Annotated in this window: 57 protein-coding genes (2 of these 57 only partly in view); 32 read left to right on the plus strand and 25 right to left on the minus strand. The window is 58.4% G+C overall.

Annotated features, from left to right (window positions below):
• Positions 1 to 68: the beginning of an orotate phosphoribosyltransferase gene (pyrE, locus tag L3X40_RS02830; RefSeq protein ID WP_237364269.1), read on the minus strand. Its footprint begins 514 nt before the window's first position; 68 of the gene's 582 nt are visible here — the first part of the coding sequence; it begins with the start codon at positions 66 to 68; its stop codon lies beyond the left edge, outside the window.
• Between the two features lie 193 nt (positions 69 to 261).
• On the opposite strand from pyrE, the gene coxB reads away from it, so the two are divergent.
• The 10 genes from coxB to L3X40_RS02875 all read left to right on the plus strand — a co-directional run bounded on the left by coxB (position 262) and on the right by L3X40_RS02875 (position 8,860).
• On the plus strand, positions 262 to 1,245 hold the full coding sequence (gene coxB / locus L3X40_RS02835) for a cytochrome c oxidase subunit II (RefSeq protein ID WP_237364270.1): 984 nt from the start codon (positions 262 to 264) through the stop codon (positions 1,243 to 1,245).
• Positions 1,246 to 1,258: 13 nt separating this feature from the next.
• Positions 1,259 to 2,935, plus strand: a complete 1,677-nt coding sequence (gene ctaD / locus L3X40_RS02840) for a cytochrome c oxidase subunit I (protein ID WP_237364271.1) — start codon at positions 1,259 to 1,261, stop codon at positions 2,933 to 2,935.
• 23 nt (positions 2,936 to 2,958) lie between these two features.
• A complete protein-coding gene (locus L3X40_RS02845) occupies positions 2,959 to 3,906 on the plus strand; it encodes a heme o synthase (RefSeq protein WP_445177143.1) in 948 nt (315 codons plus the stop codon).
• The gene (locus tag L3X40_RS22290) at positions 3,903 to 4,031 is read left to right on the plus strand and encodes a hypothetical protein (protein WP_272907911.1); all 129 of its coding nucleotides are present in this window, start codon (positions 3,903 to 3,905) and stop codon (positions 4,029 to 4,031) included. Before L3X40_RS02845 ends, L3X40_RS22290 begins: the two co-directional genes overlap by 4 nt.
• Entirely contained in the window at positions 4,031 to 4,585 is a 555-nt protein-coding gene (locus L3X40_RS02850; RefSeq protein WP_237364273.1) for a cytochrome c oxidase assembly protein, read from the plus strand. The genes L3X40_RS22290 and L3X40_RS02850 overlap by 1 nt, the downstream gene beginning before the upstream one ends.
• A gap of 35 nt (positions 4,586 to 4,620) precedes the next feature.
• The gene (locus L3X40_RS02855) at positions 4,621 to 5,442 is read left to right on the plus strand and encodes a cytochrome c oxidase subunit 3 (protein ID WP_237364274.1); all 822 of its coding nucleotides are present in this window, start codon (positions 4,621 to 4,623) and stop codon (positions 5,440 to 5,442) included.
• Positions 5,442 to 5,849 (plus strand): DUF983 domain-containing protein, encoded by a 408-nt coding sequence (locus L3X40_RS02860; protein WP_237364275.1) that lies wholly within the window; start codon positions 5,442 to 5,444, stop codon positions 5,847 to 5,849. Before L3X40_RS02855 ends, L3X40_RS02860 begins: the two co-directional genes overlap by 1 nt.
• Positions 5,849 to 6,427, plus strand: coding sequence for an SURF1 family protein (locus tag L3X40_RS02865; RefSeq protein WP_237364276.1), 579 nt, complete (start codon positions 5,849 to 5,851; stop codon positions 6,425 to 6,427). The genes L3X40_RS02860 and L3X40_RS02865 overlap by 1 nt, the downstream gene beginning before the upstream one ends.
• A 63-nt stretch (positions 6,428 to 6,490) precedes the next feature.
• Positions 6,491 to 7,891 (plus strand): threonine synthase, encoded by a 1,401-nt coding sequence (thrC, locus tag L3X40_RS02870; protein ID WP_237364277.1) that lies wholly within the window; start codon positions 6,491 to 6,493, stop codon positions 7,889 to 7,891.
• A gap of 99 nt (positions 7,892 to 7,990) precedes the next feature.
• On the plus strand, positions 7,991 to 8,860 hold the full coding sequence (locus tag L3X40_RS02875) for a class I SAM-dependent methyltransferase (protein ID WP_237364278.1): 870 nt from the start codon (positions 7,991 to 7,993) through the stop codon (positions 8,858 to 8,860).
• Positions 8,861 to 8,934: 74 nt separating this feature from the next.
• Here the strand turns inward: L3X40_RS02875 and L3X40_RS02880 are convergent, their stop codons facing one another.
• From L3X40_RS02880 to ccmA, 3 genes are all read right to left on the minus strand, one after another.
• Positions 8,935 to 9,228, minus strand: coding sequence for a GIY-YIG nuclease family protein (locus L3X40_RS02880; protein ID WP_237364279.1), 294 nt, complete (start codon positions 9,226 to 9,228; stop codon positions 8,935 to 8,937).
• Positions 9,229 to 9,366: 138 nt separating this feature from the next.
• Positions 9,367 to 10,017, minus strand: a complete 651-nt coding sequence (locus L3X40_RS02885) for a heme exporter protein CcmB (protein WP_237364280.1) — start codon at positions 10,015 to 10,017, stop codon at positions 9,367 to 9,369.
• Complete coding sequence (gene ccmA, locus L3X40_RS02890) at positions 10,014 to 10,610, minus strand: heme ABC exporter ATP-binding protein CcmA (RefSeq protein WP_237364281.1); 597 nt, start codon at positions 10,608 to 10,610, stop codon at positions 10,014 to 10,016. The genes L3X40_RS02885 and ccmA overlap by 4 nt, the downstream gene beginning before the upstream one ends.
• A 53-nt stretch (positions 10,611 to 10,663) precedes the next feature.
• Between ccmA and L3X40_RS02895 the strand changes: the two genes are divergently transcribed.
• The 6 genes from L3X40_RS02895 (at position 10,664) to L3X40_RS02920 (ending at position 14,147) form a co-directional block, all read left to right on the plus strand.
• Positions 10,664 to 10,978: a 4a-hydroxytetrahydrobiopterin dehydratase gene (locus L3X40_RS02895; protein WP_272907912.1), complete on the plus strand. Its 315-nt coding sequence runs from the start codon at positions 10,664 to 10,666 to the stop codon at positions 10,976 to 10,978.
• 60 nt (positions 10,979 to 11,038) lie between these two features.
• Positions 11,039 to 11,941, plus strand: coding sequence for an acetylglutamate kinase (gene argB, locus L3X40_RS02900; protein WP_237364283.1), 903 nt, complete (start codon positions 11,039 to 11,041; stop codon positions 11,939 to 11,941).
• 74 nt (positions 11,942 to 12,015) lie between these two features.
• A complete protein-coding gene (locus L3X40_RS02905; protein WP_237364284.1) occupies positions 12,016 to 12,309 on the plus strand; it encodes a YggT family protein in 294 nt (97 codons plus the stop codon).
• A gap of 3 nt (positions 12,310 to 12,312) precedes the next feature.
• Complete coding sequence (locus tag L3X40_RS02910; RefSeq protein ID WP_237364285.1) at positions 12,313 to 12,630, plus strand: DUF167 domain-containing protein; 318 nt, start codon at positions 12,313 to 12,315, stop codon at positions 12,628 to 12,630.
• The gene (gene folD / locus L3X40_RS02915) at positions 12,627 to 13,520 is read left to right on the plus strand and encodes a bifunctional methylenetetrahydrofolate dehydrogenase/methenyltetrahydrofolate cyclohydrolase FolD (protein WP_237364286.1); all 894 of its coding nucleotides are present in this window, start codon (positions 12,627 to 12,629) and stop codon (positions 13,518 to 13,520) included. The genes L3X40_RS02910 and folD overlap by 4 nt, the downstream gene beginning before the upstream one ends.
• A gap of 3 nt (positions 13,521 to 13,523) precedes the next feature.
• A complete protein-coding gene (locus tag L3X40_RS02920; RefSeq protein WP_237364287.1) occupies positions 13,524 to 14,147 on the plus strand; it encodes a MarC family protein in 624 nt (207 codons plus the stop codon).
• Here the strand turns inward: L3X40_RS02920 and L3X40_RS02925 are convergent.
• The gene (locus tag L3X40_RS02925) at positions 14,142 to 14,609 is read right to left on the minus strand and encodes a hypothetical protein (RefSeq protein WP_237364288.1); all 468 of its coding nucleotides are present in this window, start codon (positions 14,607 to 14,609) and stop codon (positions 14,142 to 14,144) included. The genes L3X40_RS02920 and L3X40_RS02925 overlap by 6 nt on opposite strands.
• A gap of 15 nt (positions 14,610 to 14,624) precedes the next feature.
• Positions 14,625 to 15,905 (minus strand): phosphoribosylamine--glycine ligase, encoded by a 1,281-nt coding sequence (gene purD, locus L3X40_RS02930; protein WP_237364289.1) that lies wholly within the window; start codon positions 15,903 to 15,905, stop codon positions 14,625 to 14,627.
• Between purD and xseA the strand changes: the two genes are divergently transcribed.
• From xseA to L3X40_RS02960, 6 genes are all read left to right on the plus strand, one after another.
• The gene (gene xseA, locus L3X40_RS02935) at positions 15,904 to 17,397 is read left to right on the plus strand and encodes an exodeoxyribonuclease VII large subunit (protein WP_237364290.1); all 1,494 of its coding nucleotides are present in this window, start codon (positions 15,904 to 15,906) and stop codon (positions 17,395 to 17,397) included. The genes purD and xseA overlap by 2 nt on opposite strands.
• A gap of 40 nt (positions 17,398 to 17,437) precedes the next feature.
• Positions 17,438 to 17,647, plus strand: a complete 210-nt coding sequence (locus tag L3X40_RS02940) for a DUF2093 domain-containing protein (protein WP_237364291.1) — start codon at positions 17,438 to 17,440, stop codon at positions 17,645 to 17,647.
• Between the two features lie 77 nt (positions 17,648 to 17,724).
• Positions 17,725 to 18,564: a M23 family metallopeptidase gene (locus L3X40_RS02945; RefSeq protein ID WP_445177144.1), complete on the plus strand. Its 840-nt coding sequence runs from the start codon at positions 17,725 to 17,727 to the stop codon at positions 18,562 to 18,564.
• Between the two features lie 559 nt (positions 18,565 to 19,123).
• Positions 19,124 to 22,201, plus strand: a complete 3,078-nt coding sequence (locus L3X40_RS02950; RefSeq protein ID WP_237364345.1) for a TonB-dependent receptor domain-containing protein — start codon at positions 19,124 to 19,126, stop codon at positions 22,199 to 22,201.
• 89 nt (positions 22,202 to 22,290) lie between these two features.
• Positions 22,291 to 22,467, plus strand: a complete 177-nt coding sequence (locus L3X40_RS02955; RefSeq protein ID WP_237364292.1) for a hypothetical protein — start codon at positions 22,291 to 22,293, stop codon at positions 22,465 to 22,467.
• Positions 22,468 to 22,589: 122 nt separating this feature from the next.
• Positions 22,590 to 24,320, plus strand: a complete 1,731-nt coding sequence (locus L3X40_RS02960; RefSeq protein WP_237364293.1) for a tetratricopeptide repeat-containing sulfotransferase family protein — start codon at positions 22,590 to 22,592, stop codon at positions 24,318 to 24,320.
• Positions 24,321 to 24,409: 89 nt separating this feature from the next.
• Here the strand turns inward: L3X40_RS02960 and clpB are convergent, their stop codons facing one another.
• A complete protein-coding gene (gene clpB / locus L3X40_RS02965; protein ID WP_237364294.1) occupies positions 24,410 to 26,989 on the minus strand; it encodes an ATP-dependent chaperone ClpB in 2,580 nt (859 codons plus the stop codon).
• A 168-nt stretch (positions 26,990 to 27,157) separates the two neighbouring features.
• On the opposite strand from clpB, the gene L3X40_RS02970 reads away from it, so the two are divergent.
• Together L3X40_RS02970 and L3X40_RS02975 are read left to right on the plus strand one after the other, a co-directional pair.
• A complete protein-coding gene (locus tag L3X40_RS02970; protein WP_237364295.1) occupies positions 27,158 to 30,034 on the plus strand; it encodes a M16 family metallopeptidase in 2,877 nt (958 codons plus the stop codon).
• A 25-nt stretch (positions 30,035 to 30,059) separates the two neighbouring features.
• Positions 30,060 to 30,362 carry a hypothetical protein gene (locus L3X40_RS02975; protein WP_237364296.1) on the plus strand — a complete coding sequence of 101 codons (303 nt, stop codon included), beginning with the start codon at positions 30,060 to 30,062 and terminating at the stop codon, positions 30,360 to 30,362.
• A 101-nt stretch (positions 30,363 to 30,463) separates the two neighbouring features.
• Here the strand turns inward: L3X40_RS02975 and pal are convergent, their stop codons facing one another.
• From pal to L3X40_RS03035, 12 genes are all read right to left on the minus strand, one after another.
• Positions 30,464 to 30,967, minus strand: coding sequence for a peptidoglycan-associated lipoprotein Pal (gene pal, locus L3X40_RS02980; RefSeq protein WP_237364297.1), 504 nt, complete (start codon positions 30,965 to 30,967; stop codon positions 30,464 to 30,466).
• 97 nt (positions 30,968 to 31,064) lie between these two features.
• Positions 31,065 to 32,396 (minus strand): Tol-Pal system beta propeller repeat protein TolB, encoded by a 1,332-nt coding sequence (gene tolB, locus L3X40_RS02985; protein WP_237364298.1) that lies wholly within the window; start codon positions 32,394 to 32,396, stop codon positions 31,065 to 31,067.
• The gene (locus L3X40_RS02990; protein ID WP_237364299.1) at positions 32,393 to 33,211 is read right to left on the minus strand and encodes a cell envelope integrity protein TolA; all 819 of its coding nucleotides are present in this window, start codon (positions 33,209 to 33,211) and stop codon (positions 32,393 to 32,395) included. The genes tolB and L3X40_RS02990 overlap by 4 nt, the downstream gene beginning before the upstream one ends.
• A 12-nt stretch (positions 33,212 to 33,223) precedes the next feature.
• Positions 33,224 to 33,670 (minus strand): protein TolR, encoded by a 447-nt coding sequence (tolR, locus tag L3X40_RS02995; RefSeq protein ID WP_237364300.1) that lies wholly within the window; start codon positions 33,668 to 33,670, stop codon positions 33,224 to 33,226.
• A complete protein-coding gene (tolQ, locus tag L3X40_RS03000; protein WP_237364301.1) occupies positions 33,670 to 34,377 on the minus strand; it encodes a protein TolQ in 708 nt (235 codons plus the stop codon). Before tolQ ends, tolR begins: the two co-directional genes overlap by 1 nt.
• Positions 34,374 to 34,841 carry a YbgC/FadM family acyl-CoA thioesterase gene (locus tag L3X40_RS03005; RefSeq protein ID WP_237364302.1) on the minus strand — a complete coding sequence of 156 codons (468 nt, stop codon included), beginning with the start codon at positions 34,839 to 34,841 and terminating at the stop codon, positions 34,374 to 34,376. Before L3X40_RS03005 ends, tolQ begins: the two co-directional genes overlap by 4 nt.
• Before the next feature lie 60 nt (positions 34,842 to 34,901).
• Positions 34,902 to 35,927: a Holliday junction branch migration DNA helicase RuvB gene (ruvB, locus tag L3X40_RS03010; RefSeq protein WP_237364303.1), complete on the minus strand. Its 1,026-nt coding sequence runs from the start codon at positions 35,925 to 35,927 to the stop codon at positions 34,902 to 34,904.
• Positions 35,928 to 36,081: 154 nt separating this feature from the next.
• The gene (ruvA, locus tag L3X40_RS03015; RefSeq protein WP_237364304.1) at positions 36,082 to 36,687 is read right to left on the minus strand and encodes a Holliday junction branch migration protein RuvA; all 606 of its coding nucleotides are present in this window, start codon (positions 36,685 to 36,687) and stop codon (positions 36,082 to 36,084) included.
• Positions 36,684 to 37,175, minus strand: coding sequence for a crossover junction endodeoxyribonuclease RuvC (ruvC, locus tag L3X40_RS03020; protein WP_237364305.1), 492 nt, complete (start codon positions 37,173 to 37,175; stop codon positions 36,684 to 36,686). The genes ruvA and ruvC overlap by 4 nt, the downstream gene beginning before the upstream one ends.
• 106 nt (positions 37,176 to 37,281) lie before the next feature.
• The gene (locus L3X40_RS03025; protein WP_237364306.1) at positions 37,282 to 38,025 is read right to left on the minus strand and encodes a YebC/PmpR family DNA-binding transcriptional regulator; all 744 of its coding nucleotides are present in this window, start codon (positions 38,023 to 38,025) and stop codon (positions 37,282 to 37,284) included.
• Positions 38,026 to 38,106: 81 nt separating this feature from the next.
• Positions 38,107 to 38,349 carry a DUF2312 domain-containing protein gene (locus L3X40_RS03030; RefSeq protein ID WP_237364307.1) on the minus strand — a complete coding sequence of 81 codons (243 nt, stop codon included), beginning with the start codon at positions 38,347 to 38,349 and terminating at the stop codon, positions 38,107 to 38,109.
• A 64-nt stretch (positions 38,350 to 38,413) separates the two neighbouring features.
• Positions 38,414 to 38,713, minus strand: a complete 300-nt coding sequence (locus L3X40_RS03035) for a DUF1244 domain-containing protein (RefSeq protein WP_237364308.1) — start codon at positions 38,711 to 38,713, stop codon at positions 38,414 to 38,416.
• Between the two features lie 101 nt (positions 38,714 to 38,814).
• Between L3X40_RS03035 and pyk the strand changes: the two genes are divergently transcribed.
• Together pyk and ppc are read left to right on the plus strand one after the other, a co-directional pair.
• Positions 38,815 to 40,266, plus strand: coding sequence for a pyruvate kinase (gene pyk, locus L3X40_RS03040; protein WP_237364346.1), 1,452 nt, complete (start codon positions 38,815 to 38,817; stop codon positions 40,264 to 40,266).
• 59 nt (positions 40,267 to 40,325) lie between these two features.
• The gene (ppc, locus tag L3X40_RS03045) at positions 40,326 to 43,010 is read left to right on the plus strand and encodes a phosphoenolpyruvate carboxylase (protein WP_237364309.1); all 2,685 of its coding nucleotides are present in this window, start codon (positions 40,326 to 40,328) and stop codon (positions 43,008 to 43,010) included.
• A 402-nt stretch (positions 43,011 to 43,412) separates the two neighbouring features.
• Here ppc and L3X40_RS03050 read toward each other — a convergent pair whose 3' ends face one another.
• Genes L3X40_RS03050 through L3X40_RS03065 form a run of 4 tightly spaced genes read right to left on the minus strand, consistent with a single transcriptional unit; the run spans position 43,413 to position 49,418 of the window.
• Positions 43,413 to 44,261, minus strand: a complete 849-nt coding sequence (locus tag L3X40_RS03050; RefSeq protein WP_237364310.1) for a phosphodiesterase — start codon at positions 44,259 to 44,261, stop codon at positions 43,413 to 43,415.
• A gap of 12 nt (positions 44,262 to 44,273) precedes the next feature.
• Positions 44,274 to 46,085, minus strand: a complete 1,812-nt coding sequence (locus L3X40_RS03055) for a cytochrome c3 family protein (RefSeq protein WP_237364311.1) — start codon at positions 46,083 to 46,085, stop codon at positions 44,274 to 44,276.
• A gap of 10 nt (positions 46,086 to 46,095) precedes the next feature.
• A complete protein-coding gene (locus L3X40_RS03060) occupies positions 46,096 to 46,968 on the minus strand; it encodes a hypothetical protein (protein ID WP_237364312.1) in 873 nt (290 codons plus the stop codon).
• Positions 46,968 to 49,418 (minus strand): cyclic nucleotide-binding domain-containing protein, encoded by a 2,451-nt coding sequence (locus L3X40_RS03065; protein WP_237364313.1) that lies wholly within the window; start codon positions 49,416 to 49,418, stop codon positions 46,968 to 46,970. Before L3X40_RS03065 ends, L3X40_RS03060 begins: the two co-directional genes overlap by 1 nt.
• A 144-nt stretch (positions 49,419 to 49,562) precedes the next feature.
• Here L3X40_RS03065 and L3X40_RS03070 point away from each other — a divergent pair, with 144 nt between their 5' ends.
• Complete coding sequence (locus L3X40_RS03070; RefSeq protein WP_237364314.1) at positions 49,563 to 50,486, plus strand: tetratricopeptide repeat protein; 924 nt, start codon at positions 49,563 to 49,565, stop codon at positions 50,484 to 50,486.
• Between the two features lie 350 nt (positions 50,487 to 50,836).
• Here the strand turns inward: L3X40_RS03070 and thiS are convergent, their stop codons facing one another.
• The gene (gene thiS / locus L3X40_RS03075) at positions 50,837 to 51,832 is read right to left on the minus strand and encodes a sulfur carrier protein ThiS (protein ID WP_237364315.1); all 996 of its coding nucleotides are present in this window, start codon (positions 51,830 to 51,832) and stop codon (positions 50,837 to 50,839) included.
• A gap of 98 nt (positions 51,833 to 51,930) precedes the next feature.
• Here thiS and aroQ point away from each other — a divergent pair, with 98 nt between their 5' ends.
• The 5 genes from aroQ (at position 51,931) to L3X40_RS03100 (ending at position 55,554) form a co-directional block, all read left to right on the plus strand.
• Positions 51,931 to 52,383: a type II 3-dehydroquinate dehydratase gene (gene aroQ, locus L3X40_RS03080; protein WP_237364316.1), complete on the plus strand. Its 453-nt coding sequence runs from the start codon at positions 51,931 to 51,933 to the stop codon at positions 52,381 to 52,383.
• Between the two features lie 75 nt (positions 52,384 to 52,458).
• Entirely contained in the window at positions 52,459 to 52,938 is a 480-nt protein-coding gene (accB, locus tag L3X40_RS03085) for an acetyl-CoA carboxylase biotin carboxyl carrier protein (protein ID WP_237364317.1), read from the plus strand.
• A gap of 7 nt (positions 52,939 to 52,945) precedes the next feature.
• Positions 52,946 to 54,295: an acetyl-CoA carboxylase biotin carboxylase subunit gene (gene accC / locus L3X40_RS03090; protein ID WP_237364318.1), complete on the plus strand. Its 1,350-nt coding sequence runs from the start codon at positions 52,946 to 52,948 to the stop codon at positions 54,293 to 54,295.
• Positions 54,296 to 54,365: 70 nt separating this feature from the next.
• On the plus strand, positions 54,366 to 54,710 hold the full coding sequence (locus tag L3X40_RS03095; protein ID WP_237364319.1) for an arsenate reductase family protein: 345 nt from the start codon (positions 54,366 to 54,368) through the stop codon (positions 54,708 to 54,710).
• Positions 54,711 to 54,819: 109 nt separating this feature from the next.
• Positions 54,820 to 55,554, plus strand: a complete 735-nt coding sequence (locus L3X40_RS03100) for a ParA family protein (RefSeq protein ID WP_237364320.1) — start codon at positions 54,820 to 54,822, stop codon at positions 55,552 to 55,554.
• A gap of 4 nt (positions 55,555 to 55,558) precedes the next feature.
• On the opposite strand, the gene L3X40_RS03105 is transcribed toward L3X40_RS03100, so the two are convergent.
• Positions 55,559 to 56,728: the 3' portion of a putative bifunctional diguanylate cyclase/phosphodiesterase gene (locus L3X40_RS03105; protein WP_237364347.1), read on the minus strand. Its footprint extends 1,125 nt past the window's final position; only the last 1,170 of its 2,295 coding nucleotides appear in the window; its start codon lies beyond the right edge, outside the window — the gene reads right to left on this strand; its stop codon occupies positions 55,559 to 55,561.

Here is a 56,728-nt window from a genome sequence, read left to right on the forward strand (position 1 = left end):
AGGATGAAATGGCCCTCCAGCAGCGCTTGCGCCGCACGGAATTCCGCCAAAATCTCATCATCGTTCATGTCACGGTCCATTCTTTTGTCTTGGCGAGGCTAATAGGCGGGAGGGGCTGCAAGTTCAACACAAAGAAAATAAGCCCTTTAGGTGCTTGAGGCCTGCGAAAAGCATGCCTATAAGCCGCCGCAATAAAGACAGGACTGTGACCGGACCCTGCGTCCGATACAGAACAGTATGCGGGGTAAGATCGAGACGCTTATGAACATGGTGAAATCGCTATTTCTGGCCGGAATACTGGCTTTTACGCCCGGTTCCGTCAGTGCGCAAAGTGCTGCGCCCACGCCGCAGGCGGTGGGTGCCGCTCCGGCCGAAGCGGGGACGGAATCAGCACAGGCAGCAGCGCCTGCCGCTTCTGTAATGAAGCCGACCGAGGGCATCGGCATGCCCCAATCGGGCGAAACGACGTTTCAGGAACAGTTCGCCGACAATGGCAGATATGCTCTCTGGTTTCATGACTCGGTGCTTTTGCCTATCATTACTGCGATTTCGCTGTTTGTTCTGGGTCTGCTGATCTGGGTGATGTTCCGCTATCGCCGATCGGCCAATCCCGTGCCGTCAAAAACCTCGCACAATACCTTGATCGAAGTGATCTGGACATTGGTGCCGGTGTTGATTCTCGTTGGTATCGCGATACCGTCGATCGACCTTCTTGCGCGCCAGTACAAACCTGCGCCGGAAAATGCGCTGACTGTCAAGGTGACGGGTTATCAATGGTATTGGGGCTATGAATATCCCGACAACGGCATTTCGGAAATCATCTCCAACATGCTTTCGAACGAAGAGGCGCGCAAGCGTGGCGAGCCTGAATTGCTTGGCGTTGATAATCGCCTGGTCCTTCCGGCTGGTCGACCGATCAAGTTGTTGATTACCGGGGCGGACGTTATTCACAGCTTCTCAGTTCCAGCATTCTGGATAAAGGAAGACGCGGTTCCGGGCCGCATCAATGAAAAGGGCTTCATCATCGACAAGCCAGGCATTTATTATGGCCAGTGTTCCGAATTGTGCGGGGCGCGCCATGGTTTCATGCCGATTGCGGTTGAAGCACTTCCACCTGCCGAATTCGACGCCTGGGTTCTTGCTCAGGGAGGCCATGCACGCGGTGCGGCGGAAGCGCCTGCTGAGGCGGTAGCCGCCGCAGCCCCCGCCGCCAATGCCGTGCAACCGGCTACAGCCACCAATTAAGGGTCGCCAGGACATGACTGACACAACCGCAACGCCCGCCGATTTCCAGGCGCATCCCCAGGATCACCATCATGACGGGGATCACAAGCCGGCCTTTTTTGCTCGATGGTTCATGTCGACCAATCACAAGGACATCGGCACGCTTTACCTGATCTTCGCCATTGTGGCGGGCATCATCGGCGGCGCTATTTCCGGCCTGATGCGTGCTGAACTGGCGGCGCCTGGCATTCAATATCTTCAGGCATGGGCGCTGATGTCCGATGGTCCCGATGCGACTATGGATCAGGCCTATCACCTCTGGAATGTGCTTATCACGGCGCATGGTCTGATCATGGTGTTCTTCATGGTCATGCCGGCGATGATCGGCGGCTTTGGCAACTGGTTCGTGCCGATCATGATCGGCGCGCCGGATATGGCCTTTCCGCGGATGAACAACATCAGCTTCTGGTTGTTGATCCCGGCTTTCCTTCTGCTTCTTGGTTCCACCTTCGTTCCAGGTGGTACTGGCAACGGTGCGGGCACGGGCTGGACCGTCTATGCGCCGCTTGCAACCAGCGGAAGCCCGGGGCCAGCGGTCGATCTTGCCATCCTGTCGCTGCACCTTGCCGGTGCAAGCTCCATTCTGGGCGCGATCAATTTTATCACCACCATTTTGAATATGCGCGCGCCGGGCATGACCCTGCACAAGATGCCGCTGTTCGTGTGGTCGGTGCTGGTTACAGCGTTCCTGCTGCTTCTGGCGCTGCCGGTTCTGGCGGCGGCCATCACGATGCTGCTGACGGACCGCAATTTTGGCACAACCTTCTATGATGCAGCGGGCGGCGGCGATCCGGTGCTTTACCAGCATCTGTTCTGGTTCTTTGGTCATCCTGAAGTGTACATCATGATTTTGCCGGGCTTTGGCATTGTCAGCCAGATCATTTCGACTTTCAGCCGCAAGCCCGTCTTTGGCTATCTCGGCATGGCCTATGCCATGGTTGCGATCGGCGTGGTGGGCTTTGTCGTGTGGGCGCACCACATGTTCACCACAGGAATGAGCGTCAACGTCAAGATGTACTTCACTGCCGCAACCATGGTGATCGCGGTGCCTACCGGTATCAAGATCTTTTCATGGATCGCCACGATGTGGGGCGGATCGCTATCATTCAAGACACCGATGGTGTGGGCGATCGGTTTCATTTTCCTGTTCACGGTGGGCGGCGTCACGGGTGTGGTGCTCGCTAATGGCGGCATCGACGACAATCTGCACGACACCTATTATGTCGTTGCGCATTTCCATTATGTTTTGAGCCTTGGCGCTGTGTTCTCTCTCTTTGCGGGATTTTATTACTGGTTCCCGAAAATGAGCGGCAGGCAGTATAATGAATTTCTGGGCCATCTTCATTTCTGGGTCTTCTTTGTCGGTGTGAACCTGTTGTTCTTCCCGATGCACTTCCTGGGTATGAGCGGCATGCCGCGTCGTATTCCTGATTATACCGGAGCCTATGCGTACTGGAATGACATTGCCTCGTTTGGCTATGTCATCATGGCTGCGGGTATGGCGATTTTCTTCGTCAACCTGATCTGGTCGCTGCTTGCGGGCAAGAAGGCGGAATCCAATCCCTGGGGTGAAGGCGCAACGACGCTGGAATGGACCTTGTCCAGCCCGCCGCCGTTCCACCAGTTCGAAACACTACCAAAGATCGATTGATTGAATGAACCGGCCACGTCAAAATGGGCGTGGCCGGTTTTTCGGGACAAGCAATTGTGGCAACTACGCCAATGACAGGCAGAATGACCCGTACAACGGCTGACTGGCGCGATTTCCTCGCGCTGACCAAGCCGCGCGTCATGACGCTTGTCGTTTTTACCGGCCTTTGCGGATTGCTGGCGGCGCCGGGAACGATCCATCCTGTGCTCGCCTTTACCGCGATATTGTGCATCGCACTTGGCGCAGGAGCGGCGGGTGCCCTCAACCAATGGTATGAAGCCGATATCGATGCCATGATGAAGCGGACAGCCAACCGCCCGCTGCCCGCCGGACGCATGGACCCGCAGTCGGCACTGCACTTTGGCGTGGGGCTGTCCTTTTTCTCGGTGCTGCTGCTGGGCGTTGCGACCAACTGGCTGGCGGCGGCTATATTGGCCGTGTCGATCCTGTTCTATGTGCTGGTCTATACGGTATGGCTCAAGCGCAGGACCCCGCAGAATATCGTCATTGGCGGTGCGGCAGGCGCGTTTCCGCCGTTGATCGGCTGGGCTGCCGCAACCGGTAGTATCGCACCGTTGCCGCTGGCCCTGTTCGCGTTGATATTTTTCTGGACGCCGCCGCATTTCTGGGCGCTCGCGTTGTTCGTGAAAACGGATTACGCCAATGCAGGCGTGCCGATGCTGCCTGTAGTTGCCGGGGAAGTGGCGACGCGGCGCCAGATTTTCGTTTATACCGCGATCATGGCGGTAGCTGCCCTGGCGCCGGTCCTGTTACGGCTGACCGGACTTGTCTATGGCGTTTCGGCATTGGTGCTGACCGCCATTTTTGCGGTTATGGCCTTTCAGGTGGCGGTGCGCCGGGAAAGCGACCCTGCCAATATGAAGCCGGAACGTCGGCTTTTTGCTTATTCGATCCTGTATCTTTTTCTCATATTTGGAGCGGTCGTCATCGACCGTTGGGTGCTGGCGTGAACAATGACGAACAGGATCAGATCAGGGCGCGTCAGCGCGCTCGTGCTTTGGCGACTGGCGCCCTGCTGGTCGCCCTGGTGGTGCTCTTCTATCTCATCACCTTGGCGAAAATCGGGGGAAATTGATGGCAACCCTTGAGCAGAAGAATAGAAACAGCGCCGTTTTCGCGTTGTCCCTGGCCGCCGGAATGCTGGCGCTGGGGTTTGCATCTGTCCCACTTTACCGCATCTTCTGTCAGGTGACCGGCTATAACGGTACGACCCAGCGGGCGACCGCCGACACAAAAGTGCCGGTAGCAACCGGGCACATGATGTCGATTCGGTTCGATTCGAACGTGGCGCCGGGCATGCCTTGGAAATTCTACCCTGAACATACAACCGACAAGGTCACGGTCGGTGCACGTGACATGGCGATCTTCATTGCCAAGAACATGTCGGACAAGCCCGTAACGGGCGAGGCTTCATTCAATGTGACGCCATCGCAGGCCGGGAGCTATTTCGCCAAAATTCAGTGCTTTTGCTTCACCGAACAGACACTGCAGCCGGGGCAGGAAGTCCGTATGCCCGTCCTATTTTATGTCGATCCCAAAATTTTGGACGATCCCGACAACAAGGACACGCAAGAAATTACGTTGAGCTACACATTCTATCCTGTGGACCAGGACGGAAGCGGAAGCTAAGAGCCAATCAAAGTTACAGACAGGGATAAAGCACAATGGCCGGAGCCAAGAACCACGATTACCATATTCTTCCGCCCAGCATCTGGCCGCTTGTCGGCTCCATGTCGGCGCTGCTGATGGCGTTGGGCGGGGTTATGTGGATGCACGAATATGCAGGCGGCGGCTGGGTTTTCCTGGGCGGCCTAGCAGGTGTGCTGTTCACGATGTTCAGCTGGTGGTCCACGGTGATTGGCGAAGCCCATGCGGGCGATCACACGCCGGTGGTGCAACTGCATTTGCGTTACGGCATGATCCTGTTCATCGCATCGGAAGTCATGTTTTTCGTCGGCTGGTTCTGGGCCTTTTTCGATTTTGCCCTGTTCCCGTCCGCTGCAGAGGTGATCGGCGGCCAGTTTCCGCCCAAGGGCTTGGAGGTCATGAGCGCCTTTGAATTGCCCCTGCTTAACACGCTGATTCTGCTCTGTTCCGGCACAACCATCACCTGGGCGCACCACGCGTTGATCCATGGCGATCGTGAGGGATTGAAGAAAGGTCTGTGGTGCACGATCATCTTGGGCATCCTGTTTTCGTCGATCCAGGCTTATGAATATGCCCATGCGCCCTTTGGCTTTGGCGGCAACACTTATAGTTCGGCATTCTATATGGCGACCGGTTTCCACGGTTTCCACGTCTTGGTCGGTACGATCTTCCTGATCGTCAACCTGATCCGCACATATCAGGGCGACTTCACCCCGCGCCAGCATTTCGGCTTTGAAGCGGCGGCCTGGTACTGGCATTTCGTCGATGTCGTCTGGCTGTTCCTGTTCATAGCCATCTATGTCTGGGGTGGTTGGGGCGCGCCGGTTCACGCCGGCTGATGAACATCGGGGAAGGCCTCTCGCCGGTGGTGCGGTCGGCCTTTCTCGGCCTGTGCCCGAAGTGCGGGTCGGCGACGCTGTTTGGCGAGCATATGGTCCACTTTGAGCCGCAATGTTCCGCTTGTGGCCTGGACTACAGCCAGTTCAATGTTGGTGATGGTCCTGCGGCGTTCCTGATCCTGATCATCGGAGCGCTGGTGACGGCGATGGCCCTTGTTTTCGAAGTGATGATGCATCCGCCCTTCTGGGTGCATATGCTGATCTGGATACCGGTGACTACGCTGGCGGTTGTCGGGTCATTGCGCGTGGCGAAGGCGGCGCTGCTGATCCTGGAGTTCCGCAACAAGGCGCGCGAGGGCAAGTTGCAAATACCGGACGCGGGACAGAGCGGCGACGTACAAGCTTGATGCGGCGTTTGCCCGTTCTGCCGACGATATTGGTCGCGCTCGCCATAGCGGTTATGATCGCGCTGGGCATTTGGCAGTTCCAGCGCTTGGCCTGGAAGGAGGACCTTCTCAAAAGCTATGCCGCCGCGCAGGGATTGCCGCCTATCCGCTATCCGGAACGACCGGACAAGATGCACCCGCCACTATTCCGGCACGCGACTGGGCATTGCGCGCAGGTTGTCGATTGGCGCAGCACCAGTGGTCGAAATCTGAAAGGGGAGGCCGGTTGGGTGCATGTCGCGCAATGCCGCACGGATGCAGGACATGATATGCAGGCCGTGATGGGCTGGTCTGACCGCCCGGTTTCACCAGAGTGGACAGGCGGACCGGTCACCGGAATCATTGCGCCCGATAGCCAGCATGTCATTCGTCTGGTTGTCGATCGTCCCGCTCCGGGCTTGCAAGCCGCGCAACCGCCCAGCCTTGCCGATATTCCCAACAATCATTTCGCCTATGGTGTCCAATGGTTCCTGTTTGCCGGGATCGCGGGGATAATCTATGGCCTCGCCTTGCGCCGCCGGAGCGTCGATCGCGCTTAATTCATGGGTCCTGACCCTAAACTCTTGCGGCAGGGCCACGCGCGGTCTAACGCGTGGCGCATTATGCAATATGTCAGCAGCAGGGGTAGCGCACAGGCGCTGAATTTCGAGGATGTGACGCTGGCCGGGCTGGCGTCGGACGGGGGGTTGTACCTGCCCGAAAGCTGGCCGCTTTTTTCGAGTCAAGAGATCGCGGCGCTGGCAGGCCTGAGCTACGTCGAAACGGCGGTGCGTGTGATGATGCCCTTCGTGGCGGGGTCGCTCAGCGAAGCGGAGTTGCGGGATCTGTGCACGCAAGCCTATGGCCGGTTCAGCCATCAGGCCGTGACCCCTTTGGTCCAGCTTGACCATCGTCATTGGTTGCTGGAACTGTTTCACGGCCCGACATTGGCGTTCAAGGATGTGGCGCTACAGCTTTTGGGCCTGTTGTTCGAAAAGTTCCTCAGCAACAGTGACCGGCATCTGACCATCGTCGGCGCGACATCGGGCGATACCGGATCTGCGGCAATCGATGCGGTGGCGGGTCGTGACAAGATCGACATTTTCATGCTTCATCCCGACGGTCGCGTATCGGATGTCCAGCGGCGGCAGATGACGACAGTGCGCGCGCCCAATGTTTACAACATCGCCGTTGATGGCAGCTTTGATGATGCGCAGGCGCTGGTGAAGCGGATGTTCAATGACCGCGAGTTTTCATCGCGCTTTAGTCTGTCGGCGGTCAATTCGATTAACTGGGCCCGGTTGATGGCGCAGGTGGTGTATTATTTCTATGCCGCCGTGCGCCTCGGCGCGCCGGATCGGCCCGTGGCTTTTTCGGTGCCCACGGGTAATTTCGGCGATGTGTTTGCCGGTTATGTTGCCGCGAAGATGGGTTTGCCGGTCGCCCGTTTGATTGTTGCGACCAACGTGAACGACATCCTCCATCGCGCGCTGTCTCAGGGCGACTATAGCCAGGGTAAAGTGACCGCTACGGCCACGCCCAGCATGGATATCCAGGTCAGCAGCAATTTCGAGCGGCTGCTGTTCGATCTGGGCGGGCGTGATGGCAAGGCTATGGCGGCGCAGATGCACGGATTTGAGGCAACACGCGCCATGCGCCTTTCCAATGCGCAGCGTGAGGGCGCGGCGAAGCTGTTTTCGAGCGCGCGGATTGATGCGGATGATATGTCGATCGCCATGCGCTGGGCCAATGATGCCGCAGGGCAGGTGATTGATCCGCACAGCGCGGTTGGCCTTGCTGCCGCGCGGGCGAGTGACCTTGACCCCGCCATTCCGATGGTGACGCTAGCTACGGCGCATCCAGCCAAGTTCCCCGATGCTGTCGAACGTTCAACTGGCGTTCGTCCGCCACTGCCCGCGCGCATCAGCAATCTGTTCGACCGTGAAGAGCGCTATGCGAAGCTTCCCGCGACCATGGAAGCGGTCAGCGCCTATATCGCCGAGCGAGCGACGCCGCGGGATTGAACCAGTCTGCCGCCGTTCGTCCCGAGCGCAGTCGAGGGGTGTTGTCTTGGCGCGGAGGTGTCTCGACTTCGCTCGACATAAACGGCTAAGGACTTGGTCATGCAACTCCACCAGATGATTAGCGAGCTGTGGCCTGATTATGGCCTGATCGACAGCGGGCATGGCCGCAAGCTGGAACGCTATGGCCGCTACCGCTTCATCCGGCCAGAGCCGCAGGCGATGTGGGCGCCCGCATCGGCGGACTGGTCGGCAGATGGGGAATTTGTCCCCGGATCGGATGAGGATGGCGGCGGTCGCTGGTATTTCGAACGTCCCGTGCCGCAGGAAGGCTGGCCGCTCACGTGGGATAATGTGTCGTTTACCGCCAGTTGCACGCCCTTTCGCCATCTGGGTTTCTTTCCCGACATGGATGCGGTCTGGCGCTGGATGCGGGGGCAGACGGCGGGGATGGACCAGCCGCAGATCATGAACCTGTTCGGCTATACCGGCGTCGGCACACTCGCCATGGCGGCGGAGGGCGCGCAGATGGTGCATGTTGATGCGTCCAAGAAATCAGTGCAGGCCGCGCGCGCCAATGCGGAGCTTTCGGGGCTGGCTGACCGCCCGGTGCGCTGGATTGTCGATGATGCGGCGAAGTTTGTCGCGCGCGAGGTACGGCGCGGGCGGCGCTATGACGGAATCCTGCTTGACCCGCCCAAATATGGCCGTGGGCCGGAGGGCGAGGTCTGGAAGCTGGAGGAAAGCTTGCCGGGCCTGATCGCCGATTGCCGCAAGCTGTTGGATGAGAACAGCCGGTTCCTGTTCCTGACGGTTTACGCCGTGCGAATGTCGGCGCTTGCCATTGGCGAGTTGCTGCGGCAGGAATTTTCGAGCCTTGGCGGCACGGTCGAATGTGGGGAACTGGCGGTTCGGGAGGAGGCGCGGGGATTGCTGTTGCCGACCGCGATATGGGCGCGTTGGTCGCGGTAGGGGCTGATTCTGAATGGCAAGCGTGACGAGCGGACGTCTACCACTTTCGTCATGCCAGCGAAGGCTGGCATCTCTCAAGGCTGGGCGATGTATTCAAACAGATCGTGCCAATCAGGATTGCCCTCCTCAATGAGCCTGATCTTCCATGCGCGCTGCCACGCCTTCAACGCTTTCTCACGCGTAATGGCCTCGATGATCGTTGTGTGTCGTTCGGCTAGAACAAGGCACTTCAGTCCATATTTCCGGCAGAATGTCGAACCCGTTCCGGCCTGATGCTGCATCATGCGGGCAGCAAGGTCACTGGTGACTCCAGTGTAAAGCACACCATATGGCTTGTTCGTGAGAATATAGGTCCAGCCGCTTTGCATTCATACGTGCTTACATCAGGCCGATCGAGATGCCAGCCTTCGCTGGCATGACGTTCATGGGAATCATGACGTTCATGGGGATCATGACGTTTATGAGTATAGTGTCGGACCTTGGGTCGTAACCCCATCCGACCTGCTTCACTCCCTTCCCGCCCGTAACGCTGCGCCCGCCGCGATCGGCGCTATCGCCACCAGCAGCAATGACGTTGCGCCAAGGAATTTGAGCGCCGCGCCGCTTTCGTTGCCCAGCGATCCGGCGCCAAAGATGAGGAGCGGTACGGCGAGCGGCAGGACCAGCAGTCCGGCCAGCGCACCGCTGTTGCGCAGGCCGGCCGTCAGCGCGCTGACCATCAGGCCGAGCGCGGCTAGCGCGGGGGTGCCGACGGCCAGGCCCAGTTCCAGCCGTGCCAGCGTGCCGCCGTCGATTTTCAGCAGCGCCGCCGCCGGGATCGCGGCGATCATCAGGGGCGGGCCGAAGCTTAGCCAATGGGCGATGAGCTTGCCGCTCGTGATGACTTCGTCAGCAAAGCCCCGTAGTACGAGCTGGTCGAGCAGACCGCTGTCCCGGTCCGGCATGATCAGCCGGTCGATGGGCAGCAATGCGGCGAGCAGCGCTGCGATCCAGATGACGCCGCCGCCGGTGCGCGCCAGCAGCGCCGTGTCCGGACCGACCGCGAAGGGGAAGAGCGTGGCGACCATCAGCATGAAAGCGACGGGCAGCCATGCGCCGCCGCTCCTGTAGGCAGCGCTGGCGTCGCGGGCGATGAGGGTCAGGAACGGACTGGTCACGCGCTCACTGCCCCAAGCGCGATCTGGTGCGTGAATATCAAGGGCAATGGCTGGTGCGATGCGGCCAATATGATGCCGCCGCCGGCAAGATGAATCTGCATGATCCCGCCCAGCAGTTCCAGCGATGCCGTATCCAGACCATTGGCGGGCTCATCCAGTAGCCAGATCGACGCGCCGCTGGCGATCACCCGCGCCAGCATTGCCCGCTTGCGCTGCCCGGTAGACAGCATCCGCACCGGCACATCGGCCAACCGATCAAGCGACAGCGCGGCAAGCGCTTCATCGAGTGCCGCATTGCCACTACCGTCAATCCGCGCCCAGAAATCCAAGGCGCGATGCAGCGGCTTGTCTATGTCGAGCGCGAGATTTTCATCGCTCATCGCCATGTTGCCCTGACGGTCGATACGTCCGGCGGCCGGATGGAGCAGGCCCGCGGCAAGGCGGATCAGACTGGATTTGCCCGTGCCATTGGGCCCGGCGACCAGCGCCGCCTCTCCTGCGGAAAGGGTGAAATCCATCCCCTCGAACAGCAAACGGTCACCGCGCAGGCAGGCGACAGCACGGAAGGAAAGGCTTGCGCTTGTCTCCATCATGCCCACATTGCCCCCATCCGCGTCATGGCCAAGCCATAGGCGCGCCAGCCCAAATGTCCAGAAGGAGAAGGAAGATGGTGGCCAAACTGACCGAGGAGGAAAGGGCTGCGGCCCTAGTGGAGCTGTCAGGCTGGACCCATGATCCGGACCGCGATGCCATAAGGCGCAGCTTTCGCTTCGATGATTTCGTGGCGGCTTTCGGTTTCATGACGAAGGTGGCCCTGCACGCGGAAAAGGCGGACCACCACCCCGAATGGTTCAATGTCTACAACTGTGTCGACATCGTGCTGACCACGCATGATGCAAATGGCCTGTCAAAACGAGACGTGGCGTTGGCGCGCACGATTGATGCAATTGCACATGGATGAAGCCCGGCGGCGGGAGAATATGACGCTTGCCATTGTGCGCTGGCGCGATAGGGAGGCGTAATGATCAAAAACCATGCACCCGATCCGGCCCTGCTGGCCAAAGCGGAAACGCTGACGGAGGCGCTGCCCTATATGCAGCGCTATGCGGGCAAGACCTTTGTCGTCAAATATGGCGGTCATGCCATGGGCGACCCTGAATTGGCGCGCGATTTTGCCGAGGATGTGGTGCTGTTGAAAGCCGTTGGGATCAATCCCGTGGTCGTTCATGGCGGCGGGCCGCAGATTGGTTCGATGCTGAAGCAATTGGGCGTCGAGACGCAATTCGTCGATGGGCTGCGTGTGACCGATGCGGAAACTGCGCGGATTGCCGAAATGGTGCTGTCAGGCGCGATCAACAAGGAGCTGGTCAGCTGGATCGGTCAGGCGGGCGGACGTGCCGTCGGTATTTCGGGCAAGGATGGCGGCTTTGTTACGGCTACGAAGGTCCAGCGGACGCAAAAGGACCCCGACAGCAATATTGAACGCATTGTCGATCTGGGTTTCGTCGGCGAACCGAGCCATGTCGATTGCAGCCTGCTCGATACGATCAGTGCGGCGGGCATGATCCCGGTGGTCGCGCCCATCGGCATTGGCGAGGACGGCCATACCTATAACATCAATGCCGACACGATGGCGGGCGCGATTGCGGCGGCGATGGGTGCATCACGCCTGTTCCTGCTGACCGACGTGGCCGGGGTGCTGGACAAGCAGGGTGAACTGCTGACCGATCTGTCGCCCAAGGACATTGGGGCATTGCGCAAGGACGGCACGATTTCAGGGGGCATGATTCCCAAGCTGGAGACCTGTGTGCAGGCAGTTGAGGGCGGGGTGGATGCCGCGGTCATTCTGGATGGTCGAGTTCCCCACGCGATGCTGCTGGAAGTGTTCACCCGGCGGGGCGCGGGCACATTGGTAAAGGCTTGAACAGATTATCGGGAGCGTGCTTGAAAGTGCGTTACTGAAGCAATACACATGATCGAAACCGGACGGAGAAAGCGATGCTGGTCGCCATAATTCAGATACTCAATATCCTGCTCAACATCATCTGGTGGATCATCATCGTACAGGCAATCCTGTCCTGGTTGATCGCGTTCAATGTTATCAACACCTATAATGATTTCGTTCGAAATGTACTGGTCGCTCTCGATCGCATCACCACGCCGATCTACCGGCCCATCCGAAAGATCATGCCCGATCTGGGGGCGCTGGATCTTTCTCCGCTGGTCGTGCTTTTGGCGATTTATATTATTCAGCAGGTCATCTTGCCCCAAATCTACCTCGCCGTGGCTTAAGGCTTGGCGGCGCCCTGGCGTCTGGATGGGTCGGATGTGCGGCTGTCCGTACGGCTGACACCCCGGTCCGCAAAGGAAGCTGTGGGCGGTATGTGGCAGGACCCGCAGGGGACAGCATGGCTTTGCGCCAGTGTTCGTGCCGTGCCCGAAAAGGGGAGGGCGAATGCAGCGCTGATCAAGCTGTTGGCCAAGGCATTGGAGGTGCCACCGAGCGCGATTTCACTGGAAGCCGGTGACAGTTCCCGGTTAAAGCGAGTCCGCATTTCCGCCAACGCGGCAATAGTGATGCAGCGGCTCCAGATAATAGCAGGTGACACATGAAAGTCGGACGGATCATCGATGGTAAAGCCTTTGCCGCTGGGTTGCGCGAGCAGGTGGCGACCGGCGTTCAGTCCTTCGTGGCGCAGGCAGGGCGCAAGCCGGGCCTCGCGGTCGTGCTGGTGGGCGAAGATGCCGCAAGTTCGGTATATGTCCGCAACAAGGGCAAAGCCACTCTGGAAACGGGCATGGAAAGCATGGAATTCAGGCGGTCGGCGACGATCAGCCAGGACGAATTGCTGGAACTGATCGACGAACTGAATGGCGATGACGACGTGGACGGCATATTGGTGCAGTTGCCGCTGCCCGATCATATGGATGACAAGGCGGTTATTGCGGCTATTGATCCGGCCAAGGATGTTGATGGATTCCATGTCGTCAATGCTGGCAAGCTGGCTGTGGGAGAGGACGCGCTGGTGCCCTGTACGCCGCTGGGATGCCTGATGCTGCTCAAGGACGAACTGGGCGACCTGGACGGTTTGGAGGCTGTTATTGTCGGTCGTTCCAATATTGTCGGCAAACCCATGGCGCAGCTTTTGCTGAAGGAAAATTGCACCGTCACATTGGCGCACAGTCGCACGCGGGATCTGGCCTCGGTCGTGCATCGCGCCGACATCGTCGTTGCGGCGGTCGGTCGGCCGGAAATGGTGAAGGGCGACTGGATCAAGCCGGATGCGGTAGTCATAGATGTCGGCATTAACCGTGTTGCGGGCAAGGAAGGGGGTAAACCCACTTTGGTGGGCGATGTCGCAATGTCCGAAGCGTTGAGCCACGTCCGCGCCATTACGCCGGTTCCTGGCGGGGTCGGGCCGATGACAATCGCGGTTCTCTTGCGCAATACGCTGGTCGCGGCCTGCAAGCGGGCGGGGTTGTCGCCACCCGAAGGCCTCTGATCGTTGCTTGAACTTTTCATTTCGGCGTTCATCACCTTTTTCGTGGTGATCGATCCGCCCGGCTGTGCGCCGATTTACGCCAGCTTGACGACTGGCGCTTCGGCGTCGCAGCGCCGTTCGATGGCGATCCGCGCCGTTGTCATTGCAACGCTCATTCTGCTGACTTTCGCATTGTTCGGGGAGGATCTGCTTCGCGCGCTTGGCATCAGCCTCGACAGTTTTCGTATTGCGGGCGGCATCATGCTATTCCTGATTGCACTGGAAATGGTGTTCGAAAAGCGCACCCAGCGGCGCGAGGATCGGGCGCAAAGGATCATCGACACGCCCGAGGTTGAAGACGTATCGGTTTTTCCGATGGCGATGCCGATGATCGCCGGGCCGGGCTCCATTGCCAGCGTCATGCTGACCATGGCGCGTAGTGAAGGGATGTCCGAAACCCTGATCGTCCTCGCCGCCATGGGCAGCGTATTGCTGTTGATGCTCGGTTCGTTGCTGCTGGCCGATCCATTGATGCGCGTGTTGGGGCAAAAGATAGAGGCGGTTATCACCCGCTTGCTGGGCGTGCTGCTTGCCGCTCTTGCCGCGCAATTTGTGATCGACGGGCTGAAGGCCAGTTTCGGCCTATAATTTCCCGTATTTGGCTTCAAATCCCGCAATGTCACCCCGGGCCAGAAAGCTGGCCTGATCGATCCAGTGATCACGGGTCGGGCGTCCGGAAAATGTGCCCAGATGGCTGTCGATCCGGACCAGATCAGCATCGGTCCAGCCAGCGATCTGTTCAAAGCGGGTAATGCCGAGGCCGATCAGCAGCGTGTTGACCTTTGGTCCAATGCCTTTGATTTGCAGCAGATTATCGGGCTCGCCGGGGGCCGGAGCGATGGCCTTTTCTACAGCCGGTGCCGGCGCGGGTGATGGGGTTGGCACGACAGGTTCGGCACGGACCGGTTCGGTGCGAGCAGATTCGGCCGGGGGTGCGACCGATATGTCCGTGCGCTCATTGGCCTTGCCCCGAAGCATGAAGAACAGAACGAGGATCACCACCAGTGCGATCAATAACCAAAGGCCATATGTGGCGATGAAATCCTGCATACCCATTCTCCTCAATCAACCCTTGGTTTCCCGCGCAACTTCCTGCCAACCGATGTCGCGGCGGCAAAAGCCCGTGGGAAACTGGATAGCATCCACGGCTCCATAGGCGGCGGCCTGCGCCTGCGTCACAGTGTCGCCCAGTGCGGTTACATTAAGCACGCGGCCTCCATTTGCAACGAGTTGTCCGTCACGGATGGCCGTGCCAGCATGAAATATCTTTGCCCCATATTTTTCGGCGTCCGCAATGCCGCCGATTGCACCGCCCTTTTCCGGTGTGCCGGGATAGCCCTTTGCCGCCATCACGACCGTCAGTGCGGCCCGATCCGATAATCGAACGCGCCCATGTTCGGCAAGTCGGCCCTCCGCCGTTGCAAGCAGCAAGGGGACAAGGTCTTCCTCCAGCCGCATCATCAGCACCTGGCATTCGGGATCGCCAAAACGCGCATTATATTCGATCAGCTTTGGCCCCTGCGGCGTCAGCATCAATCCGGCATAAAGCACACCGCTATAGGGCATACCCTGCGCCGCCATGGCCGCGACGGTTGGACGCACGATGTCGTCCATCACGCGCTGTTCCAGCGTGGCGCTCAATACAGGCGCGGGGCTGTATGCGCCCATGCCGCCGGTATTGGGGCCGGTATCGCCATCGCCCACACGCTTGTGGTCCTGTGCTGAACCAAAGGAGAGTACCGTCTTGCCATCGGTCAGTGCAAAGAAACTCGCTTCCTCGCCGGCCATGAATTCTTCGATCACCACTTCGGCGCCGGCTTCCCCAAAGCCGCCGGAGAACATATGTGCAATGGCTTCCTTCGCTTCGCTCTCGCTCATCGCGATGACCACGCCCTTGCCCGCCGCCAGCCCGTCAGCCTTGATAACGACAGGCAGTGCGAAGTCATTGAGGGCGTTCAGCGCATCCGTTCGATTTGCAGTCCGGACATAGCCTGCTGTCGGGATACCTGCCTTGCTGCACAGATCCTTGGTAAAGCCCTTGGACCCTTCCAGTTGCGCGGCCAGTTTGTTGGGACCAAAGACCGGCACGCCCGCATTGCGCAGGCTATCAGCCAAACCATCTACCAGCGGTGCTTCAGGGCCGATGACGACCAGTCCGATTGCATGTGCGGCGCAGAATGCAGTCACGGCTTCATGATTGGCGGCGTCGAGGTCGACCAGCTCCGCATGTTCGGCTATGCCCGGATTGCCGGGTGCGGCATAAAGCTTCGTCAGCTTTTGCGATTGCGCCAGCTTCCATGCCAACGCATGTTCCCGGCCACCACTGCCCAGCAATAGGATGTTCATGCCCGATACGCCTTCCCAATTTGATCCGTCCGGCAGGCTGTTAGCCGAGGACGTCGCCGGGGACAACGCGCCCGCGCTCAGCATCACGGAAATATCCGCATTGTTGAAGCGGACGGTGGAGGAGCGCTTTGGCTATGTAAAGCTGCGTGGTGAGATTTCGGGCTATAAACGCGCGGCATCGGGTCATGTTTATCTGGCGCTGAAGGACGAAGGCGCTGTGATCGACGGGGTGATGTGGAAAGGGAGCGCGGCCCGCCTGCCCTTTGCGCCCGAAGACGGCATAGAGGTGGTGGTGAGCGGCAAGATCACCACTTATCCCGGTCGTTCCAAATATCAGATCGTGATCGAACGGATGGAGCTGGCGGGCGAAGGCGCGCTGATGCAGCTTCTGGAACGGCTTAAGCAGAAACTGACCGCGGAAGGATTGTTCGACCCTGCGCGCAAGAAGCCCTTGCCCTATCTGCCGCGCGTCATCGGCGTCGTCACATCGCCTACTGGCGCGGTAATTCGCGACATTCTCCATCGTCTTGCCGACCGCTGTCCGACCCATGTCGTCTTATGGCCCGTCATGGTGCAGGGGGAGGGAGCCGCATTGCAGGTGGCCCGGGCCATCCGCGGATTTGACGCAATGGAGGCAGGGGGCGCCATTCCTCGGCCGGACCTGTTGATCGTGGCGCGTGGCGGCGGTTCCATCGAGGATCTTTGGGCCTTCAACGAGGAAGCAGTGATTCGCGCGGTTGCGGATTGCCGCATCCCTGTCATTTCCGCCGTGGGGCACGAAACAGACACGACGCTATGCGACTATGCCGCCGATGTGCGAGCGCCAACGCCGACAGCCGCTGCGGAGATCGCGGTGCCGGTGCGGGCCGAGTTGACGGCGTGCCTGTCAGAACTTGGTTTGCGTGCTGGTCGCGCCGTGCACCGCTATCATGAGCGCGCCCGTGAACGGCTGACCGCCCAAATGCGGCTGATGCCCACTCTGGAGGCCCTGTTGCAACCGCAGCGCCAGCGGACGGACGACCTTGCCGACCGCTTGCGCCGGGCGCTCTCCCACCGCCTGAGCGATGCCGGGAAGGAACTGTCCGAAGCATCGGGTGCTTTGCGGCCTGCACTGTTGAAACAGCATGTCATGCGGGAGAGGGCACGGCTGGAGGCCGTTCGTCTGCGTCCCGACGTGTTGCGGCGCAGGCTTGCCGACAGCCGCATGGCGTTTGACCGTTTGTCCCGGCTTGCTATTTCGCTTGATCCGGATCGACCCTTATCACGCGGATTTGCGCGGGTTATGCAAGGTGATCAGGTGATCTCCACAGCCACTGCCGCACGCGCGGCCGGTCATGTCACATTGAAATTCCAGGACGATGAAGTAGGAGCCGTCATCAGCGGAAGTCTTGAGAAATTGAAGAAAACTGCTACATCCAAGCCATCGAAGACGCGATCTCCCTCATCGGATGAGGATGATCCGCCAGTGCGTCAGCAGGATCTGTTTTCCTGATCCATCTGCCGCAAGAAAGTATAGACTAAGGTATATGTCCATGTTGATGTCAAACCGCGATCGCCCTGCCAAACTCCATTTCATGCCCTATAATTTCCGTATGCTGTCGCCCGGTGATCATGTGCTGTGTGCCGTGACAGGCGAGAAAATTCGTCTGGATGACCTGCGATACTGGAGCATCGAAAAGCAGGAAGCCTATGCGTCGGCGGAAATTTCGGTGCAGGCGGCCCTGAAAGACGTGAAAGCGTGAAGCAACCGCGGGCGTTGCTCGCGGCGTCCATCGTATTTCTGAGCCTAGGCAGTTGCGCCACGCCCGAAACCCCCGTTGTGGAAGGGGTGTCGCCACAAGTTGGTCCTGCTGCTGTTGCGCCTTCACCTGAAGTTCGTGTGACACAGGACCCGGTGCGACGCGAGTTCGCACTGGAAGGCGCGATCATACAGGGTGGGGCGGTGGTTGGTACAGCGCCGGATTCCGCCATCCGGCTGGAACTGGACGGGCAGGCCATTGATCTTGCCAGAGATGGGCGCTTTCTGATTGCTTTTGACCGGGACGCCGCACCGACGGCTCGGCTGGTTGCCTATCTGGAAAATGGAGAGGCGATTGAAAAGCTGCTGACCATTGCCCCGCGTGATTGGCCGATCGAACGTGTCAATGCGCCGTTGCGCGCCGGAGTCCCATCCGCGACCTTTCTGAGAATGCGTGCTGTGGAATTGGAACAGATCAATGCTGCGCGGCAGGTGCATACCGACAGTCAGGGTTGGCGTCAGCGCTTCATCTGGCCACATAAGGGCCGCATCTCCGGTCGTTTTGGATCGCAGCGCATCTATCAAGGGAAGCCGGCCAGCTATCATAGCGGTGTCGATGTGGCCGGAGCAACGGGAGATATCATCGTCGCGCCGGCCGATGGGGTTGTTATATTGGCGAGTGATCAACCTTTCACGCTGGAAGGCAATCTGCTGATGCTGGATCATGGCATGGGCTTGAACAGTGCCTTTCTGCACTTGTCCCGAATCGATGTGAAAGCGGGTGACCATGTCCGCAAGGGGCAACCCATAGCCGCCCTTGGCGCAACAGGCCGGGCTACTGGCCCTCATATGCACTGGGGCCTGAAATGGAATGATGCACGGATTGATCCGATGCTCCTCGCGGGGCCGATCACAGAATAGTGCATTTCAGCTGACGCTGTATAATAGAATTATGGGTATGCTTTTTGGTCCAAGAAAATCGTGCCCTTTTTGCATATGCCATTACATACCTGAAACGTTATTTTGTAGATGTTTCTGGAGCGATAGGGTCCGGCCGTTTACGCTCAATGGTGCAATTAACGGGTTTAGGCGTGCAATTGCAAGGAACATATCTCTAAAATCAGAGTCTTGTCGAACGCGAAACGAATATCGGTATTCGCCGGGCCCGGGGAAGGAAGTGTCCTGCGGGAACATGGGTTATGGAAAATATTCATACCGATTCCCCTAAAACGCATTGTTGTATTTAGGGCACAGGGTCTGGAAAAGAGGCCATGCTTTTCATTCTTACTATTTACAGTTGTATAACAAGCAAGCAAGTTTCCGGTTAATCCCACCTGAACGGCGTTGACCCAGATCAGCAGGATACAGGCGGTGAAATAAAATCAGGCGGACCGACAATGCTCGTCCTCCTCCAGAAAAAGGGACTGGAACTGTGATCAAGACATCGAAATTCGCGCAACTGCGCGCCAGCGTTGCACCCATGATTTTGGGTGCGGCGTTCCTCGCTATGCCCGCCATCGCCCAAGACGCCGAACAGGCGTCGGAATTGCAGGGAGAGGCGATTATCGTGACGGGATCGCGCATCCCTCAACCCAATCTGGAAGCGCCTGCGCCGCTTACCGTCGTTTCTGCTGAGGATATCAAGGCGCAGGGTACGACCAGGGTTGAGGATCTGCTGAACAGTTTGCCGGCGGTTTTTGCCAGCCAAGCATCAAGTCTTTCCAACGGTGCGGATGGAACCGCATCGGTCGATCTTCGCGGGATGGGCAGCAGCCGTACGCTGACTCTGGTTAACGGTCGCCGCTTGCTGCCGGGTGATCCCAGTCCGACCAGCGGTTCGGCGGCCGATATCAACATCATTCCGGCAACCATGCTGAAACGTGTGGAAGTCCTGACGGGCGGCGCATCTTCAACCTATGGTGCTGACGCCGTCGCTGGCGTTGTCAACTTCATCATGGATGATGACTTCACCGGTTTTCGTGTGGATACCCAGTATAGCTTTTATCAGCATAATAACCGCAACAAGTTCACACAACCGTTGCTTAATGCACGCCAAGATGCCGGCTTCACCGGTTATGACTATCCATCGGGCAGTGTAGCCGATGGCGGCACATTCGATGCGACGCTTTCCATGGGCACCAATTTTGCCGATGATCGCGGTCATGCGATGGTCTATGTCGGTTATCGCAAGGTCAAAGAAGTTCAGCAAAGCCGTCGTGATTACAGTGCGTGCGTCATTAATACTGATTCAGCCGGCGTTTCAACCTGTGGCGGTTCAGCAACCAGCGCCAATGGCAATGTGATCCTGTTTGACGATGTCGGCACAGGCACGACCTCGACATTTTATACATTCGCGCCTGGCGGCGGCTTCAACAATTCGGCGACGCGCTACAATTTCGCTCCGAATAATTATTATCAGCGTCCCGACGAACGATATACGGCGGGCCTGTTCGTGGATTATGAGGTCAATGACTCGATCAAGCCCTATCTGGAGTTCATGTTCATGGACGACCGGACGGTTGCCCAGATCGCACCATCGGGCGATTTCGGCAATACACTGCTGGTCAACTGCGACAATCCTCTGATGTCGGCTACGCAGAGTGCGATAGTTTGTGATAATGAGAATTTGATCAACGGCTTCCTTGGCACATTCCCGCTGGCGGTTGGTGCGGCTTACAATCCCAATCCGGGGGATGCGCCGATTGATTTCACAGATTCACAGGGAAACACCTATAATCAGGCATTCTTCCAGCTATTGCGTCGTAATGTGGAAGGCGGTCCGCGCCGCAGCGATCTTCAGCACACCAATTTTCGCACGGTGATTGGCACGAAGGGCGATCTGGGTGATGCATGGTCCTATGATACCTATTATCAATATGGCCGTACGAACTATTCGCAGGTTTATACCAACGAATTTTCGGTAGCGCGTTTGAGCCGTGCCCTTAATGTTATCACCGACAATCGGGCGGGGAGCTTAACCTTTGGTCAGCCAGTCTGCCGCTCAGTCATTGATGGCAGCGATCCGAACTGTATTCCCTATAATGTCTTTGCAGGGGCCGGTGGCGCAACTGCGGATTCAATCAATTACCTTTCGGCCACGGGTTTTCAGAAAGGTTATACTTCTGAGCAGGTCGCCAGCTTCTCTCTCACCGGCGATTTGGACAAATATGGCATTCGTACACCATGGGCGGATATCGGCATGGCTGTCAATGTCGGCTTTGAGTGGCGTAAGGAAACTTTGGATCTCAACACGGACAATGCCTTCTCTACCGGTGATCTCACCGGTCAGGGAGGCGCTACGCTTCCATTGTCCGGTAGCTTCCGCGTGTATGAATTCTTCGGTGAAACCCAACTTCCGGTGGTACAGGATAGCTTCCTCTATGACCTGACTTTAAACGCCGGCTATCGCAAGTCATACTACAAGACGAGCGCGAACAAGAAATATGATACCGACACCTACAAGTTCGGTTTTGAGCTGGCTCCGATAAGAGATATCCGTTTCCGTGCCGCTTATAACCGTGCGGTGCGTGCTCCCAATATTCAGGAGTTGTTCGCAACCAACACGGTGGGCCTCAACGGTTCGGAAGACCCTTGCGCTGGCGTCACGATCACGGCGACTGACTATGGTTGTATCGCTCAAGGTCTGGCGGCTGGACGTAACACGCCTGCAAACCCGGCCGAGCAATATAATGGTCTGATCGGCGGTAACACCGACTTGACGCCGGAAAAGGCCACGACCAAGACTTTTGGGGTGGTCTTGCAACCGCGCTTCCTGCCGCGCTTCGCTCTCACGATCGATTATTTCGACATCAAGGTTGTGGATGCGATCCGGTCCTTTGGTCAGGACGCAATCCTGTCTGACTGCGTTGCCAATGCCACAGCCGCGTTCACGCCGGTTTCCTGCAGCTTGGTCAATCGTGATCCAGCGGGTTCGCTCTGGCTGACGCCTGGCGGTTATGTCATTGATTTTCCGAACAATGTTGGCAAGTTTCAGACGAAGGGCGTCGAAATCAATAGCTCTTACTCGCATAATGTTGACAAGGTAGGCAAACTGTCCATGAGCCTCGTTGGTACGTATCTGGATCAATATAAGGTCGATAATGGTTTGACCGCACCTTATGATTGCGCAGGCCTGTATGGTGGCACCTGCAGTGTCGGTGGTGCGACCGACAGCGGCGCACCACTGCCCAAATGGCGTCATAAGTTCAGAGTCTCGCTCGACACGCCAAGTGGCATTGGTGTGTCGGTTCAGTGGCGCTATATCGGCAAGGTAAAGTCGGAAACGCTGGTGGATAACTCAACCCTCAGCAGCAGTTCCCAGCAAGGTCCTGGCCTGCACATCGGCGCGCAAAGCTATTTCGATCTGAGCACGCGCTTTACATTCGAGAAAAAATACACCTTCCGTTTGGGCGTCAACAACGTGCTCGACAGGCAACCACCGCTGGTCACGTCGTCAGGTTCGTTGTGCCCGACCGGTCCGTGTAATGGTAATACCTACCCGGCGACTTATGACGCGCTTGGCCGTTATATCTTTGCTGGCTTCACGCTGGACCTCTGATTTCTATCAGAGCTATCGATAGGGAAGCGGCCGGTTCATTATCGGCCGCTTTTTTCGAACCGCTAAATCCTGTTGCACCGGCACCCGCTATGGATGAGGAAGAGATATGGCGACTGCATCTCAAATGGACTCCAGAACCGCTGAAATATTGCGGCATGCCATTGGTGCGGCCCAATCTGGCGATGCAAAACGAGCATGCGACTTGGCTCGGCAGGGTCTCCTCAATGGTGGGGATGCCGTTGCTTTGCATGCGTTTCTGGGAATGATGGGCGCGCGAACGGGCGATCTTTCTTTAGCAATCACTCACCTGAAGCAAGCGCATGAGAGGCGACGCTCCGATGTTACCATTGCATGCAATCTGGTGTCCGTCCTTGTCGAATCAGGTGATATGTCCGCCGCCCTCGATATTGCGACACCAGAGCTTGCGTTCGCCGATTCCACTCTGCGGATTACGCGTTACCGCGGCTTTGCCGCACAATCACTCGAACGCTTCGACGATGCTGTTGCAGCTTATGAATATGTGGTCAAACATGCGCCGGATGATATTGAAAGCTGGAACAATCTGGGTAATGCGCGGGCCGCATTGCAAGATTATGAAGGCGGGATTCTCGCACTGAAACGTGCGATGGAACTCGATCCGCAAGCCGCTCCCACACGTGTCAACCTTGCATCCGCGCTTCAATCGGCGGATCGAAATGACGAGGCGGAGGAAGTGTTGCGTCGGGCTGCGCAGGACTTTCCCGATGATGCACATCCATTGCATGAACTTTATGTGATGATGAAGCGAGATGGACGCCATGAGGAAGCGCTGTCGGTGCTAGAAAAAGCCGTGGCGCGAGACCCCGATAATGCCAGTCTGCAACTTAAGCTGGGCATTGAATCTGGCATAGTGCGCAAGACGGGCGAAGCCGAAAAAGCCTTTCGCCGGACCATTGCACTCGACCCGCGTATGGCAGATGCGTATCTCGGCCTGATTATCCAATATGAGCATACCAATCAGGAAGCTGAATTCGCTCCGCTGATAGCACTCGCCGAAAGCAATGGCCTCGCCGAAGGCACGCTTGCCTATATGCGCGCAATGGAACACCGAAGGACGAAGCGTTTCGAGGAAGGTCTGGCGGATATTGTACGCGTTCCGGCTTCGTTGGAACCGGAACGCACGGCGCATATTCGCGCGACATTGCTGGACCGTCTGGGACGGACTGATGAAGCTTTCGCGGCGTTCGAAGAAGCCAATGGATTGCATCAAACCAATCCCACAAATCCCCTGAATCGCGCGGCGGAACTGCGTCGTGAATTATCGGAAAAAATTCGAATAGTGAATCCTGAATGGGTGAATGGATGGAATAGCGTCAATCCTCCCCCGGAAAGACCGGATCCGGTCTTTCTGGTCGGTTTCCCACGTTCAGGCACGACGCTGCTCGACACGATATTGATGGGGCATCCGGCAACCGTTATTCTGGAGGAACAACCGCCGCTCAATCTTGTGGAAAAAGCATTGGGTGGTCTCGACGGATTGCCGAAGCTCGATGCGGCGGGCATTGTCGCTGCCCGGCAGCACTATTTTGACGAGGTTGTCAAAATTCATCCAGTTGGCGAAGCTGATCTGCTGCTCGACAAATCGCCGCTATTTCTGCATGAAGTCCCCGTCATCCAGCGCTTGTTTCCCAACGCTCGCTTCATTCTTGCGCTGCGCCATCCCTGCGACGTGGTACTCAGTTGTTTCATGAGCAATTTCCGGCTGAACTCCGCGATGGCCAATTTCCTGCGGTTGGAAGATGCGACGGAATTCTACGATCTGACTTTCCGTTATTGGGAACATTGTTGCGCAATCTTTTTGGTCGACGTCAGGATCGTCTTTTACGAGCGGCTTGTGGAGAATGTGGAGCGGGAAGTTCGGCCATTGTTCGATTGGCTCGGGCTGGATTGGTATCCGGACGTGCTTGATCATCAGCGGACAGCAAAGAACAGAGGCCTTATTGCAACGGCCAGTTATTCACAGGTGACAGAGCCCATCTACAAACGTGCAGCGGGGCGGTGGCAGCAATATCGGGCGCATCTCGAACCGGTCATACCGGTCTTGCGGCCCTGGGTCGAGAAATTTGGTTATGACCTTTAGGGCTTGGGCCTTTATCCTCTGGAATGCGGGGAAGTAAATCCACGCCGAAGCGAAAAAGAAGGCGGCCTTTTGGAGGCCGCCCTTTCTGTTTATTGGCAAACTAACAGCAATTTGCCATCGCCTTCTTCGATCTTGATCGTCGCCCCATCGGGGACGTCGCCGCGCAGGATCATGTCGGCCAGTGGGTCTTGCAGATATTTCTGCACTGCACGCTTCAATGGCCGCGCGCCATAGACGGGGTCGTAACCGACGCGGCCCAGCCAGTTACGAGCGCCTTCGACCAGCTCCAGCTTGACCTTGCGATCCTTGAGCAGTTTTTGCACCCGGCCGACCTGAATGTCGACGATCGGACCCATATGGTCCTGGCTCAAGCGGTGGAACAGGATGATTTCGTCCAGGCGATTGAGGAATTCCGGTCGGAAATGGGCGCGGACGATCTCCATGACCTGAGGCTCGACGTCCTCCACCTTTTGCTCGTCGGTCAGGTTGGAGAGGAATTGGCTGCCCAGGTTGGACGTCAGGATGATGAGCGTATTGCTGAAATCCACGGTGCGTCCCTGTCCATCGGTCAGGCGACCGTCGTCAAGCACTTGCAGCAGCACGTTGAACACGTCGCCATGCGCCTTTTCGACCTCATCGAACAGGATGACCTGATAGGGGCGGCGGCGGACCGCTTCGGTCAGCACGCCGCCTTCTTCATAGCCGACATAGCCCGGAGGCGCGCCGATCAGGCGAGAGACTGAGTGTTTTTCCATGAACTCGCTCATGTCGATGCGGACCATGGCATTGCTGTCGTCGAACAGAAACTCGGCAAGCGCCTTGGTCAGTTCGGTCTTGCCGACGCCCGTGGGGCCAAGGAAGAGGAAACTGCCCAGTGGCCGGTTCGGGTCCTGCAAGCCTGCGCGGCTGCGGCGGACGGCGGTGGACACGGCCTTGACCGCATCCTCCTGCCCGATCACGCGCTTGCCAAGTTCGCTTTCCATGGCGAGCAGTTTTTCGCGTTCGCCCTCCATCATTTTGTCGACGGGGATGCCGGTCCAGCGAGACACAATCGAGGCAATGTCCTCCGACGTGACTTCCTCGCGCAGCATCGCGCCTTGCGATATCGCCTGCGCATCCTCCAATTGTTTGGTGAGTTGCGGAATGGTGCCGTAGCTCAGTTCGCCCGCCCGGCCGAGATCGCCACTGCGCTGCGCCTGCTCCAGTTCGATACGCGCGGCATCGAGTTGTTCCTTCAGCTTTGCCTCGCTGTGGATCTTTTCCTTTTCCGCCTGCCAGCGCTGGGTCAGTTCGGACGATTCCTGCTCCAGATTTGCCAGTTCTTCCTCCAGATTGTGGAGGCGGTCTTTCGATGCGGTATCGGTTTCCTTCGATAATGCCTCACGTTCGATCTTGAGCTGGATAATCCGGCGATCGAGCGTTTCGATTTCCTCGGGCTTGCTCTCGACCTCCATGCGCAGGCGGCTGGCGGCTTCGTCCATCAGGTCGATCGCCTTGTCCGGCAAGAAACGGTCGCTGATATAGCGGTGGGACAGGGTCGCAGCGGCCACGATTGCGCCATCGGTAATCCGCACGCCATGGTGCAGTTCGTATTTTTCCTTCAGGCCGCGCAGGATAGAGACCGTATCCTCGACCGTCGGCTCGCCAACGAAAACGGGTTGGAAACGCCGTTGAAGTGCCGGGTCCTTTTCCACATATTTGCGATATTCATCGAGCGTGGTCGCACCGATACAATGCAGTTCGCCGCGAGAGAGGGCCGGTTTCAGCAGGTTGGAGGCATCCATCGCGCCTTCGCCCTTGCCGGCACCGACAAGCGTGTGCATTTCATCGATGAACAGGATGATGTGGCCTTCGCCGGCCTTTACCTCATCAAGCACGCCTTTCAGCCGTTCCTCGAACTCGCCCCGGTATTTGGCGCCCGCGATCAGGCTGCCCATGTCGAGCGCCATCAGCGTGCGGTCCTTCAGCGTGTCGGGCACGTCGCCATTGGCGATACGCAGGGCAAGGCCCTCGGCAATCGCGGTCTTGCCGACACCGGGTTCGCCGATCAGGACAGGGTTGTTCTTTGTACGGCGGGCGAGAATCTGGATGGTGCGGCGGATTTCCTCGTCGCGCCCGATAACGGGGTCCAGCTTGCCATCACGCGCGGCTTCCGTCAGGTCGCGGGCAAATTTCTTGAGCGCATCATAGCGGTCCTCTGCGCTTGCCGTGTCGGCGGTGCGACCGCCGCGCAAATCGTTGATGGCGGCATTGAGCGCTTCTGCCTTTACGCCCGCGGTGCCAAGCGCCTTACCCGCTGCGGTGGTGGTGGAAAGGACGAGCGCAAGCAGCAGCCGTTCGACTGTGACGTAGGAATCGCCCGCCTTTTGCGCCACCTGTTCGGCCTGATCGAGCACGCGCACGCCATCGTTGTCGAGGCCCGGCGTCTGCTGTGCTCCGCCGCCGGATACTGCCGGAATTTTCGCCAGGGCCGCATCGGTTTCGCGCAAAGCCACGCCCGCATCACCGCCGCTGGCCTTGATAAGACCGGCGGCCATCCCTTGTTCATCCTCCAGCAATGCCTTCAGCAGATGTTCAGGTGAAATGCGCTGATGATTGAGGCGAATGGCAACCGTTTGCGCTGATTGGAGGAAGCCCTTTGCCCGATCCGTGAATTTTTCGAGGTTCATGATAACCCTGCTCCTTTACGTCCCCAGATAGTGTTGCAGATTTGCAACACAAGGGACTGTCCGAAAAAATGTTCCGTCACTGCACTATGCTTCGCCATAGCGGTTGCGCGACCTATGAGCGGCGTTATGGTGCCGCTATCCCGCGCACAGACAAGACAAGGATTTTCCATGCTGCGTCGCCTCATTCTCGCATTTGTTCTTCCGGCCTGTGCAATGTCGGCATCCTTTGCTCAGGCGCAAGACCCTGCGCCGGTTTCAGAACTAATATCGGCGGTCGACATTCCCTATAAGGAATTTACCTTAGACAACGGGTTGCGCGTTATCGTGCATGAAGACCGCAAGGCGCCCATCGTTGCGGTGTCCGTATGGTATAATGTCGGATCGAAGAACGAACCGGCGGGGAAAACCGGCTTTGCCCATCTGTTTGAACATTTGATGTTCAATGGGTCCGAAAATTCGCCGGGTGATTTTTTCGAACCATTGCAGCAGGTAGGCGCGACCGATTTCAATGGCACCACCTGGTTCGACCGCACCAATTATTTTGAAAGCGTTCCGACTTCGGCGCTGGAAGTGGCGCTGTTTCTGGAAAGTGACCGCATGGGGCATTTGCTGGGTGCCGTGACCCAGAAAACGCTCGATAATCAGCGCGGCGTCGTTCAGAATGAAAAGCGGCAGGGCGATAACCAGCCTTATGGGCTGGTCGAATATGCGCAGCTCGCGGCCCTTCTTCCCGCTGACCATCCTTATGGCCATTCCACCATCGGATCGATGGCCGATCTGGACAAGGCAAGCCTTGCCGATGTGAAAAGCTGGTTCACCGACCATTATGGTCCCAACAATGCCGTACTTGTGTTGGCAGGCGACATTAACGCCAAGCAGGCCAAGCCGCTGGTGGAGAAATATTTCGGCGACATTCCGCGTGGCAAGCAGGTCCAACCGGTCAACGTGACCATTCCGACCCTTTCCGCACCGAAAATCGAAGTGATGAAGGACAGGGTCGCCACAACGCGCCTTTACCGCAACTGGATTGTGCCGGGCCTCAATGATCCTGATTCGGTTCTGCTGAACATCGGGATGAGCGTGCTTGGCGGCCTTGCCAGTTCGCGGCTGGACAATATCCTTGTGCGGGACGAACAGCTTGCCGTGCGCGTTACCGCCGGGGTGCAGGATTTCGCTCAGCTTGGCATGATCGAGATCACCGCCGATGTGAAACCCGGTATTGATGCTGATGTCGTTGCCAAGCGGCTGGATGCGATCATGGCCGATTATATTGCCAAAGGGCCAACCGCCGATGAAGTCCAGCGCGTTGCGACGCAGAGCGTTTCAGGCCGCATAGCGGGTCTGGAACAGGTAGGCGGATTTAGTGGCAAGGCGGTGGCCCTGGCCGAAGGTGAACTCTATTCCAACGATCCTGATTTTTACAAAAAGCGGCTTGCCGCATTGGCCGCGGCCACGCCTGAAGCGGTGACGGCGGCGATGCAGAAATGGCTGCGTCGCCCGGTCTATGCACTGCGCGTTATTCCCGGCGAGCGCGACCCTTATGAGGAGGCTGCACTGTCGAAGGGCAGTCGTACCGGCGTTCTTGCCGCGCCCGCTTTCTATCGCGCACCTGATGAGGCCGGTTCGACTACCGCTACCCAACCGGCGGCTGGTGTCGACCGCAGCAAATTGCCCGAGGTTAGTCCCATTCCCGATCTTGATTTCCCGACAGTTGAAACCACGACGCTATCGAACGGGATCAAGGTGCATTTCGCCCGGCGCGATGCCATTCCGGCGATTCAGCTTTCGGTTGTGTTTGATGCCGGAAATGCCGCTGATCCCAAGGATAAGCTGGGCACCCAGTCGCTGATGCTTGCGATGCTGGAGGAAGGCACGACCTCTCGCAACAGCATCCAGATCGCCGAGGAACAGGAAAGGCTGGGCGCCAGCATTTCGGCCAGCGCCAGCATGGATAGAACGAGTGTGTCCATGTACGCACTGATGCCCAATCTCGCTCCCTCGCTCGACCTGATGGCCGATATCGTCAAAAATCCGGCTTTCGATCCGCATGAACTGGAACGCATAAGAGCGACGCAGCTTGCGCGGATTGCGGCTGAAAATACGCAGCCGAAAAGCATCGCACTGCGCACATTGCCGCCGCTGCTGTTTGGCAAGGATCACCCATATGGGGTGGCCTTTACCGGTACTGGCGATCCGGAGGTCGTTGCAAAACTGACGCGCAATGACCTGGCGTCCTTCCACCACCGCTGGATCCGCGCCGACAATGCGGAAATCTTTGCAGTGGGCGATACGACACTGGCCGAATTGAAGCCGATGCTGGAAAAATATTTTGGTCTTTGGCGGATGACGCGCGACATGAAGGGCGTCAAGAATTCCGATGTCGCAACGCCCGCCGCGCAGGAACGGATCATTCTGGTCAACCGTCCGCAATCGCCGCAGTCCGTGATCCTTGCGGGCCAGGTTCTGGACGCACAGGGGACGGATGATCTGCTGAAACTGATCGCAGCCAATGATGTGATGGGCGGAAATTTCCTGTCGCGTATGAATATGGATTTACGGGAAACGAAGGGTTGGTCCTATGGTGTGCGCGGCAGCGTCAACCGCGTGCAGCGCAACGTCCCTTACATCCTGAGCGCGCCGGTGCAGGCCGACAAGACCGGACCCGCTATTGCGGCGCTTAAAACCGAAATGAAGGCGTTTCTTGGTGCCAAGGGTGTGACCCCCGCGGAACTGGAACGTACCGTCAATGGCAACATCCGCGAACTGCCTGGCAGCTTTGAAACATCGAGCGACGTCCTTGGCGAAATGCAGCGCGACGTGCTGTACGACCGCCCCTTCGATTATGTCGAATCGCTTGCGGATAAATATCGCGCGCTGACCGCAGCGGACCTTGATAATGCCGCGCGCGCCGCCATTGATCCGGATCGATTCACCTGGGTCGTCGTGGGCGACAAGACCAAGATCATGAATCAGCTTGAGGCGCTTGGTATGCCCATCACTGCAGTGGAAGACCCGTCTGGACCGGGGACAAATGGAAACGAATGAAATCATACAATAAGGAGAAATCAATATGGCGACGGTTGATGGTGCATATGATTGCGTCACCAAGACCCCGATGGGCGATCAGCAATCGGTGTTCACGGTCATCAGTAATGGCGGAACATTTCATGGCACCAATGCGGGGCCGTTGGGTTCCCTGGATGTCAAGGATGGCAAGGTTGACGGAAATACATTGAGTTGGAAAATGGAAATGACCATTCCCATGCCGATGACGCTTGAGGCAGAAGCCGTTGTTGAAGGCGATACCCTGACCGGCACGATACAGGCGGGTGCGTTTGGCGCCATGGCCATGACGGGGAAGCGGCGCGGCTGATCGCGGATCGCATCAGCATTTGGAAAAAGAGTTCCATAGCATAAGGCCCGCCGGTCCTGAACCGGCGGGCCTTATTTTGCCTGGTAAACAGGTGAGCGAGGTTACTGAACCGTAACCGTCACGGCCCGGCGGTTCTGCGCCCATGCGGACTCGTCCGATCCCATCGCTTCCGGCCGTTCCTTGCCATAGCTGATCGTGCTGATCCGCGATTCAGGAATGCCGAGCGACACCAGATAGTTTTTTGCGGCGTTGGCGCGGCGTTCGCCCAGTGCAAGGTTATAGTCGCGAGTACCGCGCTCATCGCAATGCCCCTCGATCGTCACGCGCACGGATGGGTTTTGCGTCAGCCACTGTGCCTGGCTGGCGAGCGTTGCCTGGTCCTGCGCATCAACATCATATTTGTCGGTATCGAACAAAATACGGTCGGATGACACGCTGGCCATGAAATCTTCCTGGCTGCCCTTCACCGGACCTGACGGCGGGGTAAAGGGAGGGGCTTCCGTCTGCGCAGGAGCAGGCGGCAGTTCAGGCGGGGGTTTCTTTGCGCAGGCGGCCAGCGCGAGAATGGAGGTAGCAATCAATATCTGGCGCGTAATTCTAGTCATAGTTATTCTCCTTGAGCCTTAAATTGCCGCCCCCACGGAAATGTGAGGTGATTTTGATGTAATTTGTTACGCAGTCAAGCTTAATAAGTGCGCTTCTTTACGGTAATAGCGGCCCCCAGGATGGGTCCGAACCATCAAGCGGGGTAGCGAGTTTTCGTTCATTGACGCCGGTCAGATCGACCTGCCAGATCGCAGACTTGCCACTGCGCCCCTGACTGGTGCGAAAGAACTGAATGACCCGGCCATTGGGTGACCATGTCGGCGCTTCATCCTGCCAGCTATTGGTCAGCAACCGTTCGCTGCCTCCGGTAGGCGTCATCACGCCGATACGGAAATTACCGACGATTTTGGTAAAGGCGATCAGGTCGCCGCGCGGGCTCCATTCCGGTGTCGCATAGCGACCGCCGCCAAAGCTGATGCGGTGCTGATTCGTCCCGTCGGCATTCATGACATAAAGTTGCTGAGAGCCCGAACGGTCGCTTTCGAAGACGATTTTCGATCCGTCCGGTGAATAGCTGCCGCCCACGTCGATGCCGGGGGTATTGGTCAGGCGTTGGGGCCTGCCGCCACTGCTGGATACCCGATAAATGTCGGTGTTCCCGGCGATTGCCATGGAAAACAGGATATGTTTGCCATCGGGCGACCAGCGGGGCGCGAAGGTGGCGTTGTTGCTTTCCGTCACCAACCGCTGTTTGCCTGTACCAATGTCATAGACGTAGATTCGCATCCGCTGACCGACATAGCTTAGATAGACGATCGAGCCATAATCGGGCGAAAAGCGGGGGGTAAGCGCGATGCTTTGGCCGTTGGTGATAAAACGGTGATTGGCGCCGTCACTGTCCATGATGGCAAGACGTTTGGTGCGATGGTCCTTGGGACCGCTTTCGGCGATATAGGCGATACGGCTGTCAAAAAAGGGCGATTCCCCTGACAGGCGCGCATAGATGGCGTCAGCGCACTTATGCGCCGCCCGCCGCCAGTCGCGTGGCGCAATGACATAGCCCGCGCGGGTCAATTCCTGCCGTAATGCGACGTCATAGAGATAACAGCCGACAGTCAGATCGCCACCGCTGTTGACGCGAACGAAACCCTGCACGAGGGCTTCGGCACTCGTGCCCGCCCAATGGTTGAAATCGGGCATGGTGACTTCAGGAAAGCTGATCTGTTTGACGCCAGCTGGCCCCATGGGTCTGAACAGGCCGCTGCCACGCAGATCGGCAGCAATGACTTCGGCAATCTGGCGACCCAGAACGTCGGTCGAACCGGCGGGCGTATCGGCATTTTGCTGGCTTGGCATCGCGGGAATGGCGATGCGCAGATTGCTGTCAATCTCTCCGGTCACATCGACGCTCAACTGCGCTTTGGCAGGAGGAATGGCGATCAACAAAGCCGCCAGCGCGGCCATTGCCAGGGTCTCGACAATTTTCATTGGGCAAGCCTTCCGTCAAAATTGAGCGGCTTCAGCCACTTCCATTGGTCATAAAATTGTTCGGGCAGATTGGTAAACGGTGCGGCCCGCATGACCGCCTGAACAGCCCGTTCCTGATGCAGATTGACTTGTGCCTCATTGCTGGGCGTCACGCCAGTCGTTCCAACGACTTCAGGTCGCCCCTGAAGCGATCCATCACGGTTCAAGTGCACACTAAGCTGCGTCTTGAGCAATTCGGCGTCGGCACCCGAAGGCGGTTTCCAGAATGGTTTGAGCTGGCGATAGATTTCCGCATTCAGACTGGCGACTTGCGAACTGCTCATCTTTTCGGCGGGTGGCGTTGTCGCGGTTGCCTTGGTTGGGCGCTCTGTCTGGATGCCTTTTAAAAAGTCGCTGCCCAACAGCGATCCGCGTGCGCGCTTGTCGGGCTTTGGTTTCGCTTGCGCCTTTGCAGATTCGGACTGCTTGGGCGGGGTTGGTTTGGGTTTGGCTTGTTTGGCGGGCTTGGGTGCGGGCGCTGCTTGTTTTGGCTGCGGTGGCGCAGGCAGTGGCGCAGGTTCGGGCGATTTGGGTGCGGCAGGTTCGGCCTCTTCGGTCGGGCCGATCTCCGGTGCCTGGCTTGCCGCCATTTCCTCGTGCGAAATTTTCGGTGCGGCCATTTCCAGCCCTACCTCGTCGACCAGTTGCACTTCGATGGGCGGGCTGCGCAGTTTCAGGGGATTGGGCGTGCTTAGAAAACCGACGGACAGCACGCCGAACAGCAGGACATGTCCTGCCGTTGCAATGCCCAAGCCGATTTTCTCCACGCGTTCCATGAACGATAAGCCTTATCGTTTGCCGGATGAATCTGTGCTGACCAGAGCGACCCGGTTCAATCCGGCCCGATTGAGTTCCCCCATCACCAGCATGACCTGACCATAATCCAGCAGTTTGTCAGCGCGCAGATAGACTTGCGGAGCCTGTTCGGCGTCGCCCTTTTCCTTTCGGATCGTATCGAACTGGTCGGGAAGGGCGGCCATCAGCGTTTCCACATCGTCGATATACACACGCCCGTCGCTGTCTATCGACACCTGCACCGGTTCCTGACTCTGGTCGATCGGATTAGCACGGTTTTCCGGCAGGTTCACCGGCACGCCGGTGACCAGCAAAGGCGCTGTCACCATGAAGATGATGAGCAGCACCAGCATGACATCGACCAGCGGTGTCACGTTGATATCCGCCATCGGCGCGCGGCGGCGGCCGTGACGACCGGAAGGAAGTCCGCCCATCGCCATTAGCGGCTTGCCTCCAGTTCACGGCTTAGCGTCGAATAAAAGCCATCGGCAAAGCGGTTGAGCCGTGCCTCCAGCCGATTGATGCCGTGGCTGAACCGGTTGTAGGCAATAACGGCCGGAATCGCCGCGAACAGGCCAATGGCCGTCGCAAACAGCGCCTCGGCAATGCCCGGCGCAACGACGGCAAGGCTGCTGTTATTTTCAGCGGCGATGGACGTAAAGCTGCGCATGATGCCCCAGACGGTCCCGAACAGCCCGACGAACGGCGCGACGCTGCCCACGGTCGCCAGAATGTTGAGCCTGTCCGAAAGATGGTCCACTTCCGCCGCGACGGCCGCGCCCATGGTGGTCGACAGACGGTCGCGCGTTCCTTCACGGTCCACGGCATGCCCCTTGGTCGAACGCCGCCATTCCTTGACGCCCGCAGAAAAGACTTTGGCGCTCGGCAAGTCCGACCGGTCATGCAGATCGTAGAAGCGGTCAATGTCTTCGCTTCGCCAGAAATCCTGTTCGAACTTCTCCGACGCCTTTTTGGTTTTCGACAATTTGACGGCAAAGCTCAGGATGATCGCCCACGTCCAGATGCTGGCGAGCAGCAGGCCAAACATGACCATCTTCACCACAATATCTGCTTGCATGAACAGAGCGAACGGCGAAATCGTCGCTGACTGTGTTACAAGGGATATGGACGGAAGCGATGCACTCATAGGTTGTTGTCTTCCCCGTTTTGAAGCTGTTTGAAAATGTCGATCCAGGTTTTTGGCTGCCGCTTCGGCTTGCCGCCGGGTGACAGATAGGCCGCGGTGACTTGGCCCTGGGTCAATATCTGATCATCGCACATGACTGTCTGATGAATGCGGCAGGATGCGGCGCGAATTTCCAGAACTTTACTGACCACCAGCAAATCATCGTCCAATCGCGCCGGGCGCTTGTACTGGATGGAAAGGTCGGAAACAGCATAAAATCCCTCGCCATTTTCCATGCTGCCGCGCTGATCGATGCCGGCAAGCCGTAACATATCCGATCGCGCCCGCTCCATGTAACGCAAATAATTGGCGTGATAGATTCTGCCGGATACGTCCGTGTCCTCAAAATAAACATGCACCGGAAACTCATGCGCGCCATCGCGGAACCGGCCGGTCGCTGGTTTCAGGGGGGCGGAAGGATTCATGAAGATTGCATGTAGCGGGCGCGCGACTCGGCGCAAAGCCCTAATGTGCAATCTACCCTGCTATTCGAACAATCCGGCCTGTCCGGCATCCTCTGGCGGAGTGAGGCCCAAATGCGTCCATCCCCGGCCATTCAGGCACCGCCCGCGCGCCGTGCGGGCGATCAGGCCCAGTTGGATCAGGAAGGGTTCGATCACTTCCTCAATCGTGTCGCGCGGTTCGGAAAGACCCGCTGCCAGCGTTTCGACGCCGACCGGACCGCCGCGATAAATGTCGGCAATCATATGCAGGTAACGCCGGTCCATCGCGTCGAGGCCCAGATTGTCGACTTCCAGCCGGTTCAGTGCCGCATCGGCGGACTTGGCATCGACCATTGCCGTACCCGCCACATTGGCGAAATCGCGCACCCGGCGGAGCAGGCGACCTGCAATCCGGGGCGTTCCCCGCGCACGGCGCGCGATTTCATGCGCGCCATCCGGCGCAATGCCAAGGTCGAGCAGGTTCGCGGCGCGCCGGACCACGAGTTCCAGTTCCTCAACCGTGTAGAAATTGAGCCGTACCGGAATACCGAAGCGGTCGCGCAGCGGTGTCGTCAGCAAGCCCTGCCGTGTCGTCGCGCCGATCAGGGTGAACTGCGGTAAATCGATCCGCACCGACCGCGCCGACGGACCTTCGCCAATCATCAGGTCAAGCGCCCGATCCTCCATGGCGGGATAGAGAATTTCCTCGATGGCCGGATTAAGCCGGTGGATTTCGTCCACGAACAGCACATCGCCCTCATCCAGATTGGTGAGCAGCGCCGCCAGATCGCCTGATTTGGCAATGACCGGGCCGGATGTGGCGCGAAATCCAACGCCCATTTCGCGCGCCACAATCTGCGCCAGCGTCGTCTTGCCAAGGCCGGGAGGACCAAAGAACAACACATGATCCAGCGCCTCGCTCCGCGTCCGCGCCGCCTCTATAAAGACGCGCAGATTTTCGCGTGCAGCCTTTTGCCCGATAAACTCGTCCAGCGTCTTGGGCCGCAACGCAGCATCGGCATCCTCGGCGCGGCGGGCAGGGGTAATGAGACGGTTAGTATCGGTCATTGTAAAGCCTGCCTGACCAGTATGCTGTAAGGTCTTTCCTTTCCATCGTCATGCTGAACTTGTTTCAGCATCCATTCCTCCTCACGCGATGATGGCGCTTGCTTTGCGATGGACCCTGAAACAAGTTCAGGGTGACGATGTGGGGGTATGCCCATCACTTCGCCGCCTTCTTGAGCGCCAGCCGCACCAGTGCGTCCAGCGTGGCCCCTTCGCCCAGTTCCCCCTCGGCTGCGGCTACCGCGATACTTGCTTCGGCGGGACGGAACCCCAGATTTTGTAGCGCCGACACGGCATCGCTTGCATGGTTGCCAACGGGGACGGCGGCCAGTCCCCCCGCCATCGCGCTGCCGATCGGTGCAGCGCCAATTTTGTCCTTCAGTTCATTGACAATCCGTGCGGCCAGTTTCGGTCCAACGCCATTGGCCCGCGCGACCATCGCCTTGTCGCCCATCGCCACGGACCGATGCAATTCGGCAGGTTCCAGCGCCGACAATATCGCCAGTGCCACGCGTCCGCCTACGCCCTGAACGCCCGTCAGCAGGCGGAACCAGTCGCGTTCCTCTCCGCTGGCAAAACCCATCAGGCGGATGGAATCCTGGCTCACCAGCATTTCGGTATAGACGGTGCAGGCTTCCCCCACGCTGCCCAGCGCCGCCAGCGTGCGTGACGATGCGCCGACCAGATAGCCCACGCCAGCCACGTCGATGATCGCATGATCGATCCCGGTGCTGTCGAGCAGGCCTTTGAGTTTTGCGATCATCGTTCCCCCATCCTTCGCGCGCTTGCCATATGATGCGCGTGGGTGATCGCAACTGCAAGCGCGTCGGCGGCGTCCGGCCCGGCTATTTTTGCGCTGGGAAGCAGGCGGGCGATCATGGCGTGAACCTGATCCTTGCTGGCATTGCCGACGCCGACCACGGATTTCTTGACAAGGCGAGCCGCATATTCGCCCACTTCCAGCCCCGACCGCGATGCGCCGAGCAGCACCACGCCCCGCGCCTGACCCAGTTTCAGCGTCGATTGCGGATTGGCATTGACGAATACTTCCTCGACCGCCGCGCTTTCGGGCCGATGTTCCAACAGCAGGTCGGTAAGCGCCAGATCGAGTACCAGCAACCGGCTGGCCAGCGGCATCTTGCTGTCGGTCCTGATCTGACCGTTCGCAATGTGGGAAAGGCGATTGCCGTCGGCGGCGATAACGCCCCAGCCCGTCGTGCCCAGGCCGGGGTCGAGGCCAAGAATGATCACATTCCCCTCCCGTTTACGGGAGGGGCTAGGGGAGAGCAGGTTAGCGTATGTGCCCAGCTGACAGGCCCTCCCCCGACCCCTCCCATATATGGGAGGGGAGAATGGCTCACCCCAATTTCTCCATCAGTTCGTCCGAAACCTCGTAATTGCCCCAGACGGTCTGAACATCGTCATCGTCATCGAGCACGTCTATCAGTTTGAAGAGTGACTGCGCCGCGCCTTCATCAACATCGACCATGGTTTGCGGTTTCCAGGCCAGTTTCGCACTTTCTGGCTCACCCAGCACAGGTTCCAGCGCCTTGGTGACCTCGTGCAATGCATCCAGCGCGGTCCAAATTTCATGCTCATCATCCGATGAACTGACATCCTCCGCGCCTGCTTCCAGTGCGGCCTCGAACACCTTGTCGGCACTGCCTGCGCTGGCCGGATAGGTGATAAGGCCCAGCCGGTCGAACCCATGCGAAACCGCGCCCGATGCGCCCAGATTGCCACCATTCTTGGAAAAGGCCGTGCGAACATTGGTCGCGGTGCGGTTGCGATTGTCGGTCAGTGCTTCGACGATCAATGCGACCCCGCCGGGACCAAAGCCTTCGTACCGGATTTCTTCATAATCCTCACCACCCGCCTGAGTTGCCTTGTCGATGGCGCGCTGGATATTGTCCTTCGGCATCGACTGCGCCTTGGCAGCGTTGACGGCCAGACGCAGGCGCGGGTTCATATCCGGATCAGCCATGCCCATCTTTGCCGCCACAGTGATTTCGCGGCTGAGCTTGGAAAACATGGCGGACCGTTTCTTGTCCTGCGCACCCTTGCGATGCATGATATTCTTGAACTTACTGTGACCGGCCACGGGGCCCGCTCCTGCTGTTTCTAAGGGTAAAATGATCGGGCTATCTAGCCTGCGGGCGGGAGTCTTGCAACCGTTCGCCCCTTACTCCAGCCCCAGAGCCGCCTTGTAGGTTTCCAGTAGCGCTTCGGCTTCCTGACGTTCGTGATTTTCCATCTTTCGCAAGCGGACGATGGCGCGCATCGTCTTTGTATCATAGCCCGTGGCCTTGGCTTCGCCATAGACGTCCTTGATGTCGTCGGCGATGCCCTTTTTTTCTTCTTCCAGTCGTTCGATACGTTCGATGAACAGGCGCAGTTGGTCGGCCGCGACATTGCCTTCACTCATTATGGACTCCAATAGCTTGTGATTGGGCCTGAAACAGCCCGCGATGAATCAGTGCGCCAAGCCTCTAATGGCTTCCGGCATTCTTGGCCACGCTTTCCTTCATCCGGGCGAGTTGATCGGGTGTCGCGTCGGCCTGATGCCGGGCTTTCCATTCATTGTAGGGCATGCCGTAGACGATCTCGCGCGCCTGTTCTTTTGTCAGCGTTTTGTCGGCTTCCTGTATCCAGTCGGACAGGCAATTGCGGCAAAATCCGGCCAGACCCATCAAATCGACATTCTGCACGTCGGTTCGGTGTTGCAAATGTTGCAACAGGCGGCGGAAAGCCGTTGCGGCCACTGCATCATTCACTATGCTGTCAGGCAATTTCGTTCTCCTTGTCGTGCAGCTTGGAAAATTCAGTCGTTCTGCGGTTGTCCCGATATAGGGGCGGCCCTTCATGCGCAGGAGTAGGTGTGCCGAAGAAAATGAGTCCACGGTCGCGCAAGGTCCGTATATTGGCTACGCTGGGGCCGGCTAGCAACAGTTCCGACATGATCCGCAAACTATATCTGGCGGGAGCGGATGCTTTCCGCATCAACATGAGTCATGGCGACCATGCCGATCATGCGGCCCGCATTGAATCGATCCGGGCACTGGAAAAGGAATTTGGCCGTCCGACCACTATCCTTGCCGATTTGCAGGGGCCAAAGCTGCGCGTCGGAACATTTGCCGATGGCGTCGCAATGCTGAAAGTCGGCGTGAAGTTCATACTCGACAGAGATGAAACGCCGGGCGACATGTATCGGGTCAATCTGCCGCACCCGGAAATCTACGCTGCGCTTGAACCTGGAACCCGGCTGCTGCTCGACGATGGCAAGATGGTGCTGCGGGTCAAGGCGGTTACAGCCGACCGCATCGACACGATTGTGGAGGTTGGCGGGACGCTGTCCAACCGCAAGGGCGTCAATATTCCCGATGTCGTCGTGCCGCTGGCGGCGCTCACCGACAAGGACCGCCGCGATCTTGCGTTCGCCATGCAGCAGGGGGTCGACTGGGTTGCGCTTTCCTTTGTTCAACGGCCCGAGGATCTGGCGGAGGCGCGCCGGTTGATGGGTGGATATGGGGCATTGCTGGCAAAAATCGAAAAGCCTGCGGCTGTGCATCGGCTCGACGAAATATTGGAATCATGCGATGCCGTCATGGTCGCACGCGGCGATCTGGGCGTAGAATTGCCACCGGAAGCGGTGCCGCCGTTGCAGAAACAGATTGTCGCCAGCGCCCGCCGACTGGGCAAGCCGGTGGTGGTTGCAACGCAGATGCTCGAATCCATGATCAAGTCGCCGACGCCGACCAGAGCCGAAGTATCCGATGTGGCGACCGCGGTGTATGATGGTGCGGACACGATCATGCTGTCGGCTGAAACCGCGGCGGGCGACTGGCCCGAAGAGGCGGTGAAAATGATGGACAGCATCGCGCAAAGCGTAGAGGCCGATCCGGGTTATCTCGCCCGCCTGCATTTTACTGAAACCAAGCCTGATCCCACTACGGCAGATGCTCTTGCCGAAGCCAGCAACAGCATTACCCGCACCGTTTCGGTGAGCACGATTATTTGCTTCACATCATCGGGCAGCACCGCCCGGCGCGTGGCGCGAGAACGACCGGGAGCAACGGTGCTGGTCTTGACGCCGCGCGCAGACACGGCACGAAAACTGGGCATGCTCTGGGGTGTCCATGCCGTGCGGACCAAGGATATTGGCAGCTTTGAGGAAATGATCGGCAAGGGCCGCCGCATGGCTCTGCGCCATGGCATCGCCAAGGCGGGCGACAAGGTAATCATAGTTGCAGGTGTCCCCTTCGGTACGCCCGGTTCAACCAATGTTCTGCATGTTGCAACCCTGACAGGCGACGAGTTGAAGAACCGAGAAGAGGGGGATTAGAAACGCTCTGAACGTCCATTTTCCTTGACCAAATTCCTGTTGCGATGCAGCATTGTCTTATGGCGACTTCTCCACCCATTACGCAAAATCCTGACATTCGTTTCCTCGGACGCCTGTTGGGAGACGTGATCCGTGCCTATGGCGGTGACAAGCTTTACCGGCAGACGGAATATATCCGCTCCTCTTCGGTCGATCGTGCGCGCGGCGTGGCCGATGCCGATGTAGTCGACCCCGGCCTGGATGCATTAAGCCTGGACGACACGATCAATTTCGTGCGCGGCTTCATGCTGTTTTCGATGCTCGCCAATCTTGCCGAGGACCGGCAGGGCGTTGCGGCAGAACCGGGAGCAGATGTGGCATCGGCGCTCAAGCGTTTGAAGAACCACGGAATTGGTACTGATGCCGTCATGAAGTTGCTGGACAAGGCGCTCATCGTCCCTGTGCTGACCGCGCACCCGACAGAGGTGCGGCGCAAGAGCATGATCGATCACAAGAACCGCATTGCCGAACTCATGCGTCTCAAGGATGCGTGCGTTGCAGAGACGGAAAGCGGCGACAGGGTTGAGGAGGCGATCTATCGTCAGATTGCGCTGCTCTGGCAGACACGACCGCTGCGGCGCGAGCGGCTTTTTGTCGCCGATGAGGTGGAAAACGCGCTCACCTATTTGCGCGATATATTTCTTCCTGTTCTCCCTGCCCTTTATGGCCGTTGGGAGCGCGAACTGGGTCACCGCCCGCCCAGCTTTCTAAGGGCCGGTAGCTGGATTGGCGGCGACCGTGATGGCAATCCCTATGTTCGGGCGGATTCGCTCCGTCTTGCCTTGTCCCGCGCCTGTGAATCGGTCCTCGTTCATTATCTTGAAGCGGTACACGCGCTGGGCGCGGAATTGTCCATTTCGACAGAACTGGCCGATGTGCCTGAAGACGTGCTGGGACTGGCGGAAAGGAGCGGCGATGCATCGCCGAGCCGTCAGGACGAACCCTATCGTCGCGCTTTGTCAGGAATCTACGCACGCCTTTCAGCGACGCATGAAAAATTATGCGGCAAGCGCCCTCCGCGCCCATCGATGCTGCCCGCCGAACCTTATGCATTACCTGGTGAATTTCGCCATGACCTGATCACCATCGCGGCCGGGCTTCAAAGCAAGGGCGATGGAGCGCTGGCGAGTGGAGGTGCGCTGGGCCGCCTGATTCGAGCCGTCGAAACTTTCGGCTTTCATCTGGCCACGCTGGACCTGCGGCAAAATAGCGAGGTTCATGAGCGTGTCGTTGCCGAATTGCTGAAGGTCGCAGGCGTGGAGGCCGATTATCTCGGACTCGACGAATATGCCCGCATAGCGTTGTTGCGGCAGGAGTTATCGACAAATCGTCCGCTTGGCAGCCGATTTGTCGGCTATTCGGAAGAAACGACTGGCGAACTGGCCATCATTCATGCCGCCGCCGAGGCGCATCGCGTTTATGGATCGCAGTGCATCACCGTCTATAATATCAGCAAGGCTGAAAGCGTGTCCGACATGCTGGAGGTCAATATATTGCTGAAGGAAGCGGGCCTGTGGCGTGCTGCGGACAATGGAGATCCACCGCACGCAGCGATCATGGCGGTGCCATTGTTTGAAACCATCGCTGACCTTGAAGCCGCACCTGAAATCATGGCCGCCTATTTCGGCTTGCCGGAAATTGACGCGCTGGTGACGCAGCGTGGACATCAGGAAGTGATGATCGGCTATTCCGACAGCAACAAGGATGGCGGTTATCTCACTTCCACATGGGGGCTGCATCAGTCGAGCAAGGCGCTTGAGCCGATTTTCGCCCGTGCGGGTACGTCGATGCAACTTTTCCATGGCCGCGGCGGCGCCGTTGGGCGGGGTGGGGGGTCTTCATTTGCTGCCATTCGTGCGCAGCCGCCCGGTACGGTGCAGGGACGCATCCGCATTACCGAACAGGGAGAGGTGATCGCCGCCAAATATGGCACGCATGATGTCGCCATGGCGAATCTGGAGGCGATGACCAGCGCCACGTTGCTGGCCAGTCTTGAACCCGAAGCGCTGTCCGAACGCGATACAGTGCGGTTTTCCATGGCGATGGATCAGCTGTCCGCGAGCGCTTTCGCATCCTATCGCGGGCTGGTTTACGATACCAAGGGGTTCCGCGAATTTTTTCGTCAGATGACGCCGCTATCCGAAATCGCAGGCCTGAAGATCGGTTCGCGTCCGGCCAGCCGCAAAAAAAGCGATCGGATAGAGGATTTGCGCGCAATCCCATGGGTTTTCAGCTGGGCGCAGGCGCGTGTCATGCTGCCCGGCTGGTACGGCGTGGGACATGCTATCACTGGTTTTGAGGACAAGGCGCTGCTGACCGACATGGCGCAAATATGGCCCTTTTTCCAGGCCACGCTCGCCAACATGGAAATGGTGCTGGCAAAATCGGACATGGCGCTCGCCGCGCGTTATGTTGGGCTGGTCGAAAATCGAAAATCGGGTCAGGCGATTTTCGGAAGGATTCGTGACGGGTGGGAGCAGACGCAAGAGGGTTTGCTCACCATCACGGGCCAGTCCCGCCTGCTGGAGAAAAACCCGGCGCTCGATACATCGATCCGACTGCGTCTGCCGTATATCGAACCGCTGAACCTGCTTCAGATCGAGCTGCTGAAACGTCACCGCAGTGGTGAGGAAGATCCACGCATTCGTGAAGGGATCGAGTTGTCGATCAATGCAATCGCCACGGCGTTGCGCAACAGCGGCTGACATCTTGCCCTTTGGGTCCATGGCGGATGGAACCAGCAAAAAAAAGAGCCGGTCCCAAGGGGCCGGCTCTGAAGTTTTAGGAGAGGATGCCTGAAAGGCAATTTTGCTATGCTGGATGGCACGCAATGCTGCAAGTGCGAAAAGACGATGAGCACTTTCATTTTTTGCACTTGTAAGGAAATGCGCTGCTTTATGCCCTGAGTCGTAGTGAATCTTATGGAAATCACTCCCTAGGGAAAAGTGCTGCAGTTGGCTGATTACCGGAATTTCACCGGTGCATCACTCTCCTGCGAACTCCCCGCCTTGTAGCATGGGCACCAACTGCAGCAGAGCAAGTCTACTCTTCTGATGATATCATGGGAATAGCCTGAAAACTGCGCTTTTATTGCTTTGCACCATGTATTAACTGGGGCGTTCCGCGAGCAGGCTACGCACCAATGGTTGCATGGATGCATCATATTTGGCCAACATGACATGGTCATCGGCGGTATCGAAATGGGTGACAAGTTCACGCCCATTCCACCAGTGCAGTGCAAAGGCTGGCGGATCGGCGACGATCATGGGTCGGTTGTCCGGCATATCGGGGTTCATGGGACGCAGGTCCAGCGTAACCTGAGGTGCGGTGGAGGGGCAAATGGCAACCGCTGTGCCATTCCAGGGCGCCACAATCGCGCGGTGGAGATGGCCGCAAATGACCGCCTTGATCTGTGGTTTGCCAGCGATCGCTGCGGTAATGCGGGACACCCATGGTTCGTCAGCATGTGTGTTCATCCAGTCAATCCCGACTTCTATGGGCGGGTGGTGCATCACGATGATCGTTGGCCTGTCCACCTGTTCGGCAAGGCGGGCGTTTAGCCAGGCAGCGCGGGTGTCGCAGAACGCGCCGCCGTGCCGTCCTTCCTCCAGCGTGTCGAGAACGATCAGGCGCAATGGCCCCAGGTCCGTTTCATATTGGACGAAGCCATCCGCGGTGGGAATTTCCGGGAAATATTTCCGAAAATTCGAACGGTTGTCATGGTTTCCTACGCAGGGCCACACCGGGAATGGGCAGATGCTGAGCGCGTTGACGAGCCGTTCGTAGCTTGCCGGATCACCCAGATCCACAAGGTCCCCTGTTGCAAGCAGAACGTCGGGTCTGTTGGGCCCCTCGCACAGCAAACGCAGAACCTGATCCAACCGCTTCCGGTTGAATTCCGCCGGATTATCCGGGTCAAAGCCCAGATGAATATCCGTGATCTGAGCGATCAGCACTGACACTTCCCCCTAATTGTCGAGACCCTGCACTCCTGCCGGTTGAACGTCCGTTACTGGCTTCATGGCCGCGACTCGTTGTTTCGTCGACCAGGGTGCCCCTTCGTCCGGATGGTAGCTGTGACATAAAGCACAACTGGACGGAATATCAGCGTTCGCCTTGGGGCCGCCATGGCAGGTACGGCATGTGGCGATGCCGGGCAGCATCACATCGCTGGCCTTGTCCGACTTTCCGGCGGCATGGCAGCTTTCGCATTTTTCCGTCTTGTGCGCGTCATGATCGAACCAGCCCTTGCCCATATAGCGCATGGTTTGATGTACAGGCAGAACGTGCCAGTCGTCGGAACCGGTCGTGACCGGCGGTGTGATGGTATGGCAATCATAACAGGCCCCGCCTTTGGAAAAGACCGCCCGGATCGCTGCATCGGCCCGTGACGGACACGCCGCCGCCGCACCGAAATAGGCGTGATAAAGTTGTCCTTGCGCATATTGGCCGGGCCGACGCCGCGCCATGCCGTCAAGGCTGATCGGCTTTTCAGGATCGCTTGAACGATAATAGGCGCGCAAGTCGGCGATGACCTGTTTGGGTTCTCCATGGCGCAGGGTGCGGAGTGTGCCGCCAATTTCCTCGAAAGCCAGGCTATGACACATGGCGCAATCCTGTTTCATATCGACGGCCTGAAAACGAACACCGTCAGCGGTGGGGACATGACAATCCTTGCAGGCCAGCGCATCGCCGAAACCATGATCCGCCTTCATGGTCTGCGCCATGCGAGCAACCCCATTGGTGCGCGACAAGTGCAGTTTATGGGGGAATTTCAGGCCGCTATTCTCCGTCGGATTCTTATCGAGCGAAATGCGGGTGAAGACAGGATGCTCGCCCGGCGTCGTCATGACGGCGGGCCGGAATTCGGGATGTGCCTTGCCAAAATCGGCCACATTTTCGAGTTTCGTATCGGTCAGCCGTCCATTCAGCCCGTCATGGCAATTGGTGCAGAAAACCTGCTGCGTCGGCTGCATAGGTCCAGCGCCTTCATGTTCGCGATGGCAATCGACGCATGCGCCATCAGGCTTGTTGAATATATGCGCAACGCCCGCCAGAATCTGGCCGCCCAGTCCCGGCGTGCCTTTGGCACGCGCCAACCGTGCCGGATCAGCATGATCGTGGACATCGGTATGACAGGCCACACAGGCGCTGTCGCGAACCGAGACGAAGGCATCGACATGACAGGCCTGGCAATTATTTTCGAGCGACCGATGCGCTTGCGACAGAGGACCGCTGGACCAGCTTTGGTCCGCATGGAAGGTTTTCGGCCGTTCCTTGACGCCTTTATGGCTCACATAGCTCCAGATAGGAACAGCTAGAAAGGCGATAAGGATGAGAATGTCGAAGCCCCATGCGCCGGTCCGTTTGCCCGGTAAAAGGCCGCGCAGGGAAAAAACCTGTACTTCGTCCTTTTCCTCGGAAGCATCGGACAGGGCTTCGACCCGTTCGACCGCTATCGCTACTTTGCCGTCCTCTTGACCGATCGTCAGGCGATGACCGCCCAGGCGCAGTTCGGCGCCTTTCACGCAGTCGATGTCGGCGCGCTGGGTCGATCGGCCATCGACATCGAAGGGCAGGCCGCCTGTGGCCGTTATGCTGATACGGCGATTGCCGAGTACGTCGATCCGGGCATGTTGCGGTGTGACGGCAAGATCGGGCAGGTGAATGTCATTTTCGGCCGCGCGACCGATGGTGATGCTATCTGCCGCGATTTCTGATGGACGCACGATCTGGCGACCATCGGCGGTATGGGAAATCTGCTTGATGAGGAATGTCATGTCCGCTGCCTCACCAGTAGAAAAAGACGCTGATGATATGGGCGGTAAGCGCCGCGATCAGGGCGAAGGTTATCGGAACATGGATGTATAACCAGACTTCCAGCATTGCCTTTAGCTGCAAGTGCCGGCGCAGGCGGGCGAGCATTGCTTCCTTGCGTTCCAGCAGCGCATCGACGCGTTCGAGCGGATCGTTGCCAGTGTCCGGGGCGAGGCCCGTGGTGCGTCGGATGTCGCGATGCGCGGCCCGGCTGGCGCAGGTGGGATAGCGGCCCGACAGGCGGCGCACGATGCCGCCGCCAAACGGGTCCTGATCGAGCGATTCCTGTACCAGTGCAGCTTGTTCGTGGGCCAGCGGCTGTGCAGAGTCGTGCAGTTGGCGGTCAATGGCGCGCAGTGCGTCGAGCATCTGAACCTGCGTCATTTCCTCACGATTGTTGCTGAGCGCGGCGGGCAGCGTTGCATAGACGAAGATGCCATAAATGCCCGACAGGATAACCAGCATCATCAGGGCATAGGCAAGGGTGTGAACGTTCCAGCCGAATTGAAAGCCGGTATGCAGCGTGGCGACGACAATCAGGCTGAGGCCCAGATAAACATGGGCCGATGTCCATGCCTTCAACGACCAGCGCCCCGGCGTCATCGCGCGCTTGCGCACGCCCAGCAGGGTCAGCCACAGGATCAGCAACGCGCCGATGGTGCCCAGCGTGTAGCCGTACCAGCTTCCCCCATTGGGGCGCGGTTCGACGTCGATCAGCGCATAGCCCAAGATGGCAATGAACGAGATGGCCAACGCGATTTTCAGCCAGCGGAAATTGCGATGCCGCAGGAAACTGTCGTGCAGCGTTTCGCCCTTGACGCGGCCGGGGGTGGCGCGGGTGGCCATCACGCCTCCTCCCTTTCAAGCCGCGATACGCTCAGGAAATCCTCCGGCGACACGCGAATGGCGGCGCCGGTCGGACAAGCGCGAACGCAGGCGGGGCCGCCCTGTATCCCCGAACACATGTCGCATTTGATGGCCTTTTTGGGCAATTCGACACCCGGTTCCTTGTTGGCATATCGCCATTTCTTCGATGGTTCACCGGGGCCGGGGCCAGCGCCGAAGAACAGCCAACTCAACAAGCTGGGCTTTGCTGGTGGCACGCTGTCCATGCGGATGACGCCATAGGGGCAGTTGCGCTGGCAATTGCCGCAACCGATGCAGGTCTCGTCAATGAAGACCTCGCCATCCGGGCCGCGATGGATGGCATCGGGTGGGCAATCGGCCATGCAATGCGGATGTTCGCAATGGCGGCAACTGGTGGGGACGTGCAGATGGGCATAGGTGCGCCCGGCCTCCCGATCCAGACGCGAGAGGCCGTCATGGCTGTCGGCACACGCCTTTTCGCAATTGTCGCAGCCAACGCACAGATTCTCGTCGATTAGCAGCACGTCGGTTGCCTCGCCAATGCCGTTGTCGACCAGGAATTTGGCGGTGGCCGAATACATGTCGACGACACCGGAAAAGCTGTCCTTGCGGCTTTCGACAAAGGCGGTGATGTCCTGCCGCGCGGCCATGTCCCGCCGGGCGCGTTCCAGCAAGGCCGGCTTGCTTTCCATCAGGCGGCGAAAGGCAGCGCCCTGCAGCTTGATGACTTCGGACTTGATCGCCGCCTTGACCGTCGCAGTGCGCTTGCCGCCCGCGATCAGCGCCATTTCGCCGACATAGGAACCGGCGGGGAGGTAGGAGAGGAAAACCGGCTTGCCGCCGACGTTTTTCTCGACGATCATCGATCCCTGACGGATGACGAAAATGTCGTCGCCTTCGTCACCTTCCGTGATGATCGGCTGGCCCGCGCGAACCGACAGGATTTCGGATGTGTCGAGCACTTCCTGCACATCGGCCGATGTCAGGCCCGAACCGAACATCTGAAGCAATTGACGCTCGGTCGAAATGCGAGTGACGGCGCGCTTGGCGGCGGGGACGGAGGCCATCAGCTTCAATGCGGCGGTGCGGGAGACCTCGACCACAATACATTGTTCGGCGGCGCGGATGGTTGCACCCCTGCGGCGGCCTGAAATCAGGCCAACCTCGCCAAAAATGGAGCCTTTTTCAATGGGCACGGTGATGGAGGGGTCATCCTTGCTGACTTCGACCAGTACCGACCCATCGGCAATCCCGAACAGCGATGACCCGACATCCAGCCGTTCGAAGATCGTGTCCCCGCTGCGATAGGCGCGCACTTCCGAATCGAGCATGAATTCGCGCATTTGCAATGGGGAAAGTTCGTTCAATATGCTGACGTTGGCGCGCAGATATTCCAGCCACTCATCGACGCTCTGCCGCTCTGGCAGTCCTGCAAATTTGGCCTCCAATATCGGCTCGTCGGCGGGTTTCAGGGCGGTGTTGCCGTTGATGAATTCCACCACGTCATAGCCCTGATTCATGCAGTGTTTGATCAGCGGATAGCCCGCCAGCGCGCCGATCACGAAAATGCCGGGCGCGGTCGATTCGAAAACCGGCGAAAGCTTCGGGAATGCTTCCCGGTCTTCGCTGGTAAATTCGATGCCGCAGCTTTCAACGAATTTGCGTGGGGCGGCCGAACCCATGCGGGCGATGATCCGATCGCAGCGGATCGTTTCCTGCCCGTCGCGGGTATCGAGCACCAATTCGCCGGGACGCACTTCGGCCGGGGAGGTTTCGGTACGGATGATGATGCGTCCGTCTTCGCCCGCCTGCGTCAACAGCTTCACATTGGCGCTTTTGGCGCGGGCAAAATCGGCGCCGCGATTGAGAATGGTCACGATATTGCGTTGTGCCGGATCAGCGGCAAGGCCCAGCGCGTTTTCGATGCCTGCGTCGCCAGAGCCGATGACGGTGATGTGCTCGTCAATATATTCGCCCGGATCGTCGAGCTGATATTGCACATGGGGCAGATCGCCGCCGGGGCAACGCATCAGGTTGGGATTGCCCTGTGTTCCGATGGCAAAAACGATGGTTTCCGCTTCGAAAGTTGCGCCCTTCGTCGAGGTAATCGTAAATTCACCTTTGCTGCCCGCAATCGCCTTGACCTCGGCATGGTAGGCGACGTTGACGCTTTGCGAAGTGGTCTGATCGTTCCATGTTCCCAGCACGACTTCCCGCTTGCCCGCGTCGAAATCCATGTCGGATCGCAGGACAAGCTGGCTGGGCGTCGCCATAACGTGCTTGCCTTTTTGATATTTGTATATCGTGTCCGACAGGTGGTCGGTCTTTTCCAGCAGGATATGGGACAGCCCCAACTGCGCCGCGCGTGCGGCGGCACTCAGACCAGCCGGTCCGGAGCCGATAATGGCTATCCGATAGCGGTGATTCACACCGATGCTCCCCCTGTTAACCCCGAATGCGTCGTCGCTTTTGGCTGGATATTCAAATGAATGGATGCGATCCCCGGCAGCAATCTAGCATTTCGACCGCGTTAGGCTAGACCATAGACGCATCAAAGAGGCATTTTAATTATTATGTTGAGACAAAAGCTGAAATTGCCCCAGATCATTCTGATCCTTGCCGCGCTGGTGGCGGTCAGCGCCGTCGGATATAAAATCGCCCTACGCAAAGCCGACCCTGCCGCTATAGCAGCGGAGAGTACGCTGCCTGATAAACAGCGTCCTGCCGACATAGCGGGTCTGGAGGCGATGCTGAAAGGCAAACCAGACGATGTCGAGGGGTGGCAGAAGCTGGGTTGGGCTTATTTCGATGCGGGACGTTATGGCGATGCCGCCAATGCCTATCGGAAGGCGACCGATCTCGCTCCCGGACAGGCCGTTCTATGGTCATCGCTTGGTGAGGCAATTGTCATGGCAAGTGAACATGACCCCATGCCCAAGGATGCTGTGACCGCGTTTGAAACCGCGATATCAAAGGACAAGGCTGACCCGCGCGCCCGGTATTTTCTGGCAGTGCGCAAGGATCTGACCGGCGATCATCAGGGCGCCATCGATGACTGGTTTGCCCTGCTGGCCGACACACCACCGGGTGCGCCATGGGAATCGGACCTGCGCCGGACGATTCAACAGGCCGGAGCGATTAACAAGATCGACGTTGCGAAACGGCTTGCGTCCGTCGAATCGACAGCCTCGGCTCATCCAGTGGACATCGCCACCGCCGCCATTCCCGGCCCCAACCGCGCGCAGATGCAGGCGGCATCCAGCCTTCCGCCGGGTCAGCAACAGGAGATGGTGCAAGGCATGGTCAACGGGCTGGAGGATAAGCTGAAGGCCGATCCCGCCAATGTTCAGGGATGGATCATACTGATGCGCAGTCGCATGACGCTGGGCGAAACGGGGAAAGCCAGCGCGGCCTATAAAAGTGCGATCGCGGCCAACCCGTCACAATCGGTGCGTATCAGGGAAGCGGCAAAGACACTTGGCGTGCCGGGGGCTTAGAATGTGAAGACTAAAGATCGTCATGCTGAACTTGTTTGGGAATCATACCGTTCGACAAGCAGGCCGGGCCCGCCATCATAGCCCTCCCCTGAAGGGACTATTTCATCATTCGTGCATTTCCTGATTTTCGTCGTTCCCGCGAAGGCGGGAACCCATCTCCCGAGGTAAAATCAAGCGGTCAGGTCAGGAGTTGGATCCCCGCTTTCGCGGGGATGACGGTAAAATGAAATTTGCAACGATCCCCATAGGGGAGAGGGAGATTGGCTATATGTTTCAAGGGCACAACTGCCAAACAAGTTCAGGGTGACGGCCTTCCAATGTCGCGAACTTCGATTCCACCATTCCAGCGTTTAAATCAGGCCCGCCAGCGGAGAGGATGGATCGGCATACATGCGCCGCCCCATACGTCCGGCGAGGTAGGCCATGCGTCCCGCCTCAACGCCCGCTTTCATTGCGCGCGCCATCAGGACCGGGTCTTTTGCTTCGGCAATGGCGGTGTTCATCAGGACGCCGGTGCAGCCAAGCTCCATCGCCTGTGCGGCTTCCGATGCGGTGCCAACGCCTGCATCCACCAGCACGGGCAGCTTCGTGCCTTCGACGATCAGGCGGATCGTGACCCGGTTCTGAATGCCAAGGCCCGATCCGATAGGCGCGCCCAGCGGCATGATGGCGACCGCGCCGACATCCTCCAGCCTTTTGGCGGCGATGGGATCATCGACGCAATAGACCATCGGCTTGAAGCCTTCCCTGGCGAGAATCTCGGTGGCGCGCAGCGTTTCCACCATGTCGGGGTATAGCGTTTTCGCCTCGCCCAGCACTTCCAGCTTCACCAGATCCCACCCGCCTGCTTCACGAGCCAACCGCAGCGTGCGGATCGCATCCTCGCCGGTAAAGCAGCCGGCGGTGTTGGGGAGATACGTGATCTTTTTGGGATCAATGAAATCCGTCAGCATCGGCGCCTTGGGGTCCGACACGTTGACGCGCCGAACCGCAACGGTCACGATTTCCGCGCCGGATGCCGCCACCGCGGCTGCGTTCTGTTCAAAGCTTTTATATTTGCCGGTGCCGACGATCAGGCGGGACATGAAGCGTTTGCCGGCGACTTCCCAACCATCGTTTGCGCCATTATCGCCTCCGCCAACAAAGTGTACGATTTCCAGTTCGTCGCCATCCTCAACCCGGACCTGCGCCAATGTGGAGCGGGGTACGACTTCCAGATTGCGCTCCACCGCGACCTTTTCCGGTACAAAGCCAAGCTCGCTCGCAAGCTCGGCAAGGGTCAGTCCGTCCCGCACGCGACGGTGTTCGCCGTTGATCCTGATTGCTATGGTGCCGTCAACGCTCATTCGTTGTTCCTGCCTAAATTGACTTTCGCTTTTGCGCATTTGCTTTCGCCGCCATATAGGGAAGCGAATGACTGGCCTGCAACCGAAAGGACGTCTTTATGGCGGACCCGATTAAAATCCCCACTAAGGTCTATGTGCTGAATGGTCCCAATCTGAACCTGCTGGGTACGCGAGAGCCGGAAATCTATGGGGCTGACACGCTGGATGACATTGCCGGGCAGCTGGAGGATATGGCGCGAGCGCAGGATGTGGAGGTCGATTTTCGTCAGTCCAATCATGAGGGTCACCTGATCGATTGGCTGCATGAGGCGCAGGCGGAGGGGGCAAAGGCGGTGATCCTCAATCCCGGCGGTTTCACACATACATCGGTTGCGTTGCATGACGCGATCAAATCGATCACGACGCCCGTGATCGAGGTGCATCTGTCCAACCCGCATAAACGGGAGGAATTTCGTCACAAATCCTTTGTGGGGCAGGCGGCGAAGGGAACGATTGCCGGGTTTGGGGCGCTTTCCTACGCACTTGCGCTGGAAGCGGCGCTGAAACTTTAGGACGCGCCCTGTTGCGCTCCCCGGCGAGAGGGAATAGGCGCAGGGGCAACAAGGCTTTATTCAACGAGGATATGCATGGCTGACAAAAATGAAGGGGGCGCAATGCAGGTCGATGCGAAGCTGGTGCGCGATCTGGCGGAAATGCTGGACGTTGCCAATTTGAGCGAAATTGAGGTGCAGGACGGTGAACGGCGGATTCGTGTCGCTCGGACGCTTCAAGCGGCGCCTGCGACCTATCATGTAGCGCCAGCTTCCTCTGCGCCTGTTGCAGCCGGTTCGGTTCCGGCGGCGACAGATGCGCCGATCGCCGCGTCTGTGCAGGCCAATGCGGTCAAATCCCCGATGGTCGGCACTGTCTATCTGACTCCCGAACCGGGCGCTGCGCCCTTCATTGCTGTCGGTGCTCAGGTAAAGGCTGGCGATACGCTGTTGATCGTGGAGGCCATGAAGGTCATGAACCCGATCACGGCGCCTGTTGCCGGAACGGTCAAGGCGATGCTCGTCGAAAATGGTCAGCCGGTCGAATTCGACCAGCCATTGGTCGTCGTAGAGTAAGCGCGCCATGAGTTTTGAAAAAATCCTCATCGCCAATCGGGGCGAAATCGCATTGCGCATCCACCGCGCGGCGCATGAAATGGGGATCAAGACGGTTGCGGTTCATTCAACCGCCGATGCTGACGCCATGCATGTTCGTCTGGCCGACGAGGCGATCTGCATCGGGCCCCCGGCGGCGACGGACAGCTATCTCAACATTCCCAATATTATTTCAGCGGCAGAAATCTCCGGCGCGGACGCTATCCATCCGGGCTATGGCTTTCTGTCGGAAAATGCGCAGTTCGCTGAAATCGTGGAAGCGCACGACATCGCTTTTATCGGACCCAAGCCCGAACATATCCGCACCATGGGCGACAAGGTGGAAGCGAAGCGCACTGCGGGCGCACTCGGCCTGCCGCTTGTACCGGGTTCGGACGGCGCGATTTCCGACCTTGGCGAGGCCAAGCGGATCGCCAAAGACATCGGTTATCCCGTTCTGATCAAGGCGGCGTCAGGCGGCGGCGGGCGCGGCATGAAGGTGGTGCCTGACGAGGACCAGCTTGAAACGCTGATGCAGCAAGCGGGATCGGAGGCGAAAGCTGCCTTTGGCGATGCCACCGTCTATATGGAAAAATATCTGGGTAATCCCCGGCATATCGAATTTCAGGTGTTCGGTGACGGCAAGGGCAATGCCATCCATCTGGGCGAGCGCGATTGTTCGTTGCAACGGCGGCATCAGAAAGTGCTGGAGGAAGCGCCGTCTCCGGTCATTTCATCGGCAGAGCGGTCGCGCATGGGCGAAATCGTCCGCAAGGCGATGGCCGACATGAGCTATCGCGGTGCGGGTACGATAGAGTTTCTATACGAAGACGGCGAATTCTATTTCATCGAAATGAACACCCGGCTGCAGGTGGAGCATCCTGTTACGGAGATGATTACCGGCGTCGATCTGGTCCGCGAACAGATCCGCATTGCCGAAGGCAAGCCGCTTTCGGTGGCGCAGGAGGATCTCGTCTTTTCCGGGCATGCCATCGAATGCCGGATCAATGCCGAAGACCCCGGGACGTTCGCGCCATCGCCCGGAACGGTTACCAGCTACCATGTGCCCGGCGGCATGCATGTTCGCGTCGATAGCGGCCTGTATCAAGGTTATCGCGTGCCGCCTTATTATGACAGCATGATCGGCAAGCTGATCGTCTATGGCCGCACGCGTGAAGGCTGTTTGATGCGCTTGCGCCGCGCACTGGAAGAATATGTGATCGAAGGGATGAAAACGACCATCCCGCTGCATCAGGCATTGCTTAACGATCCTGAATTCCAGAACGGCGATTATACCATCAAATGGCTGGAGGAATGGCTGGCGCGCGACAATATCTGAACTTCGGGGTTGCCGAATTTTCCATGTTTCGGGGCCTGTCCGCCTTTGACCGAAATGAAGGACCTGCATCATGAAAGCAACGATCTGGCACAACCCGGCCTGCGGTACATCGCGCAAAACGCTGGCGATCCTGCAGGATACACCGGGCATTGATTTGGTGGTTATTGAGTATCTGAAAAATCCTTATTCCCGGGACAAGTTGGCGCAGATCATTCGTGACGCGGGCATGACCCCGGCAGAAGCGCTGCGGTTGCGCGGCACGGATGCGGAGGAAAAAGGCCTGCCCCAAGCGGATGACGATGCAATTCTGGACGCGATGGTTGCCCAACCGGCCTATGTGAACCGGCCCTTTGTTGAAACCGACAAAGGCGTCCGCTTTTGTCGTCCGCAGGAAAAATTGATGGAAATTCTGTGAATTTCCAGTTGAATGCCTGCAATCCAATCGAAACCGACGCGCTTTCCCCATAAGTCCTTGCCTGAAACGGCGACGCTGGCCTAGCGTGCAAACCGGGCAGGAGACAGGCATGGCGACGGTGGCGATATACAGCCTGAAGGGTGGGGTCGGGAAGACGACATTCTCGATCAATCTCGCCTGGGCATCTGCTACCATATCGAAACGGCGTACTTTGTTATGGGATCTCGATCCGCAGGCGGCATCGACCTATATATTGGCGGATGGGCCGACGCCGCGGGACGAGGCGCAGGCGATTTTTGCACGTAATGTCGATGCTATCTCGCTGGTGCGGCCGTCCAGTGTTGCAGGCGTTGATTTACTGGCGGCCGACACATCGCTTCGCGGTCTGGACCATTTCTTTTTCGAACTGGGCAAGAAAAAGCGGCTCGCCAAGCTGCTGGGCGGCCTTTCGAAACATTATGACCGCATCATCCTCGACTGTCCCCCCGGCCTGACGCAGACCAGCGAACAGGTTTTGCACGCGGCGGATATTGTCATCGTGCCTGTCATTCCCGCGCCGCTATCACAGCGGGCATTGGTCGAGGTTGTCCATTTCCTTGAGCGGCAAAAAGGTAAGCACGCGCCGATCCTGCCGGTTTATTCCATGGTCGATCGCCGCCGATCATTACATCGCGCGGCACTGGACGAAAAAGCCGACTGGCCGGTCATCCCGATGGCGAGCGCGATCGAACAAATGTCGGTTCGCAAGGCACCCATCGGCACGTTCGAGCCCCATTGTCCGGCGGCAAAGGCCTTTACGAAATTGTGGACCGGGGTTGAACGGAAGCTGCGAACGCAGGCGTGATGCGTCAGGCGACCGCACTTTGTTGGCCATTGCCGAACAAGGCCACAGCTTCGCTGGCGGGCATGGGGCGGCCGAAATAATAGCCCTGAATCTTGCGGCATCCCAAACGATTGATCATTTCGACTTCTTCTTCATTTTCCACCCCTTCGGCGGTGGTGGACATACCCAGGCTGTCAGCCATGGCGACAACGGCGCGGATGATGGCGATGCTTTCCGGCACGTTTTTCGCAGCGCCCTGAACGAAGCTGCGGTCGATCTTGATCGTGCTGAACCGTGACTTGCGTAGATAGCCCAATGAAGAATAGCCGGTGCCAAAATCATCCAGTGACAGTTTGACGCCCAGCGCCAATATACGGTCGAGCAGTTGTTCAGCGCCCGTACCTTCGCGCATGAACACGCTTTCAGTGACTTCCAGTTCCAACCTGTGCGGGGGCAGTTCGGCATAAGCGAGCGCAGAAGTGACGGCGGTCACAAAATTCGGGTCGCCCAGTTGTTCGGCGGACACGTTCACTGCCACACGGATATGTTCAGGCCAATTCTTGGCCTCTTTACAGGCTGTACGCAGGACCCATTCGCCGATTGGACCGATCAGACGCGCATCTTCTGCCACAGGAATGAACTTGACCGGGGAAATGCTGCCCATTTCCGGATGAGTCCACCGCACCAGCGCTTCAAAGCCCAATATTCGGCCATCCTTGGCATCGACGACAGGCTGATAGACGACATGAAGCTGTTCTTTCTGCAAAGCTTCGCGCAGTGCAATTTCCAGCACACGGCGTTCTTCGGCGTGTAAATGGAGCTTGGGTTCATAACCATGATGAAGGCCCCCGCCTTCTTCCTTGGAACGGTATAATGCCAGATCGGCGCTGCGGATCAGCGTTTCCGGGGTGCGGCCATCGCGTGGTGCAATGGCGGACCCGACGCTGGCGCCGATATACAGGGTATGCTGGTCAATCTCATAAGGACGTGACAGCGTATCAATGATTTCCAGGGATAGCCGTTCAACATATTCGGTATCGTGGATTTCACGTATGACCACGGCGAATTCGTCGCCGCCGATGCGAGCGCAAATTTCATTTGTCGAACATACATGCCGTAGTCGTTCGGAGACGCGCGCCAGCAAATGGTCGCCAATCGGGTGACCCAGCGTGTCATTGATCGCTTTGAACCGATC

It is taken from the genome of Rhizorhapis sp. SPR117, assembly GCF_021742065.1.

What these genes read in the sequence shown, in the direction of transcription:
- ctaD (WP_237364271.1), top strand. Translation starts at nt 1,259, where the DNA reads ATGACTGACACAACCGCAACGCCCGCCGATTTCCAGGCGCATCCCCAG.
- ruvB (WP_237364303.1), bottom strand. Translation starts at nt 35,927, where the DNA reads ATGACCGATACTAACCGTCTCATTACCCCTGCCCGCCGCGCCGAGGAT.
- ccmA (WP_237364281.1), bottom strand. Translation starts at nt 10,610, where the DNA reads ATGATGGAGACAAGCGCAAGCCTTTCCTTCCGTGCTGTCGCCTGCCTG.
- L3X40_RS02960 (WP_237364293.1), top strand. Translation starts at nt 22,590, where the DNA reads ATGTCCGCCGCCCTCGATATTGCGACACCAGAGCTTGCGTTCGCCGAT.
- L3X40_RS02855 (WP_237364274.1), top strand. Translation starts at nt 4,621, where the DNA reads ATGGCCGGAGCCAAGAACCACGATTACCATATTCTTCCGCCCAGCATC.
- tolQ (WP_237364301.1), bottom strand. Translation starts at nt 34,377, where the DNA reads ATGAGTGCATCGCTTCCGTCCATATCCCTTGTAACACAGTCAGCGACG.
- accB (WP_237364317.1), top strand. Translation starts at nt 52,459, where the DNA reads ATGGCTGACAAAAATGAAGGGGGCGCAATGCAGGTCGATGCGAAGCTG.
- L3X40_RS03095 (WP_237364319.1), top strand. Translation starts at nt 54,366, where the DNA reads ATGAAAGCAACGATCTGGCACAACCCGGCCTGCGGTACATCGCGCAAA.
- thiS (WP_237364315.1), bottom strand. Translation starts at nt 51,832, where the DNA reads ATGAGCGTTGACGGCACCATAGCAATCAGGATCAACGGCGAACACCGT.
- L3X40_RS02970 (WP_237364295.1), top strand. Translation starts at nt 27,158, where the DNA reads ATGCTGCGTCGCCTCATTCTCGCATTTGTTCTTCCGGCCTGTGCAATG.
- L3X40_RS03100 (WP_237364320.1), top strand. Translation starts at nt 54,820, where the DNA reads ATGGCGACGGTGGCGATATACAGCCTGAAGGGTGGGGTCGGGAAGACG.
- purD (WP_237364289.1), bottom strand. Translation starts at nt 15,905, where the DNA reads ATGAACATCCTATTGCTGGGCAGTGGTGGCCGGGAACATGCGTTGGCA.
- L3X40_RS03060 (WP_237364312.1), bottom strand. Translation starts at nt 46,968, where the DNA reads ATGGCCACCCGCGCCACCCCCGGCCGCGTCAAGGGCGAAACGCTGCAC.
- coxB (WP_237364270.1), top strand. Translation starts at nt 262, where the DNA reads ATGAACATGGTGAAATCGCTATTTCTGGCCGGAATACTGGCTTTTACG.
- L3X40_RS03030 (WP_237364307.1), bottom strand. Translation starts at nt 38,349, where the DNA reads ATGAGTGAAGGCAATGTCGCGGCCGACCAACTGCGCCTGTTCATCGAA.
- folD (WP_237364286.1), top strand. Translation starts at nt 12,627, where the DNA reads ATGAAAGTCGGACGGATCATCGATGGTAAAGCCTTTGCCGCTGGGTTG.
- xseA (WP_237364290.1), top strand. Translation starts at nt 15,904, where the DNA reads ATGCCCGATACGCCTTCCCAATTTGATCCGTCCGGCAGGCTGTTAGCC.
- ppc (WP_237364309.1), top strand. Translation starts at nt 40,326, where the DNA reads ATGGCGACTTCTCCACCCATTACGCAAAATCCTGACATTCGTTTCCTC.
- L3X40_RS03070 (WP_237364314.1), top strand. Translation starts at nt 49,563, where the DNA reads ATGTTGAGACAAAAGCTGAAATTGCCCCAGATCATTCTGATCCTTGCC.
- L3X40_RS02925 (WP_237364288.1), bottom strand. Translation starts at nt 14,609, where the DNA reads ATGCAGGATTTCATCGCCACATATGGCCTTTGGTTATTGATCGCACTG.
- L3X40_RS03005 (WP_237364302.1), bottom strand. Translation starts at nt 34,841, where the DNA reads ATGAATCCTTCCGCCCCCCTGAAACCAGCGACCGGCCGGTTCCGCGAT.
- L3X40_RS02905 (WP_237364284.1), top strand. Translation starts at nt 12,016, where the DNA reads ATGCTGGTCGCCATAATTCAGATACTCAATATCCTGCTCAACATCATC.
- L3X40_RS02955 (WP_237364292.1), top strand. Translation starts at nt 22,291, where the DNA reads ATGGATGAGGAAGAGATATGGCGACTGCATCTCAAATGGACTCCAGAA.
- L3X40_RS02940 (WP_237364291.1), top strand. Translation starts at nt 17,438, where the DNA reads ATGTTGATGTCAAACCGCGATCGCCCTGCCAAACTCCATTTCATGCCC.
- tolR (WP_237364300.1), bottom strand. Translation starts at nt 33,670, where the DNA reads ATGGCGATGGGCGGACTTCCTTCCGGTCGTCACGGCCGCCGCCGCGCG.
- clpB (WP_237364294.1), bottom strand. Translation starts at nt 26,989, where the DNA reads ATGAACCTCGAAAAATTCACGGATCGGGCAAAGGGCTTCCTCCAATCA.
- L3X40_RS02845 (WP_445177143.1), top strand. Translation starts at nt 2,959, where the DNA reads ATGGGCGTGGCCGGTTTTTCGGGACAAGCAATTGTGGCAACTACGCCA.
- pal (WP_237364297.1), bottom strand. Translation starts at nt 30,967, where the DNA reads ATGACTAGAATTACGCGCCAGATATTGATTGCTACCTCCATTCTCGCG.
- L3X40_RS02865 (WP_237364276.1), top strand. Translation starts at nt 5,849, where the DNA reads ATGCGGCGTTTGCCCGTTCTGCCGACGATATTGGTCGCGCTCGCCATA.
- L3X40_RS02975 (WP_237364296.1), top strand. Translation starts at nt 30,060, where the DNA reads ATGGCGACGGTTGATGGTGCATATGATTGCGTCACCAAGACCCCGATG.
- L3X40_RS02895 (WP_272907912.1), top strand. Translation starts at nt 10,664, where the DNA reads ATGTCCAGAAGGAGAAGGAAGATGGTGGCCAAACTGACCGAGGAGGAA.
- L3X40_RS02860 (WP_237364275.1), top strand. Translation starts at nt 5,442, where the DNA reads ATGAACATCGGGGAAGGCCTCTCGCCGGTGGTGCGGTCGGCCTTTCTC.
- pyk (WP_237364346.1), top strand. Translation starts at nt 38,815, where the DNA reads ATGAGTCCACGGTCGCGCAAGGTCCGTATATTGGCTACGCTGGGGCCG.
- aroQ (WP_237364316.1), top strand. Translation starts at nt 51,931, where the DNA reads ATGGCGGACCCGATTAAAATCCCCACTAAGGTCTATGTGCTGAATGGT.
- L3X40_RS02950 (WP_237364345.1), top strand. Translation starts at nt 19,124, where the DNA reads ATGATTTTGGGTGCGGCGTTCCTCGCTATGCCCGCCATCGCCCAAGAC.
- thrC (WP_237364277.1), top strand. Translation starts at nt 6,491, where the DNA reads ATGCAATATGTCAGCAGCAGGGGTAGCGCACAGGCGCTGAATTTCGAG.
- L3X40_RS02875 (WP_237364278.1), top strand. Translation starts at nt 7,991, where the DNA reads ATGCAACTCCACCAGATGATTAGCGAGCTGTGGCCTGATTATGGCCTG.
- L3X40_RS03055 (WP_237364311.1), bottom strand. Translation starts at nt 46,085, where the DNA reads ATGACATTCCTCATCAAGCAGATTTCCCATACCGCCGATGGTCGCCAG.
- tolB (WP_237364298.1), bottom strand. Translation starts at nt 32,396, where the DNA reads ATGAAAATTGTCGAGACCCTGGCAATGGCCGCGCTGGCGGCTTTGTTG.
- accC (WP_237364318.1), top strand. Translation starts at nt 52,946, where the DNA reads ATGAGTTTTGAAAAAATCCTCATCGCCAATCGGGGCGAAATCGCATTG.
- ruvA (WP_237364304.1), bottom strand. Translation starts at nt 36,687, where the DNA reads ATGATCGCAAAACTCAAAGGCCTGCTCGACAGCACCGGGATCGATCAT.
- L3X40_RS02990 (WP_237364299.1), bottom strand. Translation starts at nt 33,211, where the DNA reads ATGGAACGCGTGGAGAAAATCGGCTTGGGCATTGCAACGGCAGGACAT.
- L3X40_RS02880 (WP_237364279.1), bottom strand. Translation starts at nt 9,228, where the DNA reads ATGCAAAGCGGCTGGACCTATATTCTCACGAACAAGCCATATGGTGTG.
- argB (WP_237364283.1), top strand. Translation starts at nt 11,039, where the DNA reads ATGATCAAAAACCATGCACCCGATCCGGCCCTGCTGGCCAAAGCGGAA.
- L3X40_RS02850 (WP_237364273.1), top strand. Translation starts at nt 4,031, where the DNA reads ATGGCAACCCTTGAGCAGAAGAATAGAAACAGCGCCGTTTTCGCGTTG.